This window comes from Streptomyces sp. NPDC004629, assembly GCF_042873595.1.
Taxonomy (GTDB): Bacteria; Actinomycetota; Actinomycetes; order Streptomycetales; family Streptomycetaceae; genus Streptomyces.
Genome location: NZ_JBIALO010000003.1, coordinates 92255 through 149925, shown reverse-complemented (window position 1 = coordinate 149925; position 57671 = coordinate 92255). Strand labels below are relative to the sequence as shown.

Below are 57671 nucleotides of genomic sequence, written 5' to 3'. Positions count from 1 at the left end.
GCGAGAACGTGGAGAAGTTCATCCGCGGCGACGTCGAGCGCTAGACCACGCCGAAATCGCTCCTGCCAGGGCTGTGAAGGGGTCCCCGGGTCGCCTGACCCGGGGACCCTGCCGTGTGTGAGGCTGTGCCCCATGCCCGTCGTCCGTGACCTGCGCGTCCTGCTGCGCCTGCGGAACTTCCGCCGCCTGCTCTCCGTACGCCTGCTCTCCCAGGGCGCCGACGGCGTCTACCAGGTCGCGCTCGCCACGTACGTCGTCTTCTCCCCGGAGAAGCAGACCTCGCCCGCCGCGATCGCCTCCGCGATGGCCGTGCTCCTGCTCCCTTACTCCCTGGTCGGCCCGTTCGCGGGCGTCCTGCTGGACCGCTGGCGGCGCCGCCAGGTCTTCGTCCACGGCAATCTGCTGCGTGCCGTCCTCGCGGCGGCCACCGCCGTCCTGATGGTCAGCCAGGTTCCGGACTGGCTGTTCTACGTCTCCGCGCTCTGCGTCACCGCCGTCAACCGCTTCGTCCTCGCCGGCCTGTCCGCGTCGCTGCCCCGCGTGGTGGACGCCGAGCGGCTGGTGATAGCCAACTCCCTGTCGCCGACCGCCGGAACGCTCGCCGCGACCGCGGGCGGCGGTCTCGCCTTCGCGGTGCGGCTGCTGGTGTCGGACTCCGACGCCGCGGTGGTGCTGCTGGGCGCCACGCTCTATCTGTGCTCGGCCCTCGTGTCGCTCACCCTGGCACCCGAACTGCTCGGCCCCGACCGGGGATCACTGCAACCGCACCTCGGCAAGGCGCTCGCGGACACCGCACGCGATCTGCTGGCGGCCGTGCGGCATCTCGCCGAGCCCCGGCGCCGGGAGGCGGCGTGGGCGCTGTCCTCGATGACGCTGATGCGCTTCTGCTACGGCGCGCTGCTGGTCCTGGTGCTGATGTTGTGCCGGTACTCCCTCGCCGCCACCCCCGACGACGGGCTCCGGCTGCTGGGGCTCGCGGTGGGGGTGTCCGGCGCCGGCTTCTTCGCCGCGACCGTGGTGACCCCCGGGGTGGTGGGACGCATCGGACCGGGCCGCTGGATCGTCGTGTGCGCCGGGGCCGCCGCGGTCCTTGAGCCCGCGCTCGGCCTGCCGTTCGCCACGGCGCCCATGCTGGTGGCGGCGTTCACGCTGGGACTGACCACCCAGGGCGCGAAGATCGCCACGGACACGATCGTCCAGTCGTCCGTGGACGACGGCTTCCGGGGACGGATCTTCTCCGTGTACGACGTCCTGTTCAACGTCGCCTTCGTGGGTGCCGCCGGGGTGGCTGCCCTGATGCTCCCGCCGGACGGCCGCTCGATCGCGCTGGTGGTCGTGATCGCCCTTGTCTACGCGACGGTTGCGGCGACTATGGGCCGCTTTGAGCGCCGACGAGTGTCACATCAATGACACAGACTCCCTCTGGATGAGGGGGGTGTCAGTGGCAGCCGCTAACTTACGTGAGTCTTATTTCGCGCCAAGCGCACAAACGTTCCAGGGGGACCCCGTGTCAACTCCACCGCCGCCCCAGGGTCAGGCTCCCTACCCGCCTCAGGGTCAGGCCCCTTACCCGCCCCAGGGCGGCCACCCGCAGCAGGGGCAGGCCCCGCAGCAGCCTTACACCCCGTTCCCCGCTCAGGGTGCTCCCGTCCCCCCGCCGCAGCCCGCTCCGCCCAACCGGATCGGCAAAAAGGCGATACGCATCATCGGCGGCATCGTCGTCGCCGTCATCGTGATCGCGTTGAAGTTCGGTGCCGGCTGGTTCCTGAACCGCGACGACGCGGAGACCACCTCGGTGGGCGCCTGCATGCACAACAAGGGGTCGTACACGAGCCCCGACCTCAATGAGGTCGACTGCTCCTCCAGCGACTCCCAGTACCAGGTCGTCGAGAAGTTCGACGGAACCACCGACGAGAACAAGTGCGAGTCCGTCAAGGGGTCCACGATCTTCTATGTGCAGTCGGGCGGCGGCCATGATGTGGTGCTCTGCCTGAAGGAGACCAAGTAACAGCGCGGGCGATCCGACGACCGAGGGGCGATGTTTCACGTGAAACATCGCCCCTCGGCGGTTCCAGACCCGGTCATGTTTCACGTGAAACATGACCTCGTTTCACAGCCTCAGCTCACGGTCTCAGCCTTGCTCGGCCCACCACTCCTTGAGCGCCGCAACGGCCGCGTCGTACTCCATCGGGCCGTTCTCCAGCCGAAGCTCCAGCAGATGCTTGTACGCCTTGCCGACGACCGGGCCGGGCTCGACTCCCAGGATCTCCATGATCTGGTTGCCATCCAGGTCCGGCCGGATCGCATCGAGCTGCTCCTGCTCCTGAAGCTGCGCGATGCGATCCTCCAGACCGTCGTACGCCCGCGACAGTGCCACCGCTTTCCGCTTGTTCCGGGTGGTGCAGTCGGAACGGGTCAGCTTGTGCAGACGGTCGAGAAGGGGCCCCGCGTCGCGGACATAGCGACGGACCGCCGAGTCGGTCCACTCTCCGGTGCCATAGCCGTGGAAGCGCAGATGCAGCTCGACCAGACGTGAGACATCCTTGACCAGGTCGTTGGAGTACTTCAGCGCCGTCATCCGCTTCTTGGTCATCTTCGCCCCGACCATCTCGTGGTGATGGAACGAGACCCGGCCGTCCTTCTCGAACCGACGGGTGCGGGGCTTGCCGATGTCATGGAGCAGCGCGGCCAGCCGGAGCGTCAGGTCGGGCCCGTCCTCCTCCAGTGCGATCGCCTGCTCCAGGACGATCAGCGTGTGGTCGTAGACGTCCTTGTGCCGGTGGTGCTCGTCGCGCTCCAGGCGAAGAGCCGGCACCTCGGGCAGCACATGGTCGGCAAGGTGGGTGTCGACCAGCAGCGACAGGCCCTTGCGTGGGTTCGCGGACAGGATCAGCTTGTTCAGCTCGTCCCGGACGCGCTCGGCCGAGACGATCTCGATACGGCCGGCCATCTCCTTCATCGCCGTGACGACTTCGGGGGCCACCTCGAAGTCGAGCTGGGCGGCGAAGCGGGCGGCCCGCAACATCCGCAGCGGATCGTCGGAGAAGGAGTCCTCGGGCGTAGCCGGCGTGCGCAGCAGACGGGCCGCGAGATCCGCAAGGCCGCCGTGCGGGTCGATGAACTCCTTCTCCGGCAGGGCCACGGCCATCGCATTGACCGTGAAGTCACGCCGGACGAGATCCGCCTCGATGGAGTCGCCGTAGGACACCTCCGGCTTGCGCGAGGTGCGGTCGTACGCCTCCGACCGGTAGGTGGTCACCTCGATCTGGTAGCCGTCCTTCTGCGCACCGACCGTGCCGAAGGCGATCCCGACCTCCCAGACGGCGTCCGCCCAGCGCCGCACGATCTTGAGTACGTCCTCGGGACGGGCGTCGGTGGTGAAGTCCAGATCATTGCCGAGCCGGCCGAGCAGCGCGTCCCGCACCGAGCCGCCGACCAGGGCGAGCGAGAACCCGGCCTCCTGGAAACGGCGGGCGAGATCGTCGGCGACCGGGGCCACCCGCAGCAGTTCGCTCACCGCGCGCTGCTGCGCCTGGCTCAGGGCAGTAGGAGAGTCTTCGTTGGCGTTCGGCACAACAGAAGAGGGTACGTGGCCCTGACCACCGGAAGCGCCTCCATTAAGCACGGGCGAACATCTCCGTCCGTATCTGTGCAAGCGCTGCCATCACGGTGCACTCGCGCTTTCCGCCCGATACCGAGCATGCCGGACGGACCGTCACCGTCGCCGATCTTGTGAGGCGGACCGCGGCACTTCCCCTCAGCGGGCATCGTTACCATGCGTGGACGCACATTGGGACGACCACTGACGACGACGAGGGACGGGCGAGCGCGTGGCCGAGGCGGCAGACTTCCAGGGGACGGCTCCCTCACCTGCCCGTCGGTGGCTGCGGCGCACCGGGGCGCTGCTCGCCGGTGTGCCCCTGCTGGCGGGTGCGTTCCTGCTGCCCACGGCGGCGCCCGCACAGGCGGCCACCTCGGGCACCGTATCCGTCTCTGTGGACTCCCTCACGCCCAGCGCCCCCGCCGAAGGGGACACACTGACCGTGTCGGGCACGGTGACCAACCAGGGCAAGCAGGCGGTCACCGACGCCCATGTGGGAGTCCGGGTGGGCCCGCTGCTGACCACCCGCTCGGCCGTCGACAGCACCGCCCGGCGGTCCTCCGACCCCCAGGGTGTCTTCGCCGCCGAGGTGGGCGGCAAGTACGTGGAGACCTTCGACAAGCTCTCTCCGGGAGTCTCCGAGCACTTCAGCATCTCCGTACCGGTCGACCAGCTCGACCTCGGTCAGGACGGCGTCTACGAGTTCGACGTCTCGCTCTCGGGTCAGACCTCCGCCCAGCCCTGGGAGCAGGTGCTGGGCATCCGGCGGACCTTCCTGCCCTGGCAGCCGGCGGAGGCCGGCACCCGCACGAAGACGACGTTCCTGTGGCCGCTGATCTCCACCGTCCGTATGACGGCGCAGACCGGTCCCGGTGAACACCAGACGCCGGTCTTCCTCAATGACGACCTCGCCAAGGAGATCTCCCCCGGCGGCCGGCTGTCCCAGATGCTGGCGCTCGGCACGGGACTCGACGTCACCTGGGTGATCGACCCGGACCTGCTGGCCACGGTGGACGCGATGACCCGCAACTACCAGATCCAGGGCGAGGGCGACACGACGACGGCCGGCACGCACCAGGCACTGGCCAAGCAGTTCCTCGCGGACCTGCAGAAGGCGGTGGCCGGCAAGCAGGTCGTCGCCCTGCCCTTCGCCGACCCGGATCTGGCCTCCCTCGCCCACAACGGCACCAGCGTCACGGGCTCGCTCAGCCACCTCAAGGACGCCACGGACGTCGCCGCCACCACGGTCCAGACGGTGCTCCACATCACACCGAGCACCGACTTCGCCTGGCCGGTGGAAGGCGCCGTGGACCCGTCGATCATCAAGGTGGCCACCTCCGCGGGCGCGGACAAGGTGATCGCCCGCAGCGACAGCCTTCAGGAGACCGGTGGGCTGCCCTACACGCCCTCCGCGGCCCGTCCGGTCGGCGGCGGCACCACGGCCGTCGTGGCCGACACACGGCTGTCCACGGCGTTCGAGGGCGACCTGACGGCGGCGGGCCCGACCACCCTCGCCGTGCAGAAGTTCCTCGCGCAGAGCCTCGCGCTCAACACCCAGACCAACCAGCAGCGCAGCATCGTCGTCGCCCCGCAGCGCATGCCGACCGCGAGCCAGGCCCGGGCGATGGCCCAGGCAATCACGGCGCTGGAGGGCGGGAACTGGTCCCAGTCCCAGGACCTCACCGCCGCCGCCAAGGCCAAGCCCGACCCCGCCGCCACCACGAAGATCCCCTCGCGGTCCGGTTATCCCTCCTCGCTCCGCAAGAAGGAACTGCCGCGGACGGTCTTCGAGCAGATCGCGCGGACGCAGGACAAGCTCGACAACTTCCAGGTGGTCCTCTCCGACGAGTCCCGCGCGGTGACCCCCTTCGGGCGGGCCATAAACCGCGAGATGGCCACGTCCTGGCGGGGCAGGGGCCGCGGGGCGGACGGCTTCCGGCAGGGAGTGGAGGGCTGGCTCAACCACCTGACCGAACAGGTCAAACTGATCGACAAGTCGGAGATGAAGCTCTCCGGCCGCAGCGCCACCATCCCGGTCACCGTTCAGAACAACCTGGTGCAGGGCGTCGACCACCTGGTGCTGCGGCTCACCTCGACCATGCCGACCCGCCTCAGCGTCGGCGGCAAGGCCTACGCGGAACAGCCCGTCGACGTCTCCGGCGGGCACAGCCAGTCCGTGAAGTTCACCACCTCGGCCAATGCCAACGGCCGGGTGACCGTCATCGCCCAGCTGTACACGGAGGACGGCCAGGATTACGGCGCCCCGGTCAGCTTCGACGTGAAGGTCACCGAGGTCACGCCCACCGTGATGCTGGTCATCGGCGGCGGCGTGCTGCTCCTCGTCCTCGCCGGCTTCCGGATGTACACGCAGCGCAAGCGCGCCGCCGCCCGGCAGGCCGAGGAGGACGGCCCGGACACCCCGGGGGAGGACCCCGACGGGCCGGACGATCCCGAGGGGCCGGAGAACCCCGAAGGCCCTTCGGAGCGTCTCCAGAAGGAGTCCGAGACCCGTTCCGGGGCATCCGAGCCAGAGCAGCCGAGTGACCCGACACCGGACACCGCATCGGAAAGCGTCGACCCGTCCGCGACGGGTGAGAGAGTGGACCGTTGAGCGATGTCGTGGCCGGTCGGCCCGGGGACGATGAGGTGGGGTAACCATGAACGCGCCGTACGACGGTGACCGCGGCCAGGGCGCGGCCGGCTCGGGCTACCCCGAGCCGCCGCCCGAGCCGGGCCAGGTGCCGCCGCAGCACGCGGCGGACATGTATCTCCAGGACGCCTACGAACAGGACCCCTACCGCGCGCAGGACCTCACCGCCCAGGACCCGGTCGGCGAGGCGCTCTACGACCGGGCCGCGCACCCCCCGCCGCCCCCGGGAACCTATCCGCAGCAGCCGCTGTACGGCCGGCCGGCCCAGTCGCCCTACGCCCCCGACCCGCACGTGTGGGCCCAGACCCCGGCGCCCGAGCCGGCCGGACCCACCCAGCACCTGCCGTACGGCGACGACCCGCGTACGACCCAGTACGTGGGCGTGGACGACCTCGTCACCCACTCTGGCGAGGAGCACCACGAGCCGGACGCCTTCGCTCACCTCTTCCGGGACCAGCAGCAGGGCGGCGGACAGCCGCCCATGGAGTCTTCGGCCGGGCCCGGCCCGGGCGGCGGGCAGGCCCCGGTGGGGCAGTACCCGGAGGCGGCCCCGCACCCCGGGAACCTGAACCCCGGCACCCCGCACCCCGCCGCGCAGTACCCGGCGGGCCCGTACCAGGGGACCCAGTTCCAAGGGACTCAGTTCCAGGAGAACCAATATCAGGGGAACCAATATCAGGGGGCCCAGTCCCCCGCGGATCCCCACCAGGCGGGGCAGTACCAGCAGGCGCCGTACCAACAGGCGCAGTATCAGCAGGCACCGCCCGCGGCCGGCGCGCCCGCGCCGACGGATGCCGCTCCCACCGCGCCCACCCCGGCAGCGGCCCCCGCGCCCGAGCCCGCAGCCGCACCCGCCGCGAAGAAGGGCGGGCGTGCTTCCGGTCTGCTGAAGTCGAGCGCCGTGATGGCGGCGGGCACCATGGTCTCCCGTCTCACCGGATTCATCCGCTCCGCGCTGATCGTGTCCGCGCTGGGCGTCGGTCTGCTCGGCGACACCTTCCAGGTCGCCTACCAGTTGCCGACGATGATCTACATCCTGACCGTCGGCGGCGGCCTCAACTCCGTTTTCGTGCCGCAGCTCGTGCGCGCCATGAAGGAGGACGAGGACGGCGGCGAGTCCTACGCCAACCGTCTGCTGACCCTGGTGATGGTGGCGCTCGGCGCGCTCACGGTGCTCGCGGTCGTCGGCGCTCCGATCCTGATCCGCCTGCTGTCGGACTCGGTGGCGAGCGACCCGGCCGCCAACGAGGTCGGCGTCACCTTCGTCCGCTACTTCCTGCCCTCGATCTTCTTCATGGGCATCCACGTGGTGATGGGTCAGATCCTCAACGCGCGCGGCAAGTTCGGCGCGATGATGTGGACCCCGGTCCTGAACAACATCGTCATCATCGTGACGCTCGGCATGTTCATCTGGGTGTACGGCACCGCGGCGAACTCCGGAATGAAGGTCACGAACATCCCGCCGGAGGGCGAGCGTCTGCTCGGCATCGGTGTGGTGCTCGGCCTGGTCGTCCAGGCCCTGGCGATGATCCCGTACCTGCGGGAGACCGGTTTCCGGCTGCGGCTGCGGTTCGACTGGCGCGGCCACGGCCTCGGCAAGGCCGCCACGCTCGCCAAGTGGACCATCCTGTTCGTCCTCGCCAACCAGGCGGGCGCGCTCGTCGTCTCCCAGCTGTCCACCGCGGCCGGCAAGAGTTCGCCCGTCGACGGCACCGGTTTTTCCGCCTACGCCAACGCCCAGCTGATCTGGGGCCTGCCGCAGGCCATCATCACCGTCTCGCTGATGGCGGCCCTGCTGCCGCGCATCTCGCGCTCGGCCGCCGAGAACGACGCGGGCGCCGTCCGCGACGACATCTCCCAGGGGCTGCGGACGACGGCCGTGGCGATCGTGCCCGTCGCGTTCGGCTTCCTGGCCCTCGGCATCCCGATGTGCACGTTGATCTTCGGCTCCTCGGGCACCAGTGAGGCCACCAACATGGGGTACATGCTGATGGCCTTCGGCCTCGGCCTGATCCCTTACTCCGTGCAGTACGTCGTCCTGCGCGCCTTCTACGCCTACGAGGACACCCGCACCCCCTTCTACAACACGGTCATCGTGGCCGCGGTCAACGCGGGCGCCTCGGCCGCCTGTTACTTCCTGCTGCCCGCCCGCTGGGCCGTGGCCGGCATGGCCGCCTCCTACGGTCTCGCGTACGCGATCGGCGTGGGCGTCGCCTGGAAGCGGCTGCGCAACCGGCTCGGCGGAGACCTGGACGGGGCCCGGGTCCTGCGGACGTACGCGCGGCTGTGCATCGCCTCCGTACCGGCCGCCGCGCTCAGCGGTGCGGCCTGCTACGGCATCGGCCACTCCCTCGGCCAGGGCGTCATCGGCTCGTTCCTCGCGCTTCTGGCCGGCGGGGCCCTGCTGCTCGGTGTCTTCTTCGTGGCGGCCCGCCGCATGCGCATTGAGGAAATCAACTCCCTCATGGGCATGGTGCGCGGGCGTCTGGGACGCTGAGGCGGGGTGCGCGCACAACCATCACGCGCCCCCGTGTGTCGTGCATAGCGGCAGACTGTGGGCACAATTGGTTTCGGCGTCGGACAGCGTGCAACGGATGGGGAGGCAGGGAACGACGGTGGCGGAACGGAGCACGGCTGCCGTCGACGTGGCAGGCAACAGCGGCGACGAGCCGCTGACCGCCAAGGCGGACCAGTCCACGGCCGACGGGGTGGCCCAGAACCCGGAGCGGGACACGGACAACGACGAGGCGCAGGGGAGCGACGGGACCGTAGGCCCCGGGGAGAAGGCCTCGCCTCCTGAGTTGCACAGCGGTCACAAGCTCGCCAGACGCTACCGTCTCGAAGAGTGCGTCACCCGTCTGGACGGCTTCAGCAGTTGGCGCGCGGTCGACGAGAAGCTCCGCCGGGCCGTCGGCGTGCACATCCTGCCGGCCGGGCATCCGCGGGCCCGTAATGTGCTGGCCGCCGCTCGTTCCTCGGCGCTGCTGGGCGATCCGCGCTTCGTGCAGGTCCTTGACGCCGTCGAGGAGAACGACCTCGTCTACGTCGTGCACGAGTGGCTGCCGGACGCCACCGAGCTGGCCACGCTGCTGTCCGCCACGCCGCTGGATCCGCACGACGCCTACCAGATGGTCAGCCAGGTCGCCTCCGCCATGGCCGCGGCCCACCGCGAGGGCCTTGCCCATCTGCGTCTCAACCCGAACGCGGTGCTGCGCACCTCCAGCGGCCAGTGGCGCATCCGGGGCCTGGCCGTGAACGCCGCGCTGCGCGGCATCGACTCCGACACCCCGCAGCGCACGGACACCGAGTCGATCGGTGCCCTGCTGTACGCCGCGCTCACCCAGCGATGGCCGTACGAGAGCGATGCCTACGGTCTGTCCGGACTGCCCAAGCAGGTGGGTCTGATCGCCCCGGACCAGGTGCGGGCGGGCGTCCACCGCGGCCTGTCCGAGCTGGCCATGCGGGCGCTCGTCAACGACGGCGCCACCGCCTCCCGGCACGAGGCGCCGTGCACCACGCCGGAGGAGTTGGTGAAGGCGATCGGCGAGATGCCCCGCATCCGCCCGCCGGAGCCGGCATTCACCGCGCCGCCCGAGTACCAGCGCACGACGTACCAACAGGGCACCTACGGCCGCCCCGCGCCGCACCCCGGCGTCACCCAGCCCGTCCAGCCCCCGCCGCCCCCGCTGCAGAGCCGCACCGGCAAGGCCCTCAAGTGGGCGGTCTCCGCCCTCCTGATCGCCGCCCTGGGACTGGGCAGCTGGCAGCTCGCGGACGCCCTGATGGACCAGGGCAACCAGTCCGACGACACCAACAACACCCAGACGACGGGCGAGGGCGACAAGAGCAAGGACAAGCCCAAGCCCGCCACGGCGCTCAAGATCCAGGGCGCCCAGGAGTTCGTCGCCAAGGGAGACGCCCAGCACCCCGGTGACGTCGACAAGACATTCGACGGGGACACCTCGACGACCTGGCGGACCAAGACCTTCACCAAGGGGCCGCCCATCGCGCCGTACAAGCCGGGCGTGGGCATCGTCTACGACCTCGGCTCGGTGAAGGAACTCTCCACGGCGTCCCTCGGGCTTCGCTACGCTGGCGATCACACCACCGTCGAGTTGTACGCGTCCGACTCTCCGACGCCGTCGTCGCTCGACGCCATGGACAAGATCGGCAGCGTCAGCACGAACGGCACCAACGCCACGGTGAAGCTCGGCAAGCCGTTGAAGACCCAGTACGTCCTCGTGTGGCTCACCGCGGTGCCCTACTCGGGCCCGGACCCCGCCGAGTACAGCGGCGTCGGATACAAGCAGGCCATCACCGAGGTGAAGTTCGCGGGCTGACGTTCACCGGAGGCGGAGGGGGTCGGATGGCGGACGGCAGCGGATTCGACGGAGTGAGCGATCAGGATCTGCTCGCCCGGCACGTCAAGGGTGATCCCGACGCCTTCGGGGAGCTGGTCCGCCGACACCGGGACCGGCTCTGGGCGGTCGCTCTGCGCACGCTGGGGGACCGCGAGGAGGCCGCCGACGCCGTCCAGGACGCCCTCGTCTCCGCCTATCGGGCCGCCCACACCTTCCGTGGGCACTCGGCCGTCACCACCTGGCTGCACCGGATCACCGTGAACGCCTGCCTGGACCGCGCCCGTAAGGCGGCGTCCAGGAAGACCGCGCCGGTCGACGACACCGAGCGGCTGGAACAACTGCTGGAGCCGCATGAATCGGCCTCGGCGCCCGCCGAGCGCAACGATCTGCACCGGCAGCTCCTGGAGGCTCTGGGAACGCTTCCGTACGACCAGCGTGCCGCCCTCGTCCTGGTGGACATGCAGGGCTACCCCGTCGCCGAGGCCGCCCGGATCCTCGATGTGCCCATAGGGACCGTGAAGAGCCGCTGCGCGCGTGGCAGAGCCAGACTCCTTCCCCTGGTCTCCCATTTACGGGGGGAAAAGGCCGGGGACGACAGGGAACCGGATCCGGCACGGAACCGGTCGGAGGGGACATCCGTCCCACCGGCAGCGGGCCCTGGGGACAGCGGTCCACAGCCATCGGGATCCAGCGATTCAGCCGCAGTGAAGGGCGGAGGTGGGCGAGCATGACTTCCTTGACGGATACGACCGGGCACCCGGACGTCGCCGAGATCTCCGACTTCAGTGAAGGTCTGCTCCCCCCGTTCCGGACCACGGAGGTACGGCGGCACCTGGATGCCTGCGACCTGTGCGCGGATGTTCACCGTTCCTTGGAGGAGATCCGCGGGCTGTTGGGCACCCTGCCGGGCCCGCCGCAGATGCCCGCCGACGTGGCCGACCGGATCGACGCCTCCCTCGCCGCGGAGGCGCTGCTCGCCGCCACGGCTCCCGGCGATCCCCTGCCCCGCCCGGTCCCGGCGAGCGCATCCCCGAGCGGGTCCGACGAGAGCACCGAGACGCATGTTTCACGTGAAACATCGGCTCCGGTGGACCGGCCAGCCGGGCGTCCCCATGGGGCGACCGGTCCGGGGCGCAAGGCTCGCCGCCGGGGGCGCCGTGGGACCGTCGTCATGGGCGCCGTCCTCACGGCTGCGGTCCTGGGCGCCGGCTCGTTGCTGTACCAGACCCTCGGTACCGACAGGCCCGATACAACCGCTCAGGGGAGGCAGACCCCCACCGCCGACGCCTTCTCCGAGAAGAGCCTTCAGAGCCAGGTGAGCGACCTCCTCACCACACAGCAGGACTCCCCGCACGGCTCCGGCAGCCAGCGGCCACGGCTGGAACTCGGGCCGGAGTCCCGTACCCCGGGTACCGGCGAAAGCGCGGACACCCTGCTCCACACATCGGCCCCGGTCCCGGACTGTATCCGGCAAGGCATCAACAGCAACGCGGACATCCTCGGCGCCAAGCAGGGGACGTACGACGGGAAGGACGCCTATCTCGTCGTGCTGCCCGACGCCGACGACAGCACACGGGTCAACGCGTATGTCGTCGACGCGGCCTGTGTCGACCGGGAACCCGTGGCGCCGGGCACCGTCCTGTGGAAGCAGTCCTTCACCCGTTCCTGAGCGCCTGCGGTTCGTCTTCCTCGGCGGCTGGGGTTCGTCCCGGTCCACCGAGGCAACCCTCCTGCGGGACATCCCGTGTGCCCGGCCACAGTGGGAATGCGGGCCCCGTAGGATCCGTTGGGTGGGGTGAGAGTTCTGAGAGGGGCTCCCACCGGTCGAACTGACGTAGACCAGAGACGAGGAATGCAGCCGTGAGCGACGTCCGTAACGTGATCATCATCGGCTCCGGGCCCGCCGGTTACACGGCGGCGCTTTACACCGCGCGCGCGTCGCTGAAGCCCCTGGTGTTCGAGGGCGCCGTCACCGCCGGCGGCGCGCTGATGAACACCACCGACGTGGAGAACTTTCCGGGTTTCCGCGACGGCATCATGGGTCCCGAGCTGATGGACAACATGCGGGCCCAGGCGGAGCGCTTCGGCGCCGAGCTGGTGCCGGATGATGTCGTCTCCGTCGACCTCACGGGTGAGATCAAGACCGTCACGGACACCGCGGGCGCCGTCCACCGGGCGAAGGCCGTCATCGTCACCACCGGCTCCCAGCACCGCAAGCTGGGCCTGCCGAGCGAGGACGCGCTCTCCGGCCGGGGTGTCTCCTGGTGCGCCACCTGTGACGGGTTCTTCTTCAAGGACCAGGACATCGCCGTGATCGGCGGCGGTGACACCGCGATGGAGGAGGCCACCTTCCTCTCCCGGTTCGCCAGGTCGGTGACGATCGTCCACCGCCGGGACACTCTGCGGGCCTCCAAGGCGATGCAGGAGCGTGCCTTCGCCGACTCGAAGATCAAGTTCGTCTGGGACAGCGAGGTCGCCGAGATCCAGGGCGGCCAGAAGCTCTCCGGTCTGAAGCTGCGCAACGTCAAGACGGGCGAGCTGTCCGACCTGCCCGTGACGGGTCTGTTCATTGCCATCGGACATGACCCGCGCACCGAGCTGTTCAAGGGCCAGCTCGACCTGGACGGAGAGGGCTATCTGAAGGTCGACGCCCCCTCCACCCGGACCAACCTGACCGGTGTCTTCGGCGCCGGTGACGTCGTCGACCACACCTACCGACAGGCGATCACCGCGGCCGGTACCGGCTGCTCCGCCGCTCTCGACGCCGAGCGCTTCCTCGCCGCCCTTGCGGACGAGGAGAAGGCCGAGCCCGAGAAGACCTCCGTCTGACCCCTTCCGCCCCACCGCACGATCAAGTTAAGGAGCCCGCCGTGGCCGGCACCCTGAAGAATGTGACCGACTCCTCCTTCGATGAGGATGTCCTCAAGAGCGACAAGCCCGTTCTGGTGGACTTCTGGGCGGCCTGGTGCGGTCCGTGCCGCCAGATCGCTCCGTCTCTTGAGGCCATTGCCGCCGAGTACGGCGACAAGATCGAGATCGTCAAGCTCAACATCGACGAGAACCCGGCTACGGCCGCCAAGTACGGCGTCATGTCGATCCCGACCCTGAACGTCTACCAGGGCGGCGAGGTCGCCAAGACCATCGTCGGCGCCAAGCCGAAGGCCGCGATCGTCCGCGACCTTGAGGACTTCATCGCCGAGTAGTCGGCTGAGCCGTCGCACCGACGGGGCATGTTTCACGTGAAACACGAATGGGCCAACCCGGAAGGGTTGGCCCATTCGCATGAGAGCGTCCGCATCAGCGACGGCATGCAGAGAACGGCTGGAGCGGCTAGAGCGGCCGAAGCGCTGGTTCCTTCTGTACGGCCCCCAGGAGCCGGTCGATGGCCATCTCCACGTCTTCCTTCCACGACAGCGTTGTACGCAGCTCCAGACGCATTCTCGGGTAGGCGGGGTGGGGCCGTACCGTCTTGAAGCCCACCGCCAGCAGATGATCGGCGGGCAGGACGCAGGAGGGTTCCTTCCAGCGGGCGTCCCCGAAGGCCTCGATCGCCTTGAACCCTCGGCGCAGCAGATCCTTGGCGACCGTCTGCACCATCACTCGGCCCAGTCCCTGTCCCTGATAGCCGGGCATGATGAACGCGGTCATCAGCTGCACCGCATCGGGGGAGACGGGACTCGTCGGAAACGCCGTGGAGCGGGGGACATAGGCCGGAGGCGCATAGAGCACGAAGCCGACCGGCACCTCGTCGACATAGACCACCCGGCCACAGGATCCCCAGTCCAGGAGGACAGCGGAGATCCAGCCCTCCTTCTCCGCCGTGGCCGTGCCCGCCCTTACCGCGGCCTCGCCACTGACCGGGTCGAGTTCCCAGAAGACACACGAGCGACAGCGCTTGGGAAGATCCTGAAGATTGTCCAGCGTGAGCGGTACGAGCCGGCGCCCCATGAAGGCTGTTCCTCGCTTCCTTCGCCCGCCGCGTCGCGAGCGGCTGTCAAAGCGCTCCGTTCCCTGAGCAGACTGCCGACGAAGCCGCCGAACGCGCCCAGTCCGAGGCCCGCGCTCACCAGTCCGGTCCGGCTCACCGTTCGCATGGCCCCCGCCTCCCATCGAGAGGTGCTGCCAGGTGAATGCGCCATACCCGAACGCATCGTATCCATGATGCGTTTGCATCGATACCGACAAAAAGCAAAGAGCGGAACGTGTTCCGGTACACACCGGACACGATCCGCTCCTCGTCCGACGCCATCCGCTCCGTCGTCCGGCAAAGGCAGGGACGCCCGTGCTGTCAGTCCTCCGCAGCCTCGGGGTCCCCGTCGTGCAGACCCTGCTGGAAGACCGGCCCCTCACCCGGAGCGAGCGTGCCGAGGATCCGCTCAAGGTCTTCCATGGAGGCGAACTCGACTGTGATCTTGCCCTTCTTCTGACCGAGGTCGACCTTCACCCGTGTCTCGAAACGGTCCGAGAGACGGGTGGCCAGCTCGTTCAGTGCCGGCGAGACACGGGCCCCGGCCCGGGGCCCCTTGGACCGCTGAGTCGTCTGGGGACGGGAGCCCATCAGGGTCACGATCTCCTCGACGGCACGTACGGAAAGCCCCTCGGCCACGATCCGGTGGGCGAGTCGGTCCTGCTCCTCGGAGTCCTCCACGGACAGCAGCGCCCGGGCGTGTCCGGCGGAGAGCACACCGGCGGCGACCCGTCGCTGGACGGCCGGCGACAGCTTCAGCAGCCGCAAGGTGTTGGAGACCTGAGGGCGGGAACGCCCGATCCGGTCGGCCAGTTGGTCGTGCGTGCAGTTGAAGTCCTTGAGCAACTGGTCGTAGGCGGCGGCTTCTTCCAGGGGGTTCAGCTGGGCACGATGCAGATTCTCAAGGAGGGCATCCAGGAGAAGTTTCTCGTCCTCCGTCGCCCGCACGATCGCGGGGATCGCCTCAAGGCCTGCCTCCCGGCAGGCGCGCCAACGCCGCTCACCCATGATGAGTTCGTAGCGGGCGGGTCCCAGCTGCCGTACAACGACAGGCTGGAGGAGACCGACCTCCTTGATGGAGGTGACCAGTTCTTGCAGCGCGTCCTCGTCGAAGACCTCACGTGGCTGGCGCGGGTTCGGCGTGATGGAGTCGAGGGGGATCTCGGCGAAGTGAGCACCCATCGGCGGGGCGGGCGTCTCCGTGACGCTGAAGACCGACGGCTCCTCGGTTTCCTGTGAAACAGGCGGCAGCGTGGTCACCTTCGCCGCGGCCACCCCCCGGTCCGTCGTCAGCACCGGGGCCGGGGCGGGGGACGGCGATGGCGCTCCCCCCACCGCGGCCGAGGCCGGGTTCTTCTCGGTCGGGGCAGCAGGGATCAGTGCGCCCAGTCCGCGGCCCAACCCCCTCCGTCGCTCGCTCACTGGATCCCCTCCACCATGTTCGGGTTGCTCTGTGGCCCGATATGGGCCTGCGTCGGGTCGTAGGTGACGCCGACGCCCTTCAGCGCGATCTCTCGTGCCGCCTCAAGATAGGAGAGGGCACCGCTCGATCCGGGATCGTAGGTCAGCACCGTCTGCCCATAGCTCGGCGCCTCGGAGATACGGACGGAGCGGGGAATGCTCGTCCGCAGTACCTCGTCGCCGAAGTGGCTGCGCACCTCTTCCGCGACCTGGGAGGCAAGACGCGTCCGGCCGTCGTACATGGTGAGCAGGATGGTCGACACATGCAGGGCGGGGTTGAGGTGGCCGCGCACCAGGTCGACGTTGCGCAGCAGTTGCCCCAGTCCCTCCAACGCGTAGTACTCGCACTGGATGGGGATGAGGACTTCGGCCCCGGCCACCAAGGCGTTGACGGTCAACAGGCCGAGGGACGGCGGGCAGTCGATGAGGATGTAGTCCAGCGGCTGCTCGTACGCCTGGATGGCCCGCTGGAGCCGGCTCTCCCGGGCCACCAGCGACACCAGCTCGATCTCCGCACCGGCGAGATCGATCGTGGCGGGGGCACAGAAGAGGCCCTCGACGTCGGGGACCGGCTGCACCACCTCCGCCAGCGGCTTACTCTCGACCAACACGTCGTAGATGGAAGGCACTTCGGCGTGATGGTCGATGCCCAGCGCGGTCGAGGCATTGCCCTGGGGGTCGAGGTCGACCACCAGGACACGGGCGCCGTGCAGAGCGAGTGAAGCGGCAAGGTTGACCGTCGTCGTCGTCTTACCGACGCCACCCTTCTGGTTGGCGACCACGATGACTCGGGTCTGCTCGGGCCGTGGCAGCCCTTCGCCGGTGCGGCCCAGAGCCTCCACCGCCAATTGGGCAGCACGACCGATGGGAGTGTCGTCCATCGGGGGCGGTGTTTCACGTGAAACATCCACCCCCATCGACTCGGTACGGGGACCGGGGACCGGATCGGTCATCGGTCCCGCGATGTTGGCGTCGGACCGCAAGGATTCACTCTCCTCGACTTCAGGCTCGCGATGAACAGAGCCTCCCATGCCTTCGGGGTCGTGAACCAGTGAGGCCTGGTGTTCTGTGGAGAAATCCACCTCTGTGGACAACTCCGTGCCCCCACCGGGGGACGGAGCGTCCTTCGAGGGGGGCGTTTCCCCGAGTGACCCCAGAGGCTTGCGGTCGCGGGGTTCGGCCGCGGCCCGGCCGCGACTGATGATGCCGTGCAGGAGTGAGCGACGTTTCACGTGAAACACGATGCACAGCGGCTGCGGCCGTTATCTTCGCGACACTCCGGGTTGCGTAGGTTTGGAGGCTTGTGTGGAGTACGGGTGGTCGTCAGGACGGATCAGCATCACTCATCCGTTCTGACATCCTCAACGACGTCTGCGGGCCCGCCCGGTACGGGCTGCCTTCGCTCGCTTGGCCGCGAAACGCACACCGCCGGGACTCTCCCCGACCTCGACCCGCACGACGGTGGACAGCGGGTCCACGAGGCCCTCGCCCACGCGCAGGATGGAGGTCGACACCGCTCCCAGCTTGCTCAGCGCGGCACCTGTGGCCTTCAGCTCCTCCTCGGCCGTGTCCCCCTTCAGCGCGAGCATCTGGCCGTACGGGCGCAGCAGGGGGATCCCCCAGGTGGCGAGCCGGTCCAGCGGGGCGACCGCCCTGGCCGTCACCACATGGACCGGCGGCAGCTTCCCCATGACCTCCTCGGCCCGGCCACGGACGACGGTCACATGGTCCAGCCCCAGCAGTTCGACGACCTCGGCAAGGAAGTTGGTACGGCGGAGCAACGGCTCCAGCAGCGTGATCTTCAGGTCCTCCCGGACGAGCGCGAGGGGAATGCCGGGCAGGCCGGCGCCGGAGCCCACGTCGCACACCGTGACCCCTTCGGGGACGACCTCGGAGAGCACCGCACAGTTGAGCAGGTGTCGCTCCCACAGGCGGGGCACTTCCCGTGGGCCGATCAGACCACGCTGCACGCCGGCCTCGGCCAGCAGCTCCGCGTAGCGGACCGCATCGGCGAAGCGATCGCCAAACACTTCCCGCGCCTGTTCGGGCGCAGGGGGGAGATCCGCTGCCTCCGTCACGGGGACCGTCCTTCCGTACAGCGTCGACGCCGTGCGCCGACCACAGAACCAGGCTGACAAAGTTCGGCCCCGTCTGGGCAACAGACGGGGCCGAGGGAACGTAGGGGCCGATCAGGCGGGCAGCACGACGACGAACCGCTGTGGTTCCTCGCCCTCGGACTCGCTGCGCAGCCCTGCGGCCTTGACCGCGTCATGCACGACCTTGCGCTCGAAGGGCGTCATCGGCTTGAGCTTGACGGGCTCGCCGGTGTTCTTGACGTCGGCGGCGGCCTTGGCGCCCAGCTCGGAGAGTTCGGCGCGCTTCTTGGCGCGGTAGCCCGCGATGTCCAGCATCAGCCGACTGCGGTCCCCGGTCTCCCGGTGCACGGCCAGGCGGGTCAGCTCCTGCAGGGCTTCCAGCACCTCGCCGTCACGGCCGACCAGCTTCTGCAGATCGCGGCTGCTCGTTTCGCTGATGATCGACACGGAGGCGCGGTCCGCCTCGACGTCCATGTCGATGTCGCCGTCGAGGTCGGCGATGTCGAGCAGACCCTCAAGATAGTCCGCCGCGATCTCACCCTCCTGCTCCAGGCGGGTCAGGGTGTCTGCACCCTCGGCAGCGGCGGAGGTGGTGCCTTCCGTCACGGGATGGGCTCCTTCTTACTTCTTGGACGGGGACTTGGGCCGCTGTGAACCCTTGCGCTGACCGGACTGGGCCTTGCTGCGGCCGCCGGCGCCCGACTGAGGGGCCTGCTTGGCTGCGGGCTTGGCGTCCTGCGGCTGTTCGGACTTGGTCAGCGACGTGGTCGGCGCGGTGTCGCCGGCCTGCTTCGGATTGCCGGACTGGCGCTGGGCCTTGCTCTGACGCTTGGGCTGCTGGCGTTTGGGAGCGGTGGTGGTCGCGCCGCCCTCGGCCTCGGCGACGACCTGGCTCTCGCTCTTGATGACAGAGCCGTCGCTCTGCGCGGCGAGGCCCGCCTTGCTCAGGCCGTTGATGAACTTGCGCTCGTGCTCGTTGCGGTCGCGGCCCTTGGTGACGATCGCCTTGACGATGGCCTTCTCGCTGCGCCGACGGATCTTGCCGTGCTGCGTGACGTGCTTGGTCAGGCGCTCCAGGTAGGCGGCCTGGGCCTTGGAACCCGGGGTCGGGTTGTTGTGGATGACGTACATCTGCTGGCCCATGGTCCACACGTTGGTGGTCAGCCAGTAGACGAGGACACCGACGGGGAAGTTGATACCGAAGACGGCGAACATGACCGGGAAGATGTACATCAGCATCTTCTGCTGCTGCATGAACGGCGTCTTCACCGTGGTGTCGACGTTCTTCGTCATCAGCTGGCGCTGCGTGTAGAACTGCGACGCCGACATGAGGACGATCATGATCGCGGTGACGACGCGGACGTCGGTCAGCGAGGCACCGAGCGCGGCGACCTTGTCCGAGCTGTCGGTGAACTTCGCGGCCAGCGGGGCGCCGACGATATGCGCCTTCTGGGCGCTGGCGAGCAGCTGGTCGTTGATGACGCCGATGGTCTTGCCCGACGCGATGCCGTTGAGCACGTGGTACAGGGCGAAGAAGAACGGGGACTGCGCCAGGATGGGAAGGCACGAGGAGAGCGGGTTGGTGCCCGACTCCTTGTACAGCTTCATCATCTCTTCGGACTGGCGCTGCTTGTCGTTCTTGTAGCGCTCCTGGATCTTCTTCATCTCGGGCTGCAGCGTCTGCATGGCCCGGGTCGCCTTGATCTGCTTCACGAAGAGCGGGATCAGGCAGATACGGATCAGAATCACCAAGGACACGATCGACAGGCCCCAGGCCCACCCGGTGTCAGGGCCGAAAATGGCGCCGTACACCGTGTGGAACTGGACGATGACCCAGGAAACGGGTGTGGTGATGAAGCTGAAGAGGCTGGCAATCGTGTCCACTAATCATGCTCCTTGGGCATGGGACGAGGTCTCTGCGGCCGGGCTTGAGGGAAGTCCGGAGGGGAGCTTCGCCTCGGTGGCCGGTTCGGCGGCGGAGGGCCCGCCCTTGCGTGCGCGCCAGGCGCTGCGCAGCATTTCGTGCCACCGCGGGCGCTTGCGCGGCGGAACATGGTCCACACCGCCGAGCGACCACGGATTGCACCGCAGGATGCGCCAGGCGGTCAGTGCCGTGCCCTTGATCGCACCGTGCCGGTCGATGGCCGTGTAGCCGTAGTGGGAACACGACGGGTAGTACTTGCACACCGGCCCGAGCAGCGGACTGATCGTCCACTGGTAGAGCTTGATCAGAGCCAGTAGCGGGTACTTCATCGCGCGCCCCCTCCCAGCAGCCGCCCCACGGCGGCATCCAGGTCTCGGGCCAGCTGTGCATGGTCTGCGTCACCCGATCCGGGCAGCGCTCGTACGACTACCAGGCTACCGGGGGGGAACAGGGCGACTCGCTCGCGCATCAAATGGCGAAGTCTGCGCTTCACTTTGTTGCGTACGACGGCACCGCCCACGGCTTTGCTGACGACGAAACCCGCACGCGTCGGGGAAGCGCTCTCCCCGGGCGCGTGCGGGTCCGTGGCACCGCTACGAAAGTGGACGACGAGGAGCGGGCGTCCGGCCCGGCGCCCCCGTCGTACCGCGGTCGCGAAGTCCTCGCGCCGCCTCAGCCGGTTCTCGGTGGGCAGCACGACGTCATGACCTGATCGGGATCAGGCGGACAGACGGGCGCGACCCTTGCTACGGCGGGACGCGAGAATCGCGCGGCCGGCACGGGTGCGCATACGCAGCCGGAAGCCGTGGGTCTTCGCGCGACGACGGTTGTTCGGCTGGAAGGTGCGCTTGCTCACTCGGGGGCTCCAGAAAGAATCGGTAGTGGCGGGGTGCCGTCCTGGCTGTCACCGTGCGCCTACGAGTAGCTCGCAGTGACGCCCGAGTGCACCGCTTACCGATCACCTGACGTGACCTGTGCCCATCGGAGGCAGGCGGCAGCAGCCATCGACAACTCGACCTGGTTACGGTACGCGCGGCTACGCCATCCGGTCAAACCCGGGGTCACGCAGAGACACTATCCACAGGCTGGGGACAACAACTTGAACCGCACCCGCCGCGCTGACTACCGTGACGGGACTCCGATTCGTTCCCTTGTCCCCCGCACCACCCCTTTTAGATCTCGATCAGATCCCGACCCGTCCCACAACCACACGTTCGTGGGACCTGCGAGAGAGCGTGCCCTGTGGCTGACGTACCTGCCGATCTTGCCGCAGTGTGGCCACGCGTGCTGGAGCAACTCCTCGGGGAGGGCCGTGGTCAGGGCGTCGAGGCGAAGGACGAGCACTGGATCCGGCGGTGCCAGCCGCTCGCCCTGGTCGCGGACACCGCGCTGCTCGCCGTGCCGAACGAATTCGCCAAGGGCGTGCTGGAGGGCCGGCTGGCGCCGATCGTCAGCGAGACCCTGAGCCGGGAGTGCGGCCGCCCGATCCGCATCGCCATCACCGTCGACGAGTCCGCGGGCGAACCTCCGGGGCCCCCCGCCCCCAGGCGCGCGCCTGGTTCCGAGGAGACCGCGCCGACGGTGCCGAAGTCCCGCTACGAGGAGCCCGAGCTGCCGTCGGCCCCGTACGAGGGGTACGGCCAGCACCGCGCCGAGCAGTTGCCGGGCACCGAGACCGCCACCAGGCCGGACAGGCTGCCCGCCCCCCGCCCCGCCTATCCGTCCGAGTACCAGCGGCCCGAACCCGGCGCCTGGCCGCGGCCGGGCCAGGACGAGTACGGCTGGCAGCAGCCGCGGCTCGGCTTCCCGGAGCGTGACCCGTACGCGTCGCCGCCGCAGGACTCCTATGGTTCGTCCGCGCGTGACGCCTATGCGTCGCCGGACTCCTACACCTCGGGGCAGGACGCGTACGGCTCCGGGCAGGACTACCGCCCGCAGGGCAGGGAGCGCCCGCCGTACGAGCGGCAGCGCTCGGGCTACGAAGGATCACGCCCCGACTACGACCAGCGGGACCCGGCCCGGCGCGATCTGCCCGAGCCGTCGGCCGGCGCCGGCCAGGTGCACCGCGGCGGTCCCGTGGGCCCGAACCTGCCGACGACGGGTGCCCCCGGGCCGCTGGCCGCGCAGCCCGCGCCGGCGACCGGTCCGGGCGAGCCGACCGCACGGCTGAACCCGAAGTACCTCTTCGACACGTTCGTCATCGGCGCGTCCAACCGCTTCGCGCACGCGGCCGCGGTCGCCGTCGCCGAGGCACCGGCGAAGGCGTACAACCCCCTTTTCATCTACGGGGAGTCGGGGCTCGGCAAGACGCACCTGCTGCACGCCATCGGGCACTACGCGCGCAGCCTCTACCCGGGTACGCGCGTGCGGTACGTCAGCTCGGAGGAGTTCACCAACGAGTTCATCAACTCCATCCGCGACGGCAAGGGCGACAGTTTCCGCAAGCGCTACCGCGAGATGGACATCCTTCTTGTGGACGACATCCAGTTCCTCGCGGACAAGGAGTCGACGCAGGAGGAGTTCTTCCACACCTTCAACACGCTCCACAACGCGAACAAGCAGATCGTGCTCTCCAGCGACCGGCCGCCCAAGCAGTTGGTCACCCTGGAGGACCGGCTGCGCAACCGCTTCGAGTGGGGTCTGATCACCGACGTCCAGCCGCCCGAGCTGGAGACCCGCATCGCGATCCTGCGCAAGAAGGCGGTGCAGGAGCAGCTGAACGCCCCGCCCGAGGTGCTGGAGTTCATCGCCTCCCGTATCTCCCGCAACATCCGCGAGCTGGAGGGCGCGCTGATCCGGGTGACGGCGTTCGCCTCGCTCAACCGGCAGCCGGTCGACCTGGGCCTGACGGAGATCGTCCTCAAGGACCTGATTCCCGGCGGCGAGGACACCGCCCCCGAGATCACCGCGACGGCCATCATGGCGGCGACCGCCGACTACTTCGGTCTGACGGTCGAGGACCTGTGCGGCACCTCGCGCGGTCGTGCCCTGGTCACCGCCCGGCAGATCGCCATGTACCTGTGCCGGGAGCTGACCGATCTGTCGCTGCCGAAGATCGGCGCCCAGTTCGGCGGGCGCGACCACACCACGGTGATGCACGCCGACCGCAAGATCCGCGCGCTGATGGCGGAGCGTCGCTCCATCTACAACCAGGTCACGGAGCTGACCAACCGCATCAAGAACGGCTGACGTCGGCCGCAGCACGGCACGGGGCGCCCTCGGGAGAGATCCCGGGGGCGCCCTTTGCGTGACTCCGGCACGCGGCTGGAGCGCGGGAGGCACGCGGCGGAACGCGGCCGGGGCCACGGCCGCGCACGCGGCGGGACGCGGCCGGAGGCCGTCGGAACGCCGTCGGTGCCCGTCCACAGGCCCGGCTCGGCAGCGCGCGCAGGCGGCCACCCGATGCCCGCCGGTCACCGCGTGTTCGATTACCCGCCGGGTTACGGCCCCTCTCCACAGATTCGGTGACTTTCTTCCGTCCACATCCTGGGGACCGCCGAGTTGTCCAGAACGTATCCACAGCCCGGCCAGGTGAGGGAACATCGAGGCAGGTCACCCGGCTGTGGATCAGTGGACAAAAGATTTCCACAGGCTGTGGACAAAGTAGAGATCCACAGGCTGTGCACGGAGTTGTCCACCGCCGACCCACAGGCTGGGGCCGGTTGTCCCCAGTGATCCCGGGCTTCTCCACATCTCTGTCCACTGTTCGGCAACACGACGCACCCGATCACCGCGTCGAGTGAAAGGCGTCACACCAAGCTGCCGGATTGGGCTGTGGGAAACCCGGGTAAACCTGGGGACGCAGCTGGGGAGAAGTGGCCCCAGGCTGTGGGTGGGGTGTGCAGAACTTCTTGTTCTCCACAGAGACCCCGGGTTGTCCACCGCCTCCGCCCACAGGGCCGGTGGACAAAATTTCCGCGCTGAGCAGGGCAAACGTGGTTATCCACGGTATCCACAGGCCCTACTACTACTCCCAATCAGAGAGAGAGCGGAATCCGTTTCGAAGCGGGGCCTGTGCACAACTCGCCCTCTCGTGCCCGACCGCCCCCCGGCACGACTTGACCCCGACGGGCACCTACTGTCAGTGCGGTGCGTCAGACTGGTCGTCGGTGTTCTTCCCCACCGATGGGGCAGTGACACCGGGTCGTAGGACTCAGTAGCAACAGCAGGAGGCGGCTTACGGTGAAGATCCGGGTGGAACGCGACGTACTCGCGGAGGCAGTGGCCTGGGCGGCACGCAGCCTCCCGGCCCGTCCGCCGGCGCCTGTCCTCGCCGGCCTCCTCCTGAAGGCCGAGGACGGCCAGCTGAGCCTGTCCAGCTTCGACTACGAGGTCTCCGCGCGCGTGAGCGTCGAGACGGAGGTCGAGGAGGAGGGCACGGTCCTCGTCTCGGGCCGCCTGCTCGCCGACATCTGCCGCGCCCTGCCCAACCGCCCGGTGGAGATTTCCACAGACGGTGTACGGGCGACGGTGGTCTGCGGTTCCTCGCGGTTCACCCTCCACACCCTGCCTGTGGAGGAGTACCCGGCCCTGCCGCAGATGCCGAACGCCACGGGCACGGTCCCCGGCGAGGTCTTCGCCTCCGCCGCCGCACAGGTCGCCATCGCGGCCGGACGCGACGACACGCTGCCCGTCCTGACCGGTGTGCGCATCGAGATCGAGGGCGACACCGTCACGCTGGCCTCAACCGACCGCTACCGCTTCGCGGTCCGCGAGTTCCTGTGGAAGCCCGAGAACCCGGACGCCTCCGCGGTCGCCCTGGTGCCCGCCAAGACCCTCCTGGACACCGCCAAGGCGCTGACCAGCGGCGACAGCGTGACCCTCGCCCTGTCCGGCTCCGGTGCCGGCGAGGGCCTGATCGGCTTCGAGGGCGCGGGCCGGCGGACGACCACACGCCTGCTGGAGGGCGACCTCCCGAAGTACCGCACGCTGTTCCCGACGGAGTTCAACTCGGTCGCCGTGATCGAGACCGCCCCCTTCGTGGAGGCCGTCAAGCGCGTGGCCCTGGTCGCCGAGCGCAACACCCCGGTGCGGCTCAGTTTCGAGCAGGGCGTGCTCATCCTGGAGGCCGGCTCCAGCGACGACGCACAGGCTGTGGAAAGGGTCGACGCGCAGCTGGAGGGCGACGACATCTCCATCGCCTTCAACCCGACGTTCCTGCTCGACGGCCTGAGCGCCATCGACTCGCCGGTGGCGCAGCTGTCGTTCACGACGTCCACAAAGCCTGCGCTGCTCAGCGGCAGGCCCGCGGTGGACGCCGAGGCGGATGAGGCCTACAAGTACCTGATCATGCCGGTGCGCCTCAGCGGCTGACCGTCCGTACCGGCAAAGCCCCAGGTGAGGGGCGTACGCATGAGCGCGTATGCCCACAGCTGTGCATGGCGGCCCGGGTTTAGGCTCGGACGCGGGTACGAACGTGCCCCATACGTCACACAGCAACCGAAGGACAGCAACTGATGGAGCTCGGTCTCGTCGGCCTCGGCAAGATGGGCGGCAACATGCGCGAGCGGATCCGCCGCGCGGGCCACACCGTCATCGGATTCGACCGCAACGCGGACCTCGCGGATGTCCACAGCCTGGAAGAGCTTGTGGGTAAGCTCTCCGGCCCGCGCGTGGTCTGGGTGATGGTCCCGGCCGGCGAGCCCACCCAGTCCACCATCGACGAGCTGGCCGGTCTGCTGGAGCCCGGTGACGTCGTCGTGGACGGCGGCAACTCCCGCTGGACGGACGACGAGAAGCACGCCGAGGAACTGGCCGCCAAGGGCATAGGCTTCGTCGACTGCGGTGTCTCCGGCGGGGTCTGGGGCCTGGAGAACGGCTACGCGCTGATGTACGGCGGCGACGCGGAGCACGTCGCCAAGGCGCAGCCGGTCTTCGACGCGCTCAAGCCGGAGGGCGACTTCGGTTCGGTGCACGCCGGCAGGGTCGGCGCGGGCCACTTCGCGAAGATGGTCCACAACGGCATCGAATACGCGATGATGCAGGCGTACGCGGAAGGCTGGGAGCTTCTTGAGAAGGTCGACTCCGTCACGGACGTGCGCGAGGTCTTCCGCTCCTGGCAGCAGGGGACGGTCATCCGTTCCTGGCTCCTGGACCTCGCGGTGAACGCCCTCGACGAGGACGAGCACCTGGCCGGGCTCAAGGGTTATGCACAGGACTCCGGCGAGGGCCGGTGGACCGTGGAAGCCGCCATAGACAACGCGGTGCCGCTGCCCGCGATCACCGCGTCGCTGTTCGCCCGGTTCGCCTCGCGGCAGGACGACTCGCCGCAGATGAAGATGATCGCGGCGCTGCGGAACCAGTTCGGCGGCCACGCGGTCGAGAAGAAGTAATCCACAGGGCCGCCCGTCGGTCCACAACGTTGGGGGAGGTCGGCGAACGACCATGCACGTCACGCATCTCTCGCTGGCCGACTTCCGCTCGTACGCCCGGGTCGAGGTCCCGCTGGACCCGGGCGTCACCGCCTTCGTCGGCCCCAACGGGCAGGGCAAGACGAACCTCGTCGAGGCGGTCGGCTATCTCGCCACCCTGGGCAGCCACCGCGTCGCCTCGGACGCCCCCCTGGTCCGCGTGGGGGCCGAACGCGCGATCATCCGGGCCCAGGTCAGACAGGACGAGCGGCAGCAACTGGTCGAGCTGGAGCTGAACCCCGGCAAGGCCAACCGCGCCCGCGTCAACCGGTCCGCGCAGGTCCGGCCCCGGGACGTGCTGGGCATCGTACGGACCGTGCTGTTCGCGCCCGAGGACCTGGCGCTGGTCAAGGGCGACCCCGGGGAGCGGCGCCGCTTCCTGGACGAGCTGATCACCGCCCGCGTGCCGCGGATGGCCGGCGTGCGCTCCGACTACGAGCGGGTCCTCAAGCAGCGCAACACCCTGTTGAAATCGGCCGCGCTGGCCCGCAGGCACGGCGGCCGGGCCATGGATCTGTCCACGCTCGACGTCTGGGACCAGCACCTCGCGCGCGCGGGCGCCGAACTGCTCGCCCAGCGCCTCGACCTGATCGCCGCGATCGAGCCGCTGGCCGACAAGGCGTACGAGCAACTGGCCCCTGGGGGCGGTCCCGTGGCCCTGGAGTACAAGCCGTCCGCGCCCGGCGAGGCCCACACGCGCGAGGAGCTGTACGGCCAGCTGACGGCCGCGCTCGCCGAGGCGCGCAAGCAGGAGATCGAGCGTGGCGTCACCCTCGTCGGCCCGCACCGGGACGACGTGATCCTCAAACTCGGCCGGCTGCCCGCCAAGGGATACGCCTCGCACGGCGAGTCCTGGTCCTGTGCGCTGGCGCTGCGCCTGGCCTCGTACGACCTGCTCCGCTCGGAGGGCAACGAACCGGTGCTGGTCCTGGACGACGTCTTCGCCGAGTTGGACGCCCGGCGGCGGGAGCGGCTGGCCGAACTGGTTGCGCCGGGCGAGCAGGTCCTGGTGACCGCTGCGGTCGACGACGACGTACCGGACGTCCTGGCCGGGGCCCGGTACGCGGTGTCCGACGGGAGGGTGGAGCGCGCATGAGCACCGACGAGCCGGCCCCGGCGCGGCCCGAGCGGTCTCCCGAGCCCTCGGGCGTCGACCTCGCGCGCGTGGCGCTGCGCGCGGCGAAGGAGGCGGCACGCGCGCGTGGGGACGCGGCGCGGCAGAAGAAGCAGGCGCGGCGCGGGGGGCTGCGCTCCGGCGCGCGGGCCGACGGCCGCGACCCGATGGCGCTGGGCGCCGCCATCAACCGGCTGATCACCGAGCGCGGTTGGGAGGCGCCCGCCGCGGTGGGCGGGGTGATGGGCCGCTGGCCGCAGATCGTCGGCGACGACCTCGCCAAGCACTGCGTGCCGCAGCGCTACGACGAGGACGAGCGCGTCCTGTCCGTGCAGTGCGACTCCACGGCGTGGGCGACCCAGCTGCGGCTGCTCGCGCCGACGCTGGTCGCCCGCCTGAACGAAGACCTGGGGCACGGCACCGTGAAGCTGATCAAGGTGCACGGTCCGGGTGGCACCACCCGTCGCTACGGCCCCCTGCGCGCCCCGGGCAGCACGGGCCCCGGCGACACCTATGGGTGACCGGCACCTCACCGAGAGGGGCGCTCACGGGGCCGTGGAGCGGCGTTGCGACGGGCGGGCCGATCAGGTGACCGACCTCACATCTTTGCTGGTCGGGCGCCTGTGTCGGACCGTCGCGGGCGGGTCCGCCGGGGGATCGCGCGCGGTCGCCCGGCGCGAGCTGACCCTGGAGTAGCCAGGGGTTGACAGCCGGAAGCGCTGAGTGGCGCTGTGAGCCTCTTGGAGCCCCCTTCCGTATATCGGGACCCGGCCGAGACCGGTTGAGGGCGGCACATGGGGACTCAGGTACCGGCAAACCCCCATCACTGTCGGCGCTACCGGTAGACTGAAGCCAATCCCGCCCCGAACGTGGGGACCGTCCGGGAAAAGCTGAGCAACGCTGATCAAGGCTTACCAACGCAACATGCCGCAGCCGCTCCGGCAACCCGCCGACGAGCCTGGCTCGTGCTGTGCCAGAAAGGGCGCTTCGTGGCCGATTCCGGCAACCCCAACGAGAACATCCCGTCCACTGACGCCGGCGCGAACGGCGAGGTCACCGCCTCGTACGACGCCAGCGCGATCACCGTGCTTGAGGGTCTGGACGCGGTTCGCAAGCGACCCGGTATGTACATCGGCTCGACCGGCGAGCGCGGTCTGCACCACCTGGTGTACGAGGTCGTCGACAACTCGGTCGACGAGGCGCTGGCCGGGCACGCGGACACGATCGACGTGACGATCCTCGCCGACGGCGGCGTCCGCGTCGTCGACAACGGCCGTGGCATCCCGGTCGGCATCGTCCCCTCCGAGGGCAAGCCGGCCGTCGAGGTCGTGCTGACCGTGCTGCACGCGGGCGGCAAGTTCGGCGGCGGCGGCTACGCGGTCTCCGGCGGTCTGCACGGCGTCGGCGTCTCCGTCGTCAACGCCCTGTCGAGCAAGGTGTCGGTCGAGGTCAGGACCGACGGCCGGCGGTGGACGCAGGACTACAAGATGGGCGTGCCGACGGCTCCACTCGCCGAGCACGAGGTGACCGAGGAGACCGGCACCTCGGTCACCTTCTGGGCCGACCCGGACATCTTCGAGACCACCGACTACTCCTTCGAGACGCTCTCGCGGCGCTTCCAGGAGATGGCGTTCCTCAACAAGGGCCTGACCATCCGGCTCACCGACGAGCGCGAGTCGGCGAAGGCCACCTCGGGCGCCGATGAGGCGGGCGCCGACGAGAAGGACGAGGTCAAGTCGGTCACGTACCACTACGAGGGCGGCATCGTCGACTTCGTGAAGTACCTCAACTCCCGTAAGGGAGACGTGGTGCACCCCACCGTCATCGACCTGGAGGCGGAGGACAAGGACAAGAGCCTGTCCCTTGAGGTCGCGATGCAGTGGAACAGCGGCTACAGCGAGGGCGTGTACTCCTTCGCCAACATCATCCACACGCACGAGGGCGGCACGCACGAGGAGGGCTTCCGGGCGGCTCTGACCTCGCTGATCAACAAGTACGCGCGCGACAAGAAGCTGCTGCGCGAGAAGGACGACAACCTCACGGGCGACGACATCCGCGAGGGTCTGACCGCGATCATCTCGGTCAAGCTGAGCGAGCCGCAGTTCGAGGGCCAGACGAAGACCAAGCTGGGCAACACGGAGGCCAAGACCTTTGTGCAGAAGGCCGTCTACGAGCACCTCAACGACTGGCTGGACCGCAACCCGAACGAGGCCTCGGACATCATCCGCAAGGGCATCCAGGCGGCCACCGCGCGCGTGGCGGCCCGCAAGGCCCGCGACCTGACCCGTCGTAAGGGCCTGCTGGAGACCGCGTCCCTGCCGGGCAAGCTGGCGGACTGTCAGTCCAACGACCCGGCCAAGTGCGAGATCTTCATCGTCGAGGGCGACTCCGCCGGCGGTTCGGCCAAGTCCGGCCGCAACCCGCAGTACCAGGCGATCCTTCCGATCCGCGGCAAGATCCTCAATGTCGAGAAGGCCAGGATCGACAAGATCCTGCAGAACCAGGAGATCCAGGCGCTGATCTCCGCCTTCGGCACGGGCGTGCACGAGGACTTCGACATCGACAAGCTCCGCTATCACAAGATCATCCTGATGGCGGACGCCGACGTCGACGGCCAGCACATCAACACCCTGCTGCTGACCTTCCTCTTCCGCTTCATGCGGGACCTCGTGGAGCGGGGCCATGTGTACCTCTCCCGGCCCCCGCTCTACAAGATCAAGTGGGGCCGGGAGGACGCCGAGTACGCGTACTCCGACCGCGAGCGCGACGCCCTCATCGAGTTGGGCCGCCAGCGCGGCAAGCGCATCAGGGAGGACTCGATCCAGCGCTTCAAGGGCCTCGGCGAGATGAACGCCGAGGAACTGCGTGTGACGACGATGGACGTCGACCACCGGGTCCTCGGCAAGGTCACCCTCGACGACGCCGCCCAGGCCGACGACCTGTTCTCGGTCCTGATGGGCGAGGACGTCGAGGCCCGCCGCCAGTTCATCCAGCGCAACGCCAAGGACGTCCGCTTCCTCGACATCTGAGTCGGTCTCAGCTGACCGCACCGGGAAGGATCTTCACCAGCAATGGCCGACGACAACACCCCAGTCACGCCCGAGGCCGAGGGCGGCGACACCACCATGCGCATCGAGCCCGTCGGGCTTGAGACGGAGATGCAGCGCTCGTACCTGGACTACGCGATGTCCGTCATCGTGTCCCGCGCGCTGCCCGATGTCCGTGACGGTCTCAAGCCCGTCCACCGCCGCGTCCTGTACGCCATGTACGACGGCGGCTACCGGCCCGAACGCGGCTTCTACAAGTGCGCCCGCGTCGTCGGCGACGTCATGGGCAACTACCACCCGCACGGCGACAGTTCGATCTACGACGCGCTGGTCCGCCTGGCCCAGCCGTGGGCGATGCGCATGCCGCTCGTCGACTCCAACGGCAACTTCGGCTCCCCGGGCAACGACCCGGCGGCCGCCATGCGCTACACCGAGTGCAAGATGGCGCCGCTGTCGATGGAGATGGTCCGCGACATCGACGAGGAGACCGTCGACTTCACGGACAACTACGACGGCCGCTCCCAGGAGCCGACCGTCCTGCCCTCCCGCTTCCCGAACCTGCTGATCAACGGCTCGGCGGGCATCGCGGTCGGCATGGCGACCAACATCCCGTCGCACAACCTGCGCGAGGTCGCGGCCGGCGCCCAGTGGTGCCTGGAGAATCCGGACGCCTCGCACGAGGAGCTCCTCGACGCGCTCATCGAGCGCATCAAGGGCCCGGACTTCCCGACCGGCGCCCTGGTGGTGGGCCGCAAGGGCATCGAGGAGGCCTACCGCACCGGGCGCGGCTCGATCACCATGCGCGCGGTCGTCGAGGTCGAGGAGATCCAGAACCGCCAGTGCCTGGTGGTCACCGAGCTGCCGTACCAGGTCAACCCGGACAACCTGGCGCAGAAGATCGCCGACCTGGTGAAGGACGGCAGGATCGGCGGCATCGCGGACGTCCGCGACGAGACGTCCTCGCGCACCGGCCAGCGCCTGGTGATCGTCCTCAAGCGGGACGCGGTCGCCAAGGTCGTCCTGAACAATCTGTACAAGCACACCGACCTGCAGACGAACTTCGGCGCCAACATGCTGGCGCTGGTCGACGGGGTGCCGCGGACCCTCTCCCTGGACGCGTTCATCCGGCACTGGGTGACGCACCAGATCGAGGTCGTCGTCCGCCGTACCCGCTTCAGGCTGCGCAAGGCCGAGGAGCGGGCGCACATCCTGCGCGGCCTGCTGAAGGCCCTGGACGCCATCGACGAGGTCATCGCGCTGATCCGGCGCAGTGCGACCGTCGACGTGGCCCGCACCGGCCTGATGGACCTCCTGGAGATCGACGAGATCCAGGCGAACGCCATCCTTGAGATGCAGCTGCGCCGACTGGCCGCCCTGGAGCGCCAGAAGATCGTCCAGGAGCACGACGAACTCCAGGCGAAGATCAACGAGTACAACGCGATCCTCGCCTCGCCGGTCCGCCAGCGCGGCATCGTCAGCGAGGAACTGGCGGCGATCGTCGAGAAGTACGGCGACGACCGCAAGACCATGCTGGTGCCCTACGACGGCGACATGTCCATCGAGGACCTGATCGCCGAGGAGGACATCGTCGTCACCGTCTCGCGCGGCGGCTATGTGAAGCGGACGAAGACGGACGACTACCGGGCGCAGAAGCGCGGCGGCAAGGGCGTGCGCGGCACGAAGCTGAAGGAAGACGACATCGTCGACCACTTCTTCGTCTCCACCACGCACCACTGGCTGCTGTTCTTCACCAACAAGGGCCGGGTGTACCGGGCCAAGGCGTACGAGCTGCCGGACGCCGGCCGGGACGCGCGCGGGCAGCACGTCGCGAACCTGCTCGCCTTCCAGCCGGACGAGTCGATCGCCGAGATCCTCGCGATCCGCGACTACGAGGCGGCGCCGTACCTGGTCCTCGCCACCAAGGCGGGCCTGGTCAAGAAGACGCCTCTGAAGGATTACGATTCGCCCCGCTCCGGCGGTGTCATCGCGATCAACCTGCGGGAGCGGGAGGACGGTTCCGATGACGAACTGATCGGGGCCGAGCTGGTGTCGTCGGACGACGATCTGCTTCTGATCAGCAAGAAGGCGCAATCGATCAGGTTTACCGCCTCGGACGACACCCTGCGGCCGATGGGCCGGGCCACCTCGGGCGTCAAGGGCATGAGCTTCCGCGAGGGCGATGAGCTTCTGTCGATGAATGTTGTTCGAACCGGTACGTTCGTGTTCACTGCCACGGACGGTGGGTACGCGAAGCGGACCGCCGTCGACGAGTACCGCGTCCAGGGTCGCGGCGGCCTCGGCATCAAGGCCGCCAAGATCGTGGAGGACCGCGGCTCGCTCGTCGGCGCGCTGATCGTCGAGGAGAGTGACGAGATCCTCGCCATCACCCTGTCCGGCGGTGTGATTCGTACGCGAGTCAGCGAGGTCAGGGAGACGGGCCGTGACACCATGGGCGTCCAACTGATCAACCTGGGCAAGCGCGATGCCGTCGTCGGTATCGCACGTAACGCCGAGGCGGGGCGCGAGGCGGAGGAAGTCGACGGTGACGTGGCCGTGGACGAGATCGCCGAGGAAGCCGCGACCGCCGGCACGGACGAGGGTGAGGCGCCCTCGGCCGAGTAGCACGAGGAGTGTGTCATCGTGAGCGGAGCCACGGGCGCCGGTTCGGTCGGTACCCCGACCGGCAACGATTCCGGTAAGGGAACGGGCGGCGGCGGCCGTGGCTCCGCCGCGGGCGCCGCGCACACGACGGATCCGCACACGACCAATCTGAAGCCGGTCAAGTCGCCCGCGACCGACCCGCACTCGCCCGACTCTCATGGATCCCAGGGGGGAACTGTGACGGACACCCGAGGCTCGCAGACCCAGCATTACGGCGCTGGAGCGGGCCCGGCCGCTCCCGGCGCCCAGCAGTCGGCCCAGCCCCCGGCAGGGGAGGCGCACGGTGCCTCGCCGCTGCCGGGCGAGCGACGGCAGCAGCAGGCCGCCGGGCCCTACCACCCGCCGCAGGCCTACCCGGCGCAGACCGCGTCCGGGTCGGAAGCCGGAGCCGTGCGCCGGGCGCGCACCGGCGCACGCACCACGCCCCGCACCCGCAAGGCGCGGCTGCGGGTGGCCAAGGCCGACCCGTGGTCGGTGATGAAGGTCAGCTTCCTGCTCTCCATCGCGCTCGGCATCTGCACCATCGTCGCGTCCGCGGTGCTGTGGATGGTCCTGGACGCGATGGGCGTCTTCTCGACCGTCGGCGGCACCATCTCGGAGGCGACCGGCTCGAACGAGGCGAACGGCTTTGACCTGCAGGCCTTCCTGTCGCTTCCGCACGTGCTGATGTTCACGGCGATCATCGCGGTCATCGACGTCGTCCTCGCGACGGCGCTCGCCACGCTCGGCGCGTTCATCTACAACCTCTCCGCGGGCTTCGTCGGGGGCGTGGAACTGACGCTGGCGGAGGACGAGTAGCGCGGGCGGTACCGCGTCGCGGCGCCCGCCAAACCTCTGCCGTGCGGCCTGCGACAACCGATTTTGGGACTGCCCCGGTCGTGCGCTAATCTTCAGGAGTCAGCGCGCGGGAAACACACCGCAGAGCGCGGCGGGGCTATAGCTCAGTTGGTTAGAGCGCATCCCTGATAAGGATGAGGCCACAGGTTCAAATCCTGTTAGCCCCACCAGCATGAAGGCCCCTGACCGGTCGTGGTCGGGGGTCTTTGGCGTCTTCCGGGCTGGGGGGCCTGGGGGTATGGGGCTAGCGTGGGAGAGGGGCATCGAGCGGATGCCCGGCACCGGCCGTTGAAACGGAACACGCCATGACCGCGCAAGCAAGCAGGACAGATCCCGGCACCGCGCATGCCGGCGCGCCGGTTCCGATCAAGAGGTCCCGCGGGCCCCGCGCCGCAGCCGAACACGTCGTCTCCGACAATGCGGTGATCGTCCGCGTGGGCGACCTGCGGATCGAACTGCCGCCCAAGGAGCAGCTCGCGTTCCTCGCGGGCCTCGGCTTCCTCACGGCGCTCGAACTCATCGAATGGCCGGTCGCGCTCGCCATAGGTGTCGGGCACGAACTGGCCCGCAGCCGCCACGGCAAAGTGCTGCGTGAGTTCGGGCAAGCCCTGGAAGAAGCATGATCCGCGCTTCGGGTGTCTGCCCACGCGGGCTGGAAGCGCTCGACCGCTGGCGACGGGGGATGCACCAGCGGTCGAGCTATGGCCAAGGGTAACAAGGGTGGTCGGGCGGCGGGAGCCAACTGTCGGACAGCGGGCGGGACTTGTGATCTGGATCACGGTTCCCCGCCGGGTTGTCAGCGGCCGCACGGGGGGTCGTACGAGAGCCGGGGCAGGTACTCGTGCCACTTCTCCCGTGTCAGCACCCCCCGGGTCGTCGCACAGATGTGGCGGATGGCCTGGTCGACGTCCAGGTTCCACAGCCGTACGGTGTCGGCGCCGCTCGACACCCCGAGCATGCGGCTGTTGGGGCTGAACGCCAGGAAGTTGCCGGTCTTGGCGTTCGGGCTCAGCGACTGGCCGATCGGGGACGCCTTGGACGGGTGGGCGACGTCCCACAGCCGTACGGTGTTGTCGTTGCCACCGCTGGCCAGGGTGTCGCCGTTCTGGCTGAACGTCAGCGAGACGACCGCCTCGGTGTGCCCGGTGAGCGGCGCATCCAGCGCGGTGGGCCCGGCCGGGTCGCTGATGTCCCACAGTCGTACCGTGTCGTCGTCGCTGCCGCTGGCCAGTGTCCGGCCGTCCGGGCGGTAGGCGAGCGTGTTGACCGGTCCGAGGTGCCCCGTGAGGGGGCTGCCGACGGGTGTGGCGCGGCGCGGGTCGGCCACGTTCCACAGCCGTACGGTGCCGTCCGCGCTGCCGCTCGCCAGACTGCGGCCGTCGGGGGCGAACACGAGGGAGTTGACGTAGCCCTTGTGGCCGGCGAGGGGCTTGCCGAGCGGCACCGGGTCGGCCGGGTCGCTGACGTCCCACAGACGGATGGTGCGGTCGTCGTAGGCGGTGGCCAGGGTGCGTCCGTCCGGTGCGAAGGCGAGGGCGTTGGGGCCCGTGAAACGCGTCCGCAGGGTGAGCGGCGCGCCGTAGGGGACGGGCCGGTAGGGATCGGAGACGTTCCACAGCTGTAGCGAGCGGTTTCCCATCCGCACCGCGAGGACACGGCCGTCGGAGGAGAACGCCAGGGTCCGTACGTCGCCGTCCCCCGGCATGAAGGGTTCGGACAGCAGCGTGGGCCGGCCCGGGTCGGCGATGTTCCACAGCCGGACCTTTCCGTCGCGTGCGGCGGTGGCGAGCACATGCCCGTCGCGCCGGAACGCGCCGATGCGGCCGATCATGTCCGAGGTCGGAAGCGCCCACAGCCGGACCTTGCTGTCACCGCTGCCGGTGGCGAGGGTGCGCCCGTCCGGGCTGAAACCCAGCGCGTACATCTCGCCGCTGCCGCCGGACAGGGGCTCGCCGACCTGGGACGGATAGGCCGGGTCGCTGACGTTCCACAGGGTCGCGGTGCTGTCCGCGCTGGCCGCGGCGAGCACGTTGCCGTCCGGGCTGAAGGCCACCGACCACACGGGGCCGGTGTGCCCGGTGAGCGGGGTGCCGAGCGGTGCCGCGCGGCGCGGATCGGCCACGTCCCAAAGGCGTACGGTGTCGTCCGCGCTGCCGCTGGCGAGGGTGCGCCCGTCCGGGCTGAACGCCACGGAGTGCACCGTCGTGGTGTGCCCGGTCAGCGGCGTGCCGAGCCGGGCCGGCCGGTGCGGATCGGTCATGTCCCACAGCCTGATCGAGCCGTCGTCCGCGCCCGCGGCCAGCGTCCGTCCGCTGGGGTCGAAGGCCACGGAACGGACGGCGTGGGTGTGTCCCGTCAGGGCGCCGAGCGGTTTCGGCCGGCCCGGGTCGCGTACGTCCCACAGCCGTACGACGTGCCGGTCGGTGGCCGCGGCCAGGGTGCGGCCGTCCGGGCTGAAGGCGAGCAGGTAGACGGTGCCGTCGTGCCCGTTCAGCGGGGTGCCGAGCGCCCGGGGGCGGCTGGGGGAGGCGACGTTCCACAGGCGTACGGTGCCGTCGTCGGAGGCGCTGGCGAGGGTGCGGCCGTCCGGGCTGAAGACGGCGCTGCTCACCCAGCTGGAGTGGCCGGTGAGGGGCTTGCCGAGCGGCTTGGGGCGGGTCCGGTCCGTCACGTCCCACAGCCGTACGGTCCGGTCGTAGCTGGCGGTGGCCAGGACGTTGCCCTTCGGGCTGAACGACGTGAGGTAGACGGCGCCGGTGTGGCCGAGCAGCGGCGTGGCCAGCGGGGCGTTCACGATCGAGATCAGCCGGTTGCTGGCGCCCTCGTCGCCCGGCCGGAGGCGGTGCGCGACGAGATCGAGCTGGGCGGACAGCGACGGATCCGTGTACTGGACGCGATCGGCCTCGGCGACCACCTGCTCGAACACCGCGTCGTTGCGCTGCTGCCAGGCGATCACCGCCGAGCCGACGGCCAGGACCGCGAGCACCACGAGGGCCGACACCGCGCCCCGGCTGATCCGAACCGTGCGCTTGCGCAGCCTGACCGAGGCGGCCAGGAACTCCGCGGCGCTCCGGGTCAGGGAGGTGTCACCGGCGGACGCCGCCCAGGCGCGGGCCTGTTCCAGCCGGGAACCCCGGTAGAGTAGCGACGCGTCGCGGTTCGAGCCCTCCCAGGCCCGGCCGTCCTCCTCCAGGCGCTGGCGCAGCAGGTTGCCCTGCCGGTCCTCGTCGATCCAGTCCCGCAGCCGCGGCCAGGCGTGCAGCAGCGCCTCATGGGTGATCTCGACGGTGTCCGCGTCGAGCGTCACCAGCCGGGCGCGGACGAGGGCTTCGAGCGACTCCTCCGTACCGTCCGGGTCCGTCGACTCCTCGGCCAGCTGGCGCCGCGTGCCCCGTCTGCGGGTGGCCTGGGTGTCCTCGCCCAGCCGGACCAGCCTGAGCAGCAGCAGCCGGGCCGCCGTGCGCGCCTCCGGGTCGAGGCCGGACCAGGCGCGCTCGGCGGTCGCCGCCACCGCGCCCTGGATGCCGCCCGCCGCGCGGTAGCCGGCCAGCGTGAGTCTGCCCGCCTTGCGCCGCTGCCACGTGGCGAGCAGCGCGTGGGAGAGGAGCGGGAGCACGCCCGCGTCGTGCGCGCCGCGCGGGCCGTCCGCGCTGACCTCGCGGAGGATCAGCTCGGCGAGTCCCGGTTCGAGCTCCAGGCCCACCGCTTTGGCCGGTCCGGTCACGGCCTCGCGCAGCTCGGTGGCGGTCAGCGGGCCGAGCACCATGTGCCGGTGCTGGAGCGCGTCGGCCAGTTCGGGATAGCCGAGGCACTGCTCGTAGAAGTCGGCGCGTATGCCGAGGACGACGAGTACGGGGGCCGGGGCGTCCGGTCCGGCGGGCGTGCAGGCGGCGTGCAGGATGCGGATGAAGGCGCGTCGGTCCGCCTCGTGGGCGCAGAGGGTGAACGCCTCCTCGAACTGGTCCACGACGACCACCGGGCGGGCCGTTCCGGGCGCCTCACGCCCCGCCCAGGCGGCGACGGCCTCGCCGACCGCGCGGGCGAACCGGGGGTCAACGGGCTCCTCGGGCGCCGGCGCCGGGTGCGCCGCGGCCGGGAGGAGCGGGGCCAGCTCGGGGATCCGGCGGGTCAGTTCCGCGAGCGGGTCGCTTCCCGGCACGAGCGAGAGCACCAGCCGCCGCGGGCGGTCGCCTCCGCGGGGGTGGTCTTGGGCGGGGGGCTGGGTTTCCGTGCGTGGGTGGTCTTGGGCGGGGGGTTGGGTCTGCCCGCGGGGTTGGTCTTGGGCAAGGGGGTGGGTTTCCCGGCGGGGGTGGTCTTGGGCAGGGGGTTGGGTCTGCCCGTGGGGTTGGTTTTCGCCGGGTGGTTGGGTCTCCGTGCGCGGTTGGTCTTCGTCTCGCGATCGGGTCTCCGCGCGTGGTTGGTCTTCGCCGGGCGGTGGGGTCTCCCCACGGGGTTGGCCTAGGCCGCGTGGGTGGCCTGCCCAGCTCGGACGGAAGTCTGCGTCGTCCGGGGCTGGTGTGCCCGTGGCGTTTGCGGCGGAGTCGCTTCCGCCCGCGGTGCCGTGTTCGCGGGGGCGGCCTTCGCCTTCCCCGCGGGGCCGGAAGTCTCCGTCGCCCGCGCCGCTTCCGCCTGAGCCGCTTGCGCCTGGGGCGTTCGTGCCCGCCGTACTTCCGTCCGAGCCGCCTGCGCCTGGGGCGTTTGTGCCAGCAGGGGCTCCGTCCGAGCCGCTTGCGGCCGCGGTGCTTACGGTCGCGCCGCTTCCGCTTGAGCCGCTTGCGCCTGGGGCGTTTGTGCCCGCCGTACTTCCGCCCGAGTCGCCTGCGCCTGGGGCGTTTGCGCCAGCCGGGGCTCCGTCCGAGCCGCTTGCGCTGGAGGCGTTTGTGTCCGGGGTGACTGCGACTGGGCCGCTTCCGGCCGATCCGCCGTCGTCCGGCGTGCTCTCGCGCAGGGCCGGGGCGAGGCCCGCGTTCAGGAGGGAGGACTTTCCCGCCCCCGAGGCGCCGACGAGCATGACCAGGCCGCCGGTCCGTTCCGCCGCGCGGAGCTGGTCGATGAGGGCTTGCGTGCTCCGCGCCCGGCCGAAGAACCAGCGGGCGTCCTCCCGGCGGTAGGCGGCGAGCCCCCGGTACGGGCAGACTCCGGGCACGGCCGGGGCCTGCCCCGAGGTGCCCTCCGTCTCGTCCGGGGACGCCGGGCGGTCGGCGACCGGGTCGGCCACGGCGCGCTCCCACAGGCGCTGCCACTCGGTCAGGTCGTACAGGCCCGGGTAGACCGGAACCGGTCGCGCGCGCCGGGCGTCGGGGACCAGCACCTGTAGCACCGCGGCGAGGGCACCGAACTGGGCGGGCACGTTCTTGGCCCGCCGCCAGTCGCTGATGCGCTGCGCGGACACCCGGACGGGCCGGCCGCGTTCGTCGACCCGCTGCAACCGGACGACGGCCTCGGCCACGCGCTTGAGGGGAGGATTGCCCGCTTCCTTGTACAGCAGCGCGAGACGTTCTGCGAAGGCTGTGCGTGCCCCTGAGTCGGAACTCAAGGCTCCACCCCTTACTCCCCGCTTTTGGACGTCCGGACCGGAAAACTCACCCTATATGGCTGACCTGCGGCGATGCCCTGGGCCGGGCTCCGGAGCCTCGTCGCTGGGCGCCGCAGATGGCAGGATCGCGACGCAGTAGCGGACCGGTTACGCGCCGTCCGCACGTCGTCCGGACAGGTCAGCACCCCAGAGCTTCGGAGAGTCGGCTCATGGCGCCGCATGTTCTCGGTCAGCTTCCGTCGGAGTCAGAAAACGAGGGCGAAGGCCCGGACGGGTAGGCCCAACGTCCGGACCCGAAAGCCCGGAAGACGCGTGTCGCGAGCCTTCTTCCGGCAGCCGTCGCGGTGATCTCGGGGCCGCGACGCTTCTCCTGCGATCCGCGCCGCCGACGCCGATGCGGTACGGATCCACACCGCCCGCGACGTCCGGCACTGGTCTCCACGTGGGGAGGGACCAGTGCCGGGCGGCGGGTCCCGGGCCCGGCGCCGGGAACCCCCGGTGCGACCCTCGCTACGACCCTGTAAATCTGATGGTACGTCAGTTATGGTCGCCGTCGGGTCGCTTCCGAAGGGGTGAGTGCGGTGGACACACGTCTGCGGAGCCCGGAGCCTCCGGGTACGCCACGCTGGGTCGCGATGTTCTACGAACCGGACTCGGCGTCATGGCGGGTCGGCGCCGAGTCGTCCCACCGCTCCCCCGTGGTGCATGCCGTCGGCGAGATGACGCAGACGGTGCGGGCGCGCGGGGGCGAGCCGACCGTCGCCCTGTGGGGGCCGCGGGACGGCGCCTGGCATCGCTTCGAACGCTCTGCGGACCCGACGACGCCCGGTCCGGTCGGTACGGCCGCACGGTCGCCCGCCGGAACCGCCGAGGAGCAGCCGGCCGAGTCTGCGGAGCCGGGCAAGCTCACGGAGCCGAGCAAGCTCGCCGAGCGCATGGACGACCGGCGGCACCAGGTGCTCATGGCGGGCCTCGGCCGGGCGGGCCTCTACGACCTCACGCCGGACGACCTGACCGCCGTCCAGGCTCTGGTGGAGCGACTTGACGAGACCACCCTGCGCAGGGTCGCCCACTGGCTCGCGACCGCGGGTACCGAGAGGTAGCCGCGTCACCGGGTGCCGCACGGGCCGCCCGTCCCGAGGCCGGTTCGCCGTGCCGTTCGCGGGGCAGTGACGTCGTGTGAGTCATCAGCTCCGCACCGGCCCGGCGATCGCGTTCGGGCGGTGCCCCTCCGCGACCGGAGTGCGCATGACCGTCTCCTTCGGCCCAGATCACTGTCACGGCTCCGGCGCGTGCGCCCACCGGGTCCCGTCCGTCGTCGCGTGCGAGGACGGATACGGCCTCGTGCGGTCCGCCGCTCGCGAGCACAGCGGGGGCGATGCGCTCGTCCAGGAGGCGGTCGAGCGGTGCCCCTCCCCGGCGACAGCGGTCACCGGATGACGGGGCCCGGCGGAGCGGCGGATCGGATGCGCGGTCCCCTGTCGGAGCTCCTGGTCACGCTCGGCCGCCGGTATGTCCGCGACGCCCCGGGTTCGTTCGGCAAGGCGGCCCTCGCCGCTCGCTGGCTGAACCCCTATCTGCGGGACCATCCACGCCGGCGCGTCGTGATGACCCGTTCCGGCGCACGGTTCGCGGTGGACACCCAGGACCTCATCCAGCGCTACGTGTACCTGTTCGGGGTGTGGGAGCCGCACATGACGAGCTGGCTACGGCGCCGGCTGAAACCGGGGGACGGCTTTGTCGACGTCGGGGCGAACGTGGGGGTGTTCAGCGTCCTGGCGTCACGGCTCGTCGGTGACCGGGGGAGGGTCGTGGCGATCGAGGCGTCGCCCGCGTTCCACCGCCGCCTGCTGCACCAGCGCGCGCTGAACGACTGCCGGAACATCCGTGCCGTCAACGCCGCGGTCTCCGACGGCCACAAGACCCTGACCTTCGTGCTCGCCAGTTCCCGCAACATGGGGGCGAACAGCATCGTTCCCTACGACGGCCCCGCCGAGTCCACCTTCGAGATCGAGGCCCGACCGCTGCCGGAACTGCTCGAACCGGCGGAGATCGCGAGCGCCCGGGTGATCAAGGTCGATGTCGAGGGCGCGGAAGGTGGCGTCGTCCGCGGCCTCGCGCCCCTGCTGGACAGGCTGCGGCCCGACGCGGAGATCAGCGTCGAGGTGACCCCCGAGCGCATGGCCCGGCTCGGGGACTCGGCCGACGAACTGCTCGGGACGATGACCGACGCGGGCTTTCACGTCTATCGGCTGGCCAACGACTACGCGCCCGGGAGCTACCCGTCGGCACTGAGCGGCACGGCGGGCGTGCCCGTTCGCTGGCGCGGGCCCGTGGAGGGCGAATGCGATCTGATCTTCTCCCGGGTGGATGCGGAGACGCTGCCCTGACCCTTGCGGTGACGCTGCCCTGACCCTCGCGGTGACGCTGCCTTGGCCCTTGCGGAGACGCTGCCTGACCCTTGCGGTGACTTGCCGTGACGATGACGCTGTCCGATGCGTGGCGGCCGAGGGGGGCGGGGGCAGGGGCGTCAGTCGGTCGCCGGCGTGGGTGAGCCGGTCAGCGGTGCGTGCCATCCGAAGCCTGCCAGCGCCCGCGCCCTGGCCGCGACGACGGCCATCCGCGCGTCCCGCTCGGCCGGGTCGACGTGTGGGGCCTGGCCCGTCACCTGGCCCTCCCACTTGCGGTAGAGGAGCCCCACCCGCCGGGAGAACCAGCCGCGGCTCACCGAGTTCAGGGCCAGCAGGAGCCCGGTGTCCTCGGAGGCCGGCAGCGCCATCCAGCCGCCGAGCGCGACCAGGAGGTCACGTCGTACGCACAGCGTCGCCGGGTGGACCTGGGCGCGGAAGCCGTTGCGCACCCAGTACTCCGTCACGACACCGCGCTCGATCGGCCCGTCGTCGGGGTCGGTGGGAAAGCCCACGGTGGAGCCGTCCGGCATCAGGTCCAGCACCCGCGAGGTCGTCCAGCCGATGCCGGGGTCCCCTTCGAGGACGGTCAGGTCGCGGGCGAGGGCGCCCGGGGTGAGCTGGTCGTCGGCGTCCAGGACCTTGACGTACGCGCCGTCGGCGTGCGCGAGCGCCATCGTGCGGGCCACTCCGGGGCCGCCCGGCCGTCCCTGCCGGAAGGTCACCCGCGCGTCGTCGGGGACGTACGGACGGACGTCGTCCGTCTCCCCGTCCTGCTGGATCACCCACTGCCAGGTCCAGCCGTCGGGCAGTTCCTGCGCGCACAGCGACTCGTGGGCCTCCGCCAGGAACGGGGCCGAAGGCGCGTGAACCGCGGTGACGATGCTGACGCGCCGGCGCACGACGGCCCTCACCACCTTTCCAGGGATGTCGTGAAGAGGATTTCCGTGCGGTCGCCGGGGAGGGTGACGTGGGTGATGTCCACGACGCGGTCCTCGATGTCGTACGACGTCTTCCGCAGCAGGATCACCGACGTACCCGGCGGCAGCTCCAGCTCCTCGGCCTCCTCCGGCGTCGGCGGGCGGGCGGTGAAGCGCTCCTCGACCCGGTCCACCTCGATGCCCGCGGTGTACAGCTGATGCTGCGTGCCGCCCGGCCAGGGCTCGTTGCGGTCGTCCAGCAGATCCGGGTTCACGGCGATCATGTCCCGGACGAGATAGGAGGTGACGAGGTTGAACGGGGCGGTCTCGGCGGCGTGGCGGGTCCGGTAGGTGCGTTCCAGGAGGACGGTGTGTTCGGGGACGCCGAACGCGTCCGCGAGGTCCTGCGGCGCCTTGATCTCCCGGTATCGGGCGTAGAAGACGAGATCCCGCAGTTCAAGACCGGTGTCGTGCTCGGTCGCGCCGGTCAGGGCACGCTCGGCCTCCGGTTCGCGGGCCCGGCGCTTCTCCCACTGGTGCCGGCGGTTGTCACGGACCGCCCGGGTGCGTGGACACCGGACGAAGGTGCCGCTGCCGTGCCGTTTGTCGATCAGACCTTCCTCGTTCAGAACGCGGAGCGCGTTCTGGATCGTGGGCACGCTGCGCCTGTAGTGCCGGGCCAGGTCCGCCTCCGACGGCAGGCGTTGGCCGGGCTCGCGCCCGCCCTCGCGGATGGACCGGCGGATGTCGTCCGCGATCACTTCGTACGCTTTGGGCACAGGAGTCACCTCGCCATCAGGCTACGACTCCTGAAGAGGTCCTGACGACTTGGGGCCGGGCGGCACAGCGGGCATGCGAAGGCCCCCGGCCGGGGGGAGGCCGGGGGAATCGCGCTGATGCGGAGCTGTACGCAAGTTCGCCATCAGGTGTTGCTGTGGTGCTCTTACCGGGTCGTGGGTGCCGCACATCCTGTGTGCTGCTGCCGCTGTACCGCTGGGTGTCGGGTTCCGTTCGGGCGCGCCGGCCGGATTCCGTCTGTTTCGGTCGGGTTCCGGCAGGTTCCGGCAGGTTCCGGTGTCAGTGGTGGAGGGGCGTCGGGTCAGCAGGTGAGCGGCGCCGGGGCTGCCAGGCCCCTCAGGATGTCCGCTGCGGTGTCTTCGAGGGGGCTGTGGCGGCAACTGGGGGATGTGCCGTGGGCCTCGGCCCGGATCCGTTGCTTCATCGTGGGGGGCAGCGCTCTGGCTTCGGACCAGGACCAGGAGCGTGTCCAGGACCAGTGGTGCGTCGCCGGCGTCGGAGCGGGTGCGCTGCTCTTCTGCGGGGCCTCGGTCTGCGGGGCGGCTGCGGCCGTGGCCGAGGAGGCGAGTCCGAGCGCCGCGAACAGGGCGAGGAAGGCGGTGACGATGACGGTCCACAGATTCATGACCTTGTTGTTCCTGGCCATGACCCCTCACTTTCAGGTTGGGCGATTTGCGTACTTTCCTCATGATGTGTATGAGCGTCGCGAAGTGGTGGACCCACGCACGTGGCGCGGCGATGTTCAGATGAACACCACTCGGATGGGTGCAAAGCGGAAGAAAATCTCCTAAACGCGGATCTTGAGTGGTGAAGAGGGAGCAAAGTAACTGTGTGTGCGGGTGTGACAACCGTCCGGCCAGGACGCCGTCCCCCGCGGCTAATGCGCTCTTGAGGGCGGGAGTTGGGGGCCCGGCGCAGGTCACCGACCGATATCGGGCGGTGTGTATAGTCGGGCGCCAGAGGTCCCCTACGTCAAGGAAAGACGAGGTCGCGCGGTGAAGAAGCTGCTCCTGGTCGCACTGGCCGCCATCGGCGGGCTCCTCGTGTACCGCCAGATCCAGGCGGATCGCGCCGAGCAGGATCTGTGGACGGAGGCGACTGACTCCGTGCCCACGGGTTCGTGAGTACAGACAACGGAAACCGATCAGGCCCCGACCGCCCCTGCGGTCGGGGTTTTGTGTTGCCCGGGCGCCGATGAGGGGGTAGGGCCGCGCGCGAGCGGGGCGTTTCGGACGGCCGCACGGATTGCCGGGACGACCCGGGCGCGGGCGGGGCAGGATGGGCCACGATCCGGTACGACGCGACGACATGCGGTGCAGGGCCGTGGTGGTCACGGCCACCGTTGACGCAGGGCGGCTGTCGGTGGGTCTCGCCGGGCAAAACGCGGTGTCGGGCTGTACAGGGCGGCGGGCGGTCTTCTCCGTGAGGTGCCTGCGTGGGGTGCCTGCGTGGGGCGCGGGCGTGGGGCGCGGGCGTGAGGTGCCTGCGTGGGGTGCCTGCGCGGTTCTCCGTGAGGTTCCTCCACGGGGTGCCTCCGTGGGTTCCTCTATGAGGTCCCTCCGTGAGATGCCCCGCCGCATCGCCGTGGGACGAGGAGGGGTGGCACGGGATGGTGCGGCGCACGGGGTGGCGTACAGAGGGGTGGCGTACGGCGAGGGGGTGGCGGCCCGGGGCGACCCGGCGGATCCGTCGGCCGCCCGTCGCGGTCGCGGGGACGGCGGTGGTGCTGTGCGCCCTGCTGGTGCCGGGCCGGTCGGCGGTGGCCGTGGGCTCACAGGGCGGGGCCGTTGGCTCGGCCGCCTCGGCTTCCGCTGGGTACGCCTTCGCGGAAGGGGCCAGGACCGTCGCCGGTGCTGCGGGCACCGTGGACGCCCAGGGGCTGAACCCGGGCGAGACGTACCGGAGTTCCCTCCCCCGCAACGGCAGGCTCTACTACCGCGTGGAGCTCCGGGCGACGACGACCGCGTACGTCCCCGTGACCGCCGTACCCCCCGCCGGTGCCGCAGTCTCCGCCAGCGACGGCATCAGGGTGTCGGTGCAGGACGCCAACGGCGGCTCCTGTTCCTATGCGTCCGCGCGGTTCGGGGCGGGACTGAGCCCGCGGCCGGTCACGGCCCTGGGAATGCGCCAGGTGGGCGGCTCCCTGTGCCAGGGAGCGGGCACCTATTACGTCCTGGTCGAGCGCCTCGAACCGGCGGGCACGGCGGACGTGCCGGGTTCGGGTGGCGGGTCCGCGTCGGATGCCTGGGATCTGGAGCTGGCACCGGTCGCCGAGCCGCGTCCGCGGCGGGCCGGGGCCACGAGCGCGCCCGAGGTCTGGGACTCCGCCTCGCCCGAGCCGGTCACCGGTGAGCCCCGGCGCCGCGCCGGCGGAGCGGGCTTCGCCACGGCACGCGCGCTCGGACAAGGGGTCTGGCAGACGGACGTGAAACCCGGGCAGACCCTCTTCTACAAGGTGCCGGTCGACTGGGGCCAGCAGGTGCACGCCACCGCCGAACTGGGCAGTTCGAGCGGGTCCGGCGGCTATGTCAGCGGGGCCCTCGACCTGGCGCTGCACAATCCCGTCCGCGGTTACGTCGACGACGCGGCCCTCAGCTACAACGGCAGCCAGAAGGCCGCCGTCCTCAGCCCCCTGCCGCCCGTCGAGTACCGCAACCGGTACGCCGTGCTCGACGCGGTACGCGCCATGCGCTTCGCCGGGGCGTACTACCTCGTCGTGCACCTCAGCCAGGGGATGGCCGGAACGTTCGGCCATGGACCCTTCGGGGTGACGCTGCGGGTACGCGTCACCGGCACCCCGCACGCCGGGCCCGGGTACGCCGGGCAGTCCGAGCCGCGCAACCTGTTCGAGGTCACGGCCCAGGACCGGGAGGCGGCCGTGACGGGGCGGAGCGGTGGAGGTGGGGACACCGCGATGCGGGTGCTGGCGGCGGGCGGCATCGGCGCGGGGAGCGCGCTGCTGCTGGCGCTCGGGGTATGGATGGTGGCCGCCCGGCGGCGGGCCGGCGCTCAGATGCGGGTCAGCGCCCAGAAACCCACGGCGTAGCAGGCCAGCGCCAGGAGCAGGATCGGTATCGCGGCCTTCGCCGGAGGGCCGGGGTGGCGGGGGCGGTGGGCGCGGTGGGTGCGACGCGCGGTTCGGCGGGGTGGAGGCGGGGCCGACGGTGAATTCGCCTGTGCGGGATGCGGAACCTGCGGGCTTTGAGCGGTGTATGAAGCAGTAGAGGCGTCAACGCGCTGCGGTCGCATCGGAGGAAGCGGCGCCTGTGCGGGGTTCCAGGGGGTCTGCGGACGGGGGGAGGACAGGGCGTGGGTGGGGTCGTGGGAGGGGTCGTGGGGGGAGACATGCCTGTGGGTGGGCGCGGTCGCGGTGGGGGGTTGGTCGGGGTGGTGGGGGTGGGGGGCGTGCAGTGGTTGATGTGGGTCTTGGTGCAGGTCGTGCTGTGGGTTGTGCCGAGGGCCGTCGGTCTGGTGGGTCCGCGGGGGGTGACCCTGGGAAATCGGTGTCCCGGATGTGTCCGACTCCGTGTCGTGCGACCGAGCGGGCTGCGGAGGCGGCAGATGGAAGCTGCCGGTGTCCGACATGGTGAGGGGCCGCAGACCGTCGCCCTCCTGCGGATCCACGGGTACGGCGGCTTCCTGAGCGCGAGAGGCGGCGGAAGCAGAGGCGGCCGAAGCGGGAGTTGCGGAACGGGCAGAGGTGGAGGGGGAGCTGTCGGAGAGGGCGGGCTCGGAAGGAGACTTGCCGGAAGGGGAGTAGCCGGAGGGGGAGTTGCCGGAGGGGCGGGGGACGGAGGCCGTGGGACCGAGGGCCGTGGGACCGGGCGCTGTGGAGCCGGGGGCGGCCCGACCGGAACCACCGGGGCCGGAACCACCGGGTCCGGATTCGCTGGGGCCGGATTCGCCGGGGCCGGAACCACCGGGGCCGGACCAACCAGGGCCGGATTCGCCGGGGCCGGAACCACCGGGGCGGGAATCGCCAGGGCCGTAACCACCGGGACCGGAATCGCCGGGGCGGGAATGGCCAGGGCGGGAGTCGGAGGGGAGAAAAGGCGGGCCGGCGGGGGCGGCCGGTGCGCCGGGGACCGAATCCGTGTCGCTCGGCCCGGACCGAGCGGAGACCTGGGGCGGAACCTGCTTGGGGAAGCCGTTCGCCGGCGAAGAGACGTCCTGCGCGCCCGACGCGCCGTCGGACCCGGCAACGCCCGGCCGCGCAACCCCTGCCGCCGCGACCCCGGTCACCCACGCTCCGGACACGGTGCCCGTTCCGGCCGACCCCGGTGGGCCGGGTCGCGCCGCCGAGTCCACCTGGGTGTCCACGCCCGAGGCCGGTCGGAAAGGTCCATCGGGGCCGAATCCCGGCGGGAGCGGGCCGAGTTGGTCGAAGACCTCGATCACCTCGTCGTCGAGGCCTGGCTCCGGCAGGAGTTCCGTGGCCGAGACGAGCGCCTTGCGGGCCCCCGTGGCCGTGCGGAAACGGGCCTCCGGATCCGGTTGCAGCAGCGTGGACACGACCTGCCAGAGCGGCTCGGGGATGCCCTTGGGCGCCCCCGGAGTCCCGTGTTCGGCGAAGTGCTGGACGAGGGCCTTCGCGTCGGGTTTGGCTCCCTCCAGCAGATACAGGGCGACCAGGCCCACGGCGAACAGGTCGGCCGGGAAGTCGGGTTCCGCGCCCAGCATCTGCTCGGGCGCGAGATAACCCGGCGTTCCCACCACGAGATTGGTCTCGGTCAGCCGCGGTTCGCCCAGCCGCATCGCGATGCCGAAGTCGGACAGGCGCAGCCGTGGACGGCCGGTGCCGGTGGCCTCCAGCAGGATGTTGGCGGGCTTGATGTCACGGTGCACGACACCTTCCTCGTGCACCGCGGCGAGTCCGGACAGGAGTTGGTCGAGCAGCGTGCAGACGAACGAGGGCGGCAAGGGGCCGTAGTCGCCTACCAGATGGACCAGCGAGCCGCCGGCGACCAGGTCCATGGTGAACAGGACCTTGTCGTCGTCCGCGGCCCAGCTGGCCGGCGCGAGCACATGGGGGTGATCGATCCGCAGGGCCTGTTCCCGTACGAACCGCAGGAGTGAGTGGGCGTCGCGCTGTTGGAGCACCTTGGCGGCGACATAACGGCGGCGACGGTGATCCCATGCGCGCCAGACGGCGCCGACGCCTCCGCGTCCGATCGGGTCGGCCAGTTCGTACCGGCCGGCGAAGACCTCACCCATGGCTGTCCGTCGCTCCTCCCCTGCGGCTGACCCCTGGCCCCCTTACCCCCGGCCCTCTACCCCTTGTCCCCTACCCCTTGTCCCCCTTGCCTCCCCCGAGATGAGTGATACGACCCCTTGTCATGCCCTCAGGCACGCCCCTCAAGCGTCGGCCCGTCCGTCGGACCCCCTCCGTCGGACGGGCCGGGGAGTCAGCTCTGGTGGGACTGGTAGTGCGCGACGGCGTCGGAGGTGCGGCCCGCGCCGTACACCCGGAGGAACTCTGCCAGTTCCGGGTGGGTCGGGGCGAGGGTGTCGGCGGCCTCGATGATGTCCCCGGCGGCGGCCACCGAGCGCAGCAGCGACTGGATCTCGCGGACCACCCGCTTGACCGTCGGCGCGCCCGAACTGCTCGTCGTCTGCGTGGTGTTGCTGAGCACGGAGCCCCCCTGCGACTTCTTGATCTCGTCCATGCGGTCGGTCGCCTCGGCCGCGCTGACACTGCCGTCCGCGACCTGCGCCGCCAGGTCCTGCAGCAACTGCACCCGTTGGACCACCGCGGGATTGCCGATCTTCGCGCGCTGGCCGCTCATCAGCTGCGACAGCATCGGCGCGGACAGTCCCAGTACCGCGGCGAGCCGGGCCTGGTTGAGCCCGAGATCATCTATGAGCTTACGGAAGAGTGCCCCCAACGGCTCCCCGTACCAGTTCCGCTGCAGCTCCCGCGCTCTTGCGGTGGCTTCCTGCTGTGCGGCGTCCATGTTGCGTCTCCCCATCGCTTCCCCAAGAACGTGGTTCGCTGTCGCGAACCACGCCGAGCATCTTACGGAGCGTGGTCGTTTCGAGGGACCCCCAGGTTTTTTGCGAGATCCCCGGGGTGACCCGGTACTCTGGTCTGCGGCGCCCACCCGAGTGCGATGCTCAGGCAGGCCGTCGCTCGCAAGGGGCCTTAGCTCAGTTGGTAGAGCGCTGTCTTTGCATGGCAGATGTCAGGGGTTCGACTCCCCTAGGCTCCACCGCAGGTCAGATGCCCTCCGAGGTCAGTCCTCGGAGGGCATTTCCATGATCAGAGCCCGCATGGGGTCCACGACCCCGAACGATCATGGGTTGTCCATCACCTGTGCGGCCCCCGCGGCGGTTCGCCCTCGCCGACGCCGGAGGCTCTACTCCACCCAAGTGGTGCCCTGGGTGTCGGTCACGGATTTCCGGCCGCGGTAGTGGTCCACGTGCTCCCGGTCATCGTGCGGGCGCCGGGAGCAGAACCGGTTGCCCTTGGGGTGCTCCAGCCAGCAGTAGCCCGCGGCCCGGCCGCCCGACTGCTGCGCTTCGGCCATCCGCTCGGCCGTGCTCTTCGGGGGCATCGGCGTTCTCCCTGGGCGGGCTGGTCGGCGAGTGGGACCAGGCGGCGCGCCTCGCGGCACGGGGCGCAGGCGAACTTGTTCCCGGCCGCGCACGGTCCGGAGCCCGCTTCCACGGCCTGGCTGAGCCGGGTGTCGTCGGCGAGTTCCTTGCACCAGGAGCACAGGCCGTATCTGCCGGTCATCGCCGGTTGTCCCTGACAAGCCGGTACAGGCCCCGGCCGACCACACAGTCTGCGGCCGTCTCCTTCGCCGGGCACAGCTCGCACGCCGGCGCGTGGTCGAGCAGCCCGCGGTGCGCGCGGTCCGCGGTGCACTTCCGGCAGGCGCGGGGGAAGCACGTACCATCCGCGGCCTTCTGCTCGCCGAGATCCACGGCCGTCTCGATCGTCAGCAGCTTGCCGCACCAGACGCACACGCGGCCGGCCGCCCGGTCCTCGTCCAGGTCGGGCAGCGCCAGAACGTTTCAGTACCTCGGGCGGGATCTCTGCGGCTGTTCAGCTCATACGGCTGCTCCTCGCTGGAGTGTTTCGGCCAGTCGCATGGTGAACGGATCGACGTCGTCCCATTCGCGTGCTGTGACCATGGGCAGGACCGTAGGTACCGGGCCTGCCCACGAACTACAGACGTTGCGCAAAGTTGCCTGACGCACCAAGGGAGTTGCGCGATGTTGCTGACAAGGCCCCTGTGAGCCGGTGACGGATGATGCAGACCTCCGACAGGCTGAGCTGATCAGTCCTCAGGCGAAAGAGAACTGGTCGCGGGCTGTGCTTCGCCACCCAGCCGGGCACGAAAGTGAGTGAACCCGGAGGCGAGTCGGAAGGGGTGGTGGCTGGGCGTTTCCGGGTGCCGTGACCGGTTCGCCTCCTGCCCGTACGTGGTCGGCATGTCGGAGGTCGACGGGCAGGACCGCGTGGGGGCATGTGGGAGGCGGGAGTTCGTGTGATTGGGCGCGGCGTGGGACTTCTTTGGCTCGGGCGAGTCTCGTGGGCGTCCTGGCTGAAGTGCCGCGAGCGGGCAGTGGCTTGCTGAGAGTCAGGTTGTCGGTGGTGTCTTAGGGCAGGGCTCACTCAGGGGCGTCGTGGGAAAGACGCGGGCGGAGGGTGGTCTTCTTCGCGATGCTCGGCGGGAGTTCGCTCGTAGGCGACGCACAGGGCGGCCGCGGTGATCGCCAGGAGGGCCGCGGCGTAGGAGCAGGCCGTGGTGACGGTGCCGGGTGCCGCGGCCAGGCGGGGTGCGACACCGGCCAGCAGGGCGGCGTGCCCGGTCGAGGCGGCCATGGCCAGCAGCCGGGCCGAACCGTCACTGCGGTGCGGCAGGGGCGGTTCCCAGCCCAGCAGCGTGGCCAGCACGGGCGGCCATACGAGCACGGTGCACATCCCGAGCAGGGCGCAGCCGATGGTGGTGTTCATACGGGCACTCCGTAGGCGTGGCGGCAGCGCGCCAGACGGACGTCCGGGCTCACCCCGTGGGGGATCCTAGCCGTCGCGTGCCCGTATTGTGGCGGAGATGTGAACCTTGGGTACCGATGGGGCCAAGTGTGACGATATGGCGGCGCTCGGCGGCCGGGTCAGTCGTCGTCCTCGTCGTGCTTCGGTTCCGGCTTCTTCGGTTCCGGCTTCTTCTCGGGTTGTTGGTCTGGGCTGCCGTCGCCGTCCGGGGTGCCGACGGACACGGAATCGGAGGAGTCCGTCTCGGTGGATAGGGAGTCGGCGGGGGCGGACTCGGTGGCGGACGACGGGGCCGGAGCCGAGTTGTGCGGTGCGTCGGGTCCTGAGGTCTCCGCCGATCCGGAGTCCGGGGCGAACAAGGCCATGCCGATCAGCAGGGCGGCCACGAAGAGCACCGTCGCGGCGACGGCGCCCACCAGTTTCGGGCTGCGGGCGACGAGGTGGCGCAGTGCGGGTCTGCGGCGGGCGCGTCCCCGGTGCGGCGGGGAGGCGTGTGCGCCGGAGTTCGGCAGCGCGTAGGTGGTCGCCGGGCCCGGCTCGCCGGGCAGATACCGCGCCTGTGCCGCGCCGCGGGCGCCCGCCCGTCCGACCGTTCCTGCGCCGCTCCGTCCGGCCGCTCCGGCGTCGCCCTGTCCTACTGCCCCACCGCCGCTGCGTCCGGCCGGGCCGGGCGCCGTCTGCCCGATCGCGCTCGCGGGTCCTCGTCCGGCTGCGGCCGGGGGTCTCGGTCCGGCCGCTCCGCCGGAGCCGACGCCGGTGCCGGAACCGAAACCGGGCCCGGGTGCCGGCCTGCCCCGGCCGGATGCGCGCCCGCCGGCATCCCCGGGCGCGGCGGGCGGGAGCGGTTCGCGGTGCCCGCGCCAGGAGTCGACGGCGAACCACTCGGCGACCTGGGACGCGGCCGGCCGTGCCTCGGGCTGCTTGGCGAGCATGCCGAGCAGGTAGTTCTCCAGCGCGGGCGGCATGTCGACGCCGAGCTGACGGGGCGGGGTGGGTGCGCTGTCGAGATGGTGGTGGAGGATCGCGACCGCCGTGTCGGCCTCGAACGGCGGCCGTCCGATGAGGAGTTGGTAGAGCACACAGCCCAGCGAGTACACGTCCGACGGCGGCCCGGCGGGCCGGCCGAGGGCGCGTTCCGGGGCCAGGTACAGGCTGGTGCCGACGATCTGGCCGGTCGCGGTGAGCCCCGCCGCCGGGTCGTCCATGAAGCGGGCGATGCCGAAGTCGCCGATCTTCAGGCTGCCGTCGGCGGCGAGCAGGAGGTTCCCGGGCTTGATGTCCCGGTGCACGATGCCCTGTTGATGGGCGGCGGCCAGGCCGGCCGCGGCCTCGGCGGCGATACGGGCCACCCGCTCCGGGGGCAGTGTGCCCTCGGTGGACAGCACGTGCGCGAGGCTGTCGCCGTCGACCAGTTCCATCACCAGGAACAGCCGTCCGTCATGGGCACCGAAGTCCAGGACGCCCACTACGTGGGGGTGGTCGAGCCGGCCCGCGGTCTGTGCCTCCAGCCGGAAACGGGCGGTGGCGGTGGCGTCGGAGCTCTGGGCCAGCAGGAACTTGATCGCCACGTCCGTCCCGAGCACCTCGTCCCGTGCCCGCCAGACCTCGCCCATCGCTCCCCGCCCGAGGGCGGTGTGCGGCCGATACCGACCCGCTATCAGCACCTGTCCTTCATCCTCACGCCGTTGGCCAACTCCTGATCGCCGCAGGCCAACACCCTGTGCGTGGGGCGGTGTTGGTGGGGGTGCCGCAGCGGCTTCAGCCTACTTGCCAGGGCCGGCCGTCCGGTCCCGGCTCCGCCGCGGGCGGCATCCGGCGGACCGCTCCGGTGCCGCCCGGGGTCCGGTCGGGGGCTGCCGGGGGTTCGGTCGGGGGCTGCCGGGGGTTCGGTCGGGGGCTGCCTGGGGTCCGGTCGGGGGCTGCCGGGGGTTCGGTCGGGGGCTGCCGGGGGTTCGGTCGGGGGCTGCCTGGGGTCCGGTCCGGCCGTACGGCATGGACGATCTATACGATGGCATCTGGAATGGGTGACGGGGGGTCATTACGGGTGGGGGCGAACCGATCATGACGGGCCGCAGGCCTTCGTGAGCGAGGACGGGCACCGGCGACCGCGGGCCCCGCTGCTGCGCGCGGCGGCGTTCATGGGCCGTACGCTGCGCGGCGAGTGGCAGGGCATCGTCGTCGAACCGCTGCGGCAGCTTCGGCGGCGCGGGCCCTTCGCGCTCTCGCTGGCGTTCCTGGCCGCGTTCGGTGTGATCTTCTTCCATGACCTCGCGCAGCGGCCGACGGGTGCGCTGGTGGTGTGGCGGCTGGGCGGCGTCACCGCCGACCTGCCGCTGTGGCTGGCCCTGCTTCGTACACCCGTTTCCTTGTACGTACCGGCCCTGGACCTGCCGGTCTGGGCGGGCATCACCCAGCTGTTCCTCGCGTTCGCACTGGCCGAACTCGCGCTGGGGCGGGCCCGCACCCTGGCGGTGGCGTACGCGACGACGCTGGCCGGCACCCTGACGGTACGGGTGATGATCGCGCTGGGGCCGGGCTGGTGGGGGCTGGGGCTGCCGCCCGAGGCCGGGCAGGTGCTCGACACCGGGCCGTCCGCCGCGGTGGTGGGCCTGTTCACCTACCTCTGGGTCGTCCGGCGCGCCCCGGTGGTGTTCACGCTGACCGGCGGGTCGATGGTGTGGGAGTCGATCGCCGTACCCAACCTGGCGGGCCGCGAGCACCTGATCGCGGTCGCCGCGGCGATCGTCCTCGGCCTCCTGCACGGCCATCGACCGCACTGGCTCGTCCCCCGTTTCCCCCACCGGCGCCCGTCGGGCCGACCCGGGCCCGCCGCGTCGGATGCGATCGCTGAGGCCGGGGGTGTTGTGGGTGATGTGGCTGCTGGGGACCGGTCCGCCGCGCCCCCCAGTGGTGCTGCCGGGGTGGGCGCGGAGACGTCCTGCGGGGGCGGGGGCGCGTTCGCGGATGTGGCCGCGTGCAGCGGCAGCGGCGAAGTGCGCTCGCGTACCCCCGATGGCTCCCCTACGCCCCCGTCTGCCCCCGAACAGAATCCATCCGCTGCTTCCGCGCCCCCACCGGACGCTGATGCGCCCCCTGCGATGTCCCCCACGAGCGCACCCTCATCCCCTGCTTCCCCAGCGGCCCCCGCTGCTTCAGCGGAAGCGCCCGCGCCTTCCGGCTCTGCGAGCGACGGGCGGTGCGGGCCGATCCTGAATTGACTTCTGCACCCTGGAGGCGGATGCACAGGTCTGTCACGATGATCCTGCTCGGCGTCAAGTGTGGAGGGGGAGCGCCCGGTGCCGGAGAAGGACGAGCCCGCGCAGAGCCGCCGTCTGACGGTGCTGGCCGTGCTGCCGTTCGCCACGATGGCGGCGGTCGCCGTCGCCGACCTCGCCACCAGCCCGTCACTGGGTTTCCTGCCGCTGATCTCGGTGGGACCCGCCTTCGCACCGCTCGTGGGCGGCTGGCGGCGCACCGCCTGCATCGGCGTGATGGCCCTGCTCCTCTCCGCCGGCCTGGGCTGGTACAACGACCTGATCGACGCCCGGCGCGGCTATATGGCCATCGCCTCCGTCATCGGGGTCACGGTGGCCGGGCTGGTCGCCGTGTCCATGCGGGAGCGGCGCGAGGCACAACTGGACAGCTTCCGGTCGATCGCGGAGGCGGCCCAGCGGGTGCTGCTCAAGCCGGTGCCGCGGCTGGCCGGGCATCTGCGGGTGGCGGTCTCGTACATGTCCGCGGTCGCCGAGGCCCGTATCGGCGGCGATCTGTACGAGGTGGTCGCCTTCCCCGGCGGGGTCCGGGTGATCGTGGGGGACGTGCAGGGCAAGGGGCTGGAGGCGGTGGAGACCGCCGCCGTGGTCCTGGGCGCGTTCCGTGAGGCCGCGCCGGACGAGACGGACCTGGTGCAGGTGGGACGGCGGCTTGAGCGGGCCGTCGACCGGCAGTTGGACGGTGAGAAGTTCGTCACCGCGATCCTGGCCGAGGTGAGCGACGAGCGGGTCACGTTCCTGAACTTCGGGCACCCGGCCCCCATGCTGATCCGCGTCGAGGGCACGGTGGACCTCCCCGAGCCGCCCGCGTACGCGCTGCCGCTGGGCCTCGGCGCACACGGTGCGGAGCCGCCGGAGCCCTTCCACGCGGACTTCCTCCCGGGGGACCAACTGCTGCTCTACACCGACGGGGTGACCGAGGCACGGGACGCCGACGGGCGCTTCTATCCGCTGCCGGACCGGGCCCACCTGCTCAAGGAGCGGGATGCCGAGGCCGCCCTTGAGACCCTGCGGCAGGACTTGTTGCAGCATGTCAGCGGTCCCCTTCAGGACGACGCCGCCATGCTGCTGCTGCGCTACCGGTGACGCGGTCGCGGGCCGGCCGCGCGAGGACCGGCGGTCGGGGCGGCGGGCCTGACCGGGGGCGGGTCCGGCCGGCGGGCGGGCAGCGCCCTGTGGCGGGGTTGTCTCTGTGGCGGGTTGGTGTTCGGTGGCGGGGCTGTGTCTGCGGCCGGTCAGTGTTCTGCGGCGGGGTGGCGGGCTCGGGCCGTGGCGCGGGCCTTTCTGAGGGCGGGCTCCGGCTGCCGGGCGGGCTCCGAGAACGCGGGCTCCGGGAACGCGGGCTCCGGATGCTTGGCGGGCTCCGGGAACGCGGTGGTGTCAGCGAGGGCGGCCTCGTCGGCCGCGAGGACCGCGCTCTCCAGGAGCGCCCGCACCCGTGGCCCGGTGGCCCGGTAGTAGATGCGCGTGCCCTCGCGCCGGGAGGCCACCAGGCCCAGCGTGCGCAGCTTCGCCAGGTGCTGGGAGGTGGCCGCGACCTGGGCCCCGATGAGCTCGGCGAGACGGCCGACCGGCAGTTCCCGCTCGCTCAGCGCCCACAGCAGCCGGTAGCGGGACGGGTCGGCGACGGCCTTGAGCACGGCCACCGACCGTTCGGCCCGCTCCTCGTCCCAGGACGCTACTTGCGCTCTCATGCAAGTATGCTAACCGCTGCCGCGCATCGACGGCGTTGGAGAGGTACCCGCACATCGGAGCCTATACGTGACCACTGAGCAGCCGGGCGGCGACGGGGCGTCCGAGGATCCCGCCGGCCTGCCGTCCGTTCCGGACGAGGTGTGGGACAAGTTCCTCCGGGACAGCGAGGGCGCGATCCATGTCTCCGGCGCGCCCAAGGAGCCGTCCGCGCGGGAGCGGATGACCTCGCCGGCAGCGTCACCGTCCCGGGAGCCCGCGTCGGCGTCGGCGGTCGGTGAGCTGTGGCAGCGGGACGAGGCGCGTCCCGGTCCGGCGTGGCAGGAACTGGGCGGACGGGCCAAGGCCCGCCGTGTGGGCCGCGTGCTCGGCGCCGTCGCGGTGACCGCCCTGATCCTGGTGGCGGTCCGCCCCGGCGCCGCGGGCGGGCCGTCCGGAGAGCCGGGGACGACGGTGGAGCAGTCGGTCGACCTCCCGGACGGACTCCCCTCGGCCACCAGCAGCCCCACCTCACCGCCCCCGGCCAACGAGGAAATCCGCGACGACGCTGCATACCCCGACGACGCTGCGTACCCCGACGACGCTGCGTACCCCGACGGCGAGGTGGGCCCGCGGCGCGAGATGGACCCGGACGGCGAGCCCGGCCCGTACCTCCGCCCCGGACGAGACACCTGACCGCCGCGCCCCCGCGCCCCGGGCCTTGCCGTCCCGCGCCCCTGCCTCTGCAGCCCAGTCCCCGCTGCTCCGGCCGCTGCCGCCCGCGCCCCTGCCCACCCGGCGGGGTGCCGTCCGCCCCTGCGCCTCCGCGCCGTCCGCCTCCGCGCCCCCGCGCCCCGGGCCTTGCCGTCCCGCGCCCCTGCCTCTGCAGCCCAGTCCCCGCTGCTCCGGCCGCTGCCGCCCGCGCCCCTGCCCAC

The 57671-nt window shown here is 70.6% G+C and carries 45 protein-coding genes, 2 tRNA genes and 3 pseudogenes (1 of these 50 cut by a window edge); 29 read left to right on the top strand and 21 right to left on the bottom strand.

Annotated elements, in window-relative coordinates:
- From ACFYTE_RS05960 to ACFYTE_RS05950, 3 genes are all read left to right on the top strand, one after another.
- Positions 1-44, top strand: the final stretch of a protein-coding gene (locus ACFYTE_RS05960) for an inositol-3-phosphate synthase (RefSeq protein ID WP_388705473.1). 1039 nt of this gene lie to the left of the window's left edge; the window shows 44 of its 1083 coding nt (coding positions 1040-1083); its start codon lies off the left edge, out of view; its stop codon occupies positions 42-44.
- Between the two features lie 88 nt (positions 45-132).
- Positions 133-1410: an MFS transporter gene (locus tag ACFYTE_RS05955; protein WP_388705470.1), complete on the top strand. Its 1278-nt coding sequence runs from the start codon at positions 133-135 to the stop codon at positions 1408-1410.
- Positions 1411-1507: 97 nt separating this feature from the next.
- Positions 1508-2008 carry a hypothetical protein gene (locus ACFYTE_RS05950; protein ID WP_388705467.1) on the top strand — a complete coding sequence of 167 codons (501 nt, stop codon included), beginning with the start codon at positions 1508-1510 and terminating at the stop codon, positions 2006-2008.
- Between the two features lie 123 nt (positions 2009-2131).
- On the opposite strand, the gene ACFYTE_RS05945 is transcribed toward ACFYTE_RS05950, so the two are convergent.
- Entirely contained in the window at positions 2132-3574 is a 1443-nt protein-coding gene (locus tag ACFYTE_RS05945) for a CCA tRNA nucleotidyltransferase (protein ID WP_388705465.1), read from the bottom strand.
- Positions 3575-3830: 256 nt separating this feature from the next.
- Between ACFYTE_RS05945 and ACFYTE_RS05940 the strand changes: the two genes are divergently transcribed.
- The 7 genes from ACFYTE_RS05940 to trxA all read left to right on the top strand — a co-directional run bounded on the left by ACFYTE_RS05940 (position 3831) and on the right by trxA (position 13815).
- Entirely contained in the window at positions 3831-6212 is a 2382-nt protein-coding gene (locus tag ACFYTE_RS05940; protein WP_388705463.1) for a DUF6049 family protein, read from the top strand.
- A 46-nt stretch (positions 6213-6258) separates the two neighbouring features.
- Positions 6259-8748 (top strand): murein biosynthesis integral membrane protein MurJ, encoded by a 2490-nt coding sequence (murJ, locus tag ACFYTE_RS05935; protein ID WP_388705460.1) that lies wholly within the window; start codon positions 6259-6261, stop codon positions 8746-8748.
- Positions 8749-8866: 118 nt separating this feature from the next.
- Positions 8867-10591 carry a protein kinase family protein gene (locus ACFYTE_RS05930; protein WP_388705458.1) on the top strand — a complete coding sequence of 575 codons (1725 nt, stop codon included), beginning with the start codon at positions 8867-8869 and terminating at the stop codon, positions 10589-10591.
- Positions 10592-10617: 26 nt separating this feature from the next.
- Positions 10618-11343, top strand: coding sequence for an RNA polymerase sigma factor SigM (gene sigM / locus ACFYTE_RS05925; RefSeq protein WP_388705456.1), 726 nt, complete (start codon positions 10618-10620; stop codon positions 11341-11343).
- Positions 11340-12281 carry an anti-sigma factor family protein gene (locus ACFYTE_RS05920; RefSeq protein WP_388705454.1) on the top strand — a complete coding sequence of 314 codons (942 nt, stop codon included), beginning with the start codon at positions 11340-11342 and terminating at the stop codon, positions 12279-12281. The genes sigM and ACFYTE_RS05920 overlap by 4 nt, the downstream gene beginning before the upstream one ends.
- Before the next feature lie 191 nt (positions 12282-12472).
- The gene (gene trxB, locus ACFYTE_RS05915) at positions 12473-13441 is read left to right on the top strand and encodes a thioredoxin-disulfide reductase (protein ID WP_388705452.1); all 969 of its coding nucleotides are present in this window, start codon (positions 12473-12475) and stop codon (positions 13439-13441) included.
- A 41-nt stretch (positions 13442-13482) separates the two neighbouring features.
- Positions 13483-13815 (top strand): thioredoxin, encoded by a 333-nt coding sequence (gene trxA / locus ACFYTE_RS05910; protein ID WP_359292413.1) that lies wholly within the window; start codon positions 13483-13485, stop codon positions 13813-13815.
- A gap of 127 nt (positions 13816-13942) precedes the next feature.
- Here the strand turns inward: trxA and ACFYTE_RS05905 are convergent, their stop codons facing one another.
- The 9 genes from ACFYTE_RS05905 to rpmH all read right to left on the bottom strand — a co-directional run bounded on the left by ACFYTE_RS05905 (position 13943) and on the right by rpmH (position 20916).
- Positions 13943-14560, bottom strand: coding sequence for a GNAT family N-acetyltransferase (locus ACFYTE_RS05905; RefSeq protein ID WP_388705449.1), 618 nt, complete (start codon positions 14558-14560; stop codon positions 13943-13945).
- A gap of 340 nt (positions 14561-14900) precedes the next feature.
- Complete coding sequence (locus tag ACFYTE_RS05900) at positions 14901-16001, bottom strand: ParB/RepB/Spo0J family partition protein (RefSeq protein ID WP_388705447.1); 1101 nt, start codon at positions 15999-16001, stop codon at positions 14901-14903.
- A complete protein-coding gene (locus tag ACFYTE_RS05895) occupies positions 15998-17071 on the bottom strand; it encodes a ParA family protein (protein WP_388705444.1) in 1074 nt (357 codons plus the stop codon). Before ACFYTE_RS05895 ends, ACFYTE_RS05900 begins: the two co-directional genes overlap by 4 nt.
- A 330-nt stretch (positions 17072-17401) precedes the next feature.
- Positions 17402-18118 carry a 16S rRNA (guanine(527)-N(7))-methyltransferase RsmG gene (gene rsmG, locus ACFYTE_RS05890; RefSeq protein WP_388705441.1) on the bottom strand — a complete coding sequence of 239 codons (717 nt, stop codon included), beginning with the start codon at positions 18116-18118 and terminating at the stop codon, positions 17402-17404.
- A 111-nt stretch (positions 18119-18229) separates the two neighbouring features.
- Entirely contained in the window at positions 18230-18742 is a 513-nt protein-coding gene (locus ACFYTE_RS05885; RefSeq protein WP_388705438.1) for a protein jag, read from the bottom strand.
- 15 nt (positions 18743-18757) lie between these two features.
- Positions 18758-20020: a membrane protein insertase YidC gene (yidC, locus tag ACFYTE_RS05880; RefSeq protein WP_388705435.1), complete on the bottom strand. Its 1263-nt coding sequence runs from the start codon at positions 20018-20020 to the stop codon at positions 18758-18760.
- Between the two features lie 3 nt (positions 20021-20023).
- Positions 20024-20389, bottom strand: a complete 366-nt coding sequence (gene yidD / locus ACFYTE_RS05875) for a membrane protein insertion efficiency factor YidD (protein ID WP_388705432.1) — start codon at positions 20387-20389, stop codon at positions 20024-20026.
- Complete coding sequence (gene rnpA / locus ACFYTE_RS05870) at positions 20386-20757, bottom strand: ribonuclease P protein component (RefSeq protein WP_388705429.1); 372 nt, start codon at positions 20755-20757, stop codon at positions 20386-20388. The genes yidD and rnpA overlap by 4 nt, the downstream gene beginning before the upstream one ends.
- A gap of 21 nt (positions 20758-20778) precedes the next feature.
- Positions 20779-20916: a 50S ribosomal protein L34 gene (gene rpmH / locus ACFYTE_RS05865; RefSeq protein ID WP_003956500.1), complete on the bottom strand. Its 138-nt coding sequence runs from the start codon at positions 20914-20916 to the stop codon at positions 20779-20781.
- Between the two features lie 386 nt (positions 20917-21302).
- Here rpmH and dnaA point away from each other — a divergent pair, with 386 nt between their 5' ends.
- From dnaA to ACFYTE_RS05815, 10 genes are all read left to right on the top strand, one after another.
- Entirely contained in the window at positions 21303-23249 is a 1947-nt protein-coding gene (dnaA, locus tag ACFYTE_RS05860) for a chromosomal replication initiator protein DnaA (protein ID WP_388705426.1), read from the top strand.
- Positions 23250-24242: 993 nt separating this feature from the next.
- Entirely contained in the window at positions 24243-25373 is a 1131-nt protein-coding gene (dnaN, locus tag ACFYTE_RS05855) for a DNA polymerase III subunit beta (protein WP_388705423.1), read from the top strand.
- A gap of 143 nt (positions 25374-25516) precedes the next feature.
- On the top strand, positions 25517-26392 hold the full coding sequence (gnd, locus tag ACFYTE_RS05850) for a phosphogluconate dehydrogenase (NAD(+)-dependent, decarboxylating) (RefSeq protein WP_388705420.1): 876 nt from the start codon (positions 25517-25519) through the stop codon (positions 26390-26392).
- Positions 26393-26444: 52 nt separating this feature from the next.
- On the top strand, positions 26445-27566 hold the full coding sequence (gene recF / locus ACFYTE_RS05845) for a DNA replication/repair protein RecF (RefSeq protein WP_388705418.1): 1122 nt from the start codon (positions 26445-26447) through the stop codon (positions 27564-27566).
- Positions 27563-28105, top strand: a complete 543-nt coding sequence (locus tag ACFYTE_RS05840; protein WP_388705416.1) for a DUF721 domain-containing protein — start codon at positions 27563-27565, stop codon at positions 28103-28105. The genes recF and ACFYTE_RS05840 overlap by 4 nt, the downstream gene beginning before the upstream one ends.
- Before the next feature lie 444 nt (positions 28106-28549).
- Positions 28550-30613, top strand: a complete 2064-nt coding sequence (gene gyrB, locus ACFYTE_RS05835) for a DNA topoisomerase (ATP-hydrolyzing) subunit B (RefSeq protein WP_388705413.1) — start codon at positions 28550-28552, stop codon at positions 30611-30613.
- 42 nt (positions 30614-30655) lie between these two features.
- Positions 30656-33253 carry a DNA gyrase subunit A gene (gene gyrA, locus ACFYTE_RS05830; protein WP_388705410.1) on the top strand — a complete coding sequence of 866 codons (2598 nt, stop codon included), beginning with the start codon at positions 30656-30658 and terminating at the stop codon, positions 33251-33253.
- An 18-nt stretch (positions 33254-33271) separates the two neighbouring features.
- Positions 33272-34090, top strand: coding sequence for a DUF3566 domain-containing protein (locus tag ACFYTE_RS05825; RefSeq protein ID WP_388705407.1), 819 nt, complete (start codon positions 33272-33274; stop codon positions 34088-34090).
- A gap of 132 nt (positions 34091-34222) precedes the next feature.
- Positions 34223-34299 (top strand) — tRNA-Ile (locus ACFYTE_RS05820).
- Positions 34300-34434: 135 nt separating this feature from the next.
- Positions 34435-34752, top strand: coding sequence for a hypothetical protein (locus ACFYTE_RS05815; RefSeq protein WP_388705405.1), 318 nt, complete (start codon positions 34435-34437; stop codon positions 34750-34752).
- Between the two features lie 173 nt (positions 34753-34925).
- On the opposite strand, the pseudogene ACFYTE_RS05810 reads toward ACFYTE_RS05815, so the two are convergent.
- Both ACFYTE_RS05810 and ACFYTE_RS05805 read right to left on the bottom strand, forming a co-directional pair.
- A pseudogene (locus ACFYTE_RS05810) lies at positions 34926-38306 on the bottom strand (WD40 repeat domain-containing protein); the annotation flags it as partial.
- 758 nt (positions 38307-39064) lie between these two features.
- Positions 39065-39665: pseudogene (locus ACFYTE_RS05805) on the bottom strand (hypothetical protein); the annotation flags it as partial.
- A 635-nt stretch (positions 39666-40300) separates the two neighbouring features.
- Here ACFYTE_RS05805 and ACFYTE_RS05800 point away from each other — a divergent pair.
- The 3 genes from ACFYTE_RS05800 to ACFYTE_RS05790 all read left to right on the top strand — a co-directional run bounded on the left by ACFYTE_RS05800 (position 40301) and on the right by ACFYTE_RS05790 (position 42055).
- Complete coding sequence (locus ACFYTE_RS05800) at positions 40301-40768, top strand: hypothetical protein (RefSeq protein WP_388705402.1); 468 nt, start codon at positions 40301-40303, stop codon at positions 40766-40768.
- A gap of 145 nt (positions 40769-40913) precedes the next feature.
- Positions 40914-41105, top strand: a complete 192-nt coding sequence (locus tag ACFYTE_RS05795; RefSeq protein ID WP_388705400.1) for a ferredoxin — start codon at positions 40914-40916, stop codon at positions 41103-41105.
- Between the two features lie 26 nt (positions 41106-41131).
- The gene (locus ACFYTE_RS05790; protein WP_388705398.1) at positions 41132-42055 is read left to right on the top strand and encodes an FkbM family methyltransferase; all 924 of its coding nucleotides are present in this window, start codon (positions 41132-41134) and stop codon (positions 42053-42055) included.
- A 140-nt stretch (positions 42056-42195) separates the two neighbouring features.
- Here ACFYTE_RS05790 and ACFYTE_RS05785 read toward each other — a convergent pair whose 3' ends face one another.
- The 3 genes from ACFYTE_RS05785 to ACFYTE_RS05775 all read right to left on the bottom strand — a co-directional run bounded on the left by ACFYTE_RS05785 (position 42196) and on the right by ACFYTE_RS05775 (position 44437).
- Positions 42196-42975, bottom strand: coding sequence for a glycosyltransferase family 2 protein (locus ACFYTE_RS05785; protein WP_388705395.1), 780 nt, complete (start codon positions 42973-42975; stop codon positions 42196-42198).
- Between the two features lie 8 nt (positions 42976-42983).
- Positions 42984-43772 (bottom strand): GntR family transcriptional regulator, encoded by a 789-nt coding sequence (locus ACFYTE_RS05780; RefSeq protein ID WP_388705393.1) that lies wholly within the window; start codon positions 43770-43772, stop codon positions 42984-42986.
- Positions 43773-44092: 320 nt separating this feature from the next.
- On the bottom strand, positions 44093-44437 hold the full coding sequence (locus ACFYTE_RS05775) for a DUF6344 domain-containing protein (RefSeq protein ID WP_388705391.1): 345 nt from the start codon (positions 44435-44437) through the stop codon (positions 44093-44095).
- Between the two features lie 349 nt (positions 44438-44786).
- On the opposite strand from ACFYTE_RS05775, the gene ACFYTE_RS05770 reads away from it, so the two are divergent.
- Both ACFYTE_RS05770 and ACFYTE_RS05765 read left to right on the top strand, forming a co-directional pair.
- Positions 44787-44915 (top strand): DLW-39 family protein, encoded by a 129-nt coding sequence (locus ACFYTE_RS05770; RefSeq protein WP_003999697.1) that lies wholly within the window; start codon positions 44787-44789, stop codon positions 44913-44915.
- Between the two features lie 485 nt (positions 44916-45400).
- Positions 45401-46837 carry a hypothetical protein gene (locus tag ACFYTE_RS05765; RefSeq protein WP_388705388.1) on the top strand — a complete coding sequence of 479 codons (1437 nt, stop codon included), beginning with the start codon at positions 45401-45403 and terminating at the stop codon, positions 46835-46837.
- Here the strand turns inward: ACFYTE_RS05765 and ACFYTE_RS05760 are convergent.
- Both ACFYTE_RS05760 and ACFYTE_RS05755 read right to left on the bottom strand, forming a co-directional pair.
- A complete protein-coding gene (locus ACFYTE_RS05760) occupies positions 46801-49005 on the bottom strand; it encodes a protein kinase (RefSeq protein WP_388705385.1) in 2205 nt (734 codons plus the stop codon). The two genes, ACFYTE_RS05765 and ACFYTE_RS05760, sit on opposite strands and share 37 nt — an antisense overlap.
- A 191-nt stretch (positions 49006-49196) precedes the next feature.
- Positions 49197-49745 (bottom strand): DNA-binding protein, encoded by a 549-nt coding sequence (locus tag ACFYTE_RS05755; RefSeq protein ID WP_351730989.1) that lies wholly within the window; start codon positions 49743-49745, stop codon positions 49197-49199.
- A gap of 182 nt (positions 49746-49927) precedes the next feature.
- Between ACFYTE_RS05755 and ACFYTE_RS05750 the strand changes: the two genes are divergently transcribed.
- Positions 49928-50000 (top strand) — tRNA-Ala (locus tag ACFYTE_RS05750).
- 147 nt (positions 50001-50147) lie between these two features.
- On the opposite strand, the gene ACFYTE_RS05745 is transcribed toward ACFYTE_RS05750, so the two are convergent.
- The 3 genes from ACFYTE_RS05745 to ACFYTE_RS05735 form a co-directional block, all read right to left on the bottom strand.
- Positions 50148-50345: a hypothetical protein gene (locus ACFYTE_RS05745; RefSeq protein ID WP_388705381.1), complete on the bottom strand. Its 198-nt coding sequence runs from the start codon at positions 50343-50345 to the stop codon at positions 50148-50150.
- A 1067-nt stretch (positions 50346-51412) separates the two neighbouring features.
- Positions 51413-51754, bottom strand: a complete 342-nt coding sequence (locus tag ACFYTE_RS05740; RefSeq protein ID WP_388705378.1) for a hypothetical protein — start codon at positions 51752-51754, stop codon at positions 51413-51415.
- 158 nt (positions 51755-51912) lie between these two features.
- A complete protein-coding gene (locus tag ACFYTE_RS05735; protein ID WP_388705375.1) occupies positions 51913-53457 on the bottom strand; it encodes a serine/threonine-protein kinase in 1545 nt (514 codons plus the stop codon).
- A 474-nt stretch (positions 53458-53931) separates the two neighbouring features.
- On the opposite strand from ACFYTE_RS05735, the pseudogene ACFYTE_RS05730 reads away from it, so the two are divergent.
- Positions 53932-54606, top strand: a pseudogene (locus ACFYTE_RS05730) (hypothetical protein); the annotation flags it as partial.
- Between the two features lie 552 nt (positions 54607-55158).
- A complete protein-coding gene (locus tag ACFYTE_RS05725) occupies positions 55159-56151 on the top strand; it encodes a PP2C family protein-serine/threonine phosphatase (protein ID WP_388705936.1) in 993 nt (330 codons plus the stop codon).
- Between the two features lie 149 nt (positions 56152-56300).
- Here ACFYTE_RS05725 and ACFYTE_RS05720 read toward each other — a convergent pair whose 3' ends face one another.
- Complete coding sequence (locus ACFYTE_RS05720) at positions 56301-56759, bottom strand: ArsR/SmtB family transcription factor (protein WP_388705373.1); 459 nt, start codon at positions 56757-56759, stop codon at positions 56301-56303.
- A gap of 67 nt (positions 56760-56826) precedes the next feature.
- Here ACFYTE_RS05720 and ACFYTE_RS05715 point away from each other — a divergent pair, with 67 nt between their 5' ends.
- Positions 56827-57432 (top strand): hypothetical protein, encoded by a 606-nt coding sequence (locus ACFYTE_RS05715; RefSeq protein ID WP_388705370.1) that lies wholly within the window; start codon positions 56827-56829, stop codon positions 57430-57432.
- Positions 57433-57671: the final 239 nt, after the last annotated feature.

What these genes read in the sequence shown, in the direction of transcription:
- ACFYTE_RS05955 (WP_388705470.1), top strand. Translation starts at nt 133, where the DNA reads ATGCCCGTCGTCCGTGACCTGCGCGTCCTGCTGCGCCTGCGGAACTTC.
- murJ (WP_388705460.1), top strand. Translation starts at nt 6,259, where the DNA reads ATGAACGCGCCGTACGACGGTGACCGCGGCCAGGGCGCGGCCGGCTCG.
- sigM (WP_388705456.1), top strand. Translation starts at nt 10,618, where the DNA reads ATGGCGGACGGCAGCGGATTCGACGGAGTGAGCGATCAGGATCTGCTC.
- ACFYTE_RS05920 (WP_388705454.1), top strand. Translation starts at nt 11,340, where the DNA reads ATGACTTCCTTGACGGATACGACCGGGCACCCGGACGTCGCCGAGATC.
- ACFYTE_RS05905 (WP_388705449.1), bottom strand. Translation starts at nt 14,560, where the DNA reads ATGGGGCGCCGGCTCGTACCGCTCACGCTGGACAATCTTCAGGATCTT.
- ACFYTE_RS05895 (WP_388705444.1), bottom strand. Translation starts at nt 17,071, where the DNA reads ATGGGAGGCTCTGTTCATCGCGAGCCTGAAGTCGAGGAGAGTGAATCC.
- yidD (WP_388705432.1), bottom strand. Translation starts at nt 20,389, where the DNA reads ATGAAGTACCCGCTACTGGCTCTGATCAAGCTCTACCAGTGGACGATC.
- gnd (WP_388705420.1), top strand. Translation starts at nt 25,517, where the DNA reads ATGGAGCTCGGTCTCGTCGGCCTCGGCAAGATGGGCGGCAACATGCGC.
- recF (WP_388705418.1), top strand. Translation starts at nt 26,445, where the DNA reads ATGCACGTCACGCATCTCTCGCTGGCCGACTTCCGCTCGTACGCCCGG.
- ACFYTE_RS05840 (WP_388705416.1), top strand. Translation starts at nt 27,563, where the DNA reads ATGAGCACCGACGAGCCGGCCCCGGCGCGGCCCGAGCGGTCTCCCGAG.
- gyrA (WP_388705410.1), top strand. Translation starts at nt 30,656, where the DNA reads ATGGCCGACGACAACACCCCAGTCACGCCCGAGGCCGAGGGCGGCGAC.
- ACFYTE_RS05815 (WP_388705405.1), top strand. Translation starts at nt 34,435, where the DNA reads ATGACCGCGCAAGCAAGCAGGACAGATCCCGGCACCGCGCATGCCGGC.
- ACFYTE_RS05800 (WP_388705402.1), top strand. Translation starts at nt 40,301, where the DNA reads ATGTTCTACGAACCGGACTCGGCGTCATGGCGGGTCGGCGCCGAGTCG.
- ACFYTE_RS05795 (WP_388705400.1), top strand. Translation starts at nt 40,914, where the DNA reads ATGACCGTCTCCTTCGGCCCAGATCACTGTCACGGCTCCGGCGCGTGC.
- ACFYTE_RS05790 (WP_388705398.1), top strand. Translation starts at nt 41,132, where the DNA reads ATGCGCGGTCCCCTGTCGGAGCTCCTGGTCACGCTCGGCCGCCGGTAT.
- ACFYTE_RS05775 (WP_388705391.1), bottom strand. Translation starts at nt 44,437, where the DNA reads ATGGCCAGGAACAACAAGGTCATGAATCTGTGGACCGTCATCGTCACC.
- ACFYTE_RS05765 (WP_388705388.1), top strand. Translation starts at nt 45,401, where the DNA reads ATGGTGCGGCGCACGGGGTGGCGTACAGAGGGGTGGCGTACGGCGAGG.
- ACFYTE_RS05760 (WP_388705385.1), bottom strand. Translation starts at nt 49,005, where the DNA reads ATGGGTGAGGTCTTCGCCGGCCGGTACGAACTGGCCGACCCGATCGGA.
- ACFYTE_RS05755 (WP_351730989.1), bottom strand. Translation starts at nt 49,745, where the DNA reads ATGGACGCCGCACAGCAGGAAGCCACCGCAAGAGCGCGGGAGCTGCAG.
- ACFYTE_RS05745 (WP_388705381.1), bottom strand. Translation starts at nt 50,345, where the DNA reads ATGCCCCCGAAGAGCACGGCCGAGCGGATGGCCGAAGCGCAGCAGTCG.
- ACFYTE_RS05740 (WP_388705378.1), bottom strand. Translation starts at nt 51,754, where the DNA reads ATGAACACCACCATCGGCTGCGCCCTGCTCGGGATGTGCACCGTGCTC.
- ACFYTE_RS05725 (WP_388705936.1), top strand. Translation starts at nt 55,159, where the DNA reads ATGGCGGCGGTCGCCGTCGCCGACCTCGCCACCAGCCCGTCACTGGGT.
- ACFYTE_RS05720 (WP_388705373.1), bottom strand. Translation starts at nt 56,759, where the DNA reads ATGAGAGCGCAAGTAGCGTCCTGGGACGAGGAGCGGGCCGAACGGTCG.